Here is a 55,877-nt window from a genome sequence, read left to right on the forward strand (position 1 = left end):
GACGCAAAAGTCGACGGGCACGCCGCTATCGAGCAGGCTCGCTCCCACAGCGTTTTGTATTTGGGCAAATCTGGCGGTTGTTCAAATAATCACCAATTACCTTGCGCCTCCCTCGACCCTTCTCTACAATTGCGCCCCTTGCTGTGATGGCAGGCACTTATGTGTCTAGCGTCCACAAGTCCATAAGTGTCATTCACTCCTTGTCTGACCGTTTTTAAGCGGCAGGCTACAACCCGTAAGGAGCATTCATGCGTCATTACGAAATCATCTTTTTGGTCCACCCGGATCAAAGCGAGCAAGTCGGCGGCATGGTTGAGCGTTACACCAAGCTGATCGAAGAAGACGGCGGCAAGATCCACCGTCTGGAAGACTGGGGCCGTCGTCAACTGGCCTACGCAATCAACAATGTTCACAAGGCTCACTACGTGATGCTGAACGTTGAGTGCACCGGCAAGGCCCTGGCCGAGCTGGAAGACAACTTCCGCTACAACGATGCAGTGATCCGTAACCTGGTCATCCGTCGCGAAGAAGCCATCACTGGCCAATCCGAGATGCTCAAGGCTGAAGAAAACCGCAGTGAGCGCCGTGAGCGTCGCGACCGTCCTGAGCATGCTGACAGCGCCGAAGGCGATGACAGCGATAGCGACAGCGACAACAGCGACAACGCTGACGAGTAATCCACGGACTTCCTAAGGAGCCAATCACATGGCACGTTTCTTCCGTCGTCGTAAATTCTGCCGCTTCACCGCTGAAGACGTGAAAGAGATCGATTACAAAGATCTCAACACTCTGAAAGCCTACGTATCCGAGACCGGCAAAATCGTTCCAAGCCGTATCACCGGTACCAAAGCTCGTTATCAGCGTCAGCTGGCCACCGCTATCAAGCGCGCCCGCTTCCTGGCCCTGCTGGCCTACACCGACAGCCACGGCCGCTGAGACCGGGCAGTCGACACGTAGCAAAGGATTGAATGCATGCGCGCCATAGCTGAGTTCATCATGCGAGGTCGTATGCAGGCCACTCTGGTAGTGGCTGGATGTGCGGCATTGCCGTTGTTGTATTGGTTGGGCGCTGCCGCGGGAAGTCTCGTACTCCTGCGGCGCGGATTGAGGGACGCCGTTGGCGTTCTTGCTCTGGGACTGCTGCCGGCCTTGCTCTGGTGGTTGAGTACCGCTGACCCGCGGGCACTGATGGTGCTGCTGGGGTCTTCGGCGCTGGCGTTGGTGTTGCGCGCAAGCGAATCCTGGAACCGCGTGCTGCTGGTCAGCATAGCGCTGGGCGTGGTGTTTTCAGTGGTGCTCGGGGTGGCTTTCGCGCCCCAGATCGAGATGCTGTCGCAGGCTTTGATAAAAATCCTGCCCGAAGCCCTCGGTGATCTCTACCGGCAGATGTCGGCTGAGGAGCAAGCGCGTTTCGCGTCACTGATCGCACCGGTCCTGACCGGCCTGATTGCGGCCTTGTTGCAGATCGTCAGTGTGCTGAGCCTGATTATCGGGCGCTACTGGCAGGCGTTGTTGTACAACCCGGGTGGTTTTGGTCGCGAATTTCGCGCCATCCGTTTCCCGCTTGGACTGGCGATGTTGCTGCTGGCGGGCATGCTTCTGGGACCGAACTTCGGTCCGCAGATGGCCATGCTCACGCCGTTGTGCAGCGTACCGCTGGTGTTCGCGGCCCTGGCCCTGATTCACGGGCTGGTGGCGCAGAAGCGACTGGCCAGGTTCTGGCTGGTGGGGCTGTACGTCACGTTGTTGCTGTTCATGCAGCTGATCTATCCGTTGCTGGTGGTCCTGGCCATCGTCGACAGCCTGATTGATTTTCGCGGTCGTATGGCGCCGAAAGACGCCGACAACGCGAACGGTGAAGGTTAAAAGTTAAGAGGTTAATACCCAAATGGAACTGATCCTGCTGGAAAAAATCGCCAACCTGGGCAACCTGGGCGACAAAGTAAAAGTTAAGTCCGGTTACGGTCGTAACTACCTGCTGCCTTTTGGCAAAGCCACCGCTGCGACCGCTGCCAACCTGGCCGCGTTCGAAGAGCGTCGCGCTGAGCTGGAAAAAGCCGCCGCAGACCGCAAGGCCTCGGCCGAAAGCCGCGCTGCCCAACTGGCCGAGCTGGAAGTGACCATCACTGCCACCGCTGGCGACGAAGGCAAGCTGTTCGGTTCGATCGGTACTCACGACATCGCTGACGCACTGACCGCCTCCGGCGTTGAAGTGGCCAAGAGCGAAGTTCGTCTGCCGAACGGCACCATCCGCAACGTAGGCGAATTCGACGTAGCCGTGCACCTGCACGCCGAAGTCGAAGCCACCGTACGCGTTGTCGTGGTAGCAGCCTAAGCAGCACCTGTCGGCTGGCACCCTCGGGTGCGAGCCGGTAACATCGGGCACGATCCTGTTTACAGGTCGTGCCCTTTGTCTTTCTGCAACTCCTGCTTCTATCACCAGAATCCTTGTGGCCATGAACGAAATTACCGCTCCAGAGCAATATGATCTGCAAACCGCTGCCCTGAAGGTGCCGCCGCATTCCATCGAGGCCGAACAGGCTGTACTCGGTGGCCTGATGCTGGACAACAACGCCTGGGAGCGTGTGCTCGATCAAGTCTCCGATGGCGATTTCTACCGGCATGACCACCGCTTGATTTTCCGCGCGATCGCCAGGCTGGCCGACCAGAACATGCCGATCGACGTCGTGACCCTGGCCGAGCAACTGGACAAGGAAGGCCAGACGTCCCAGGTCGGTGGCCTCGGTTACCTGGGCGAGCTGGCGAAAAACACGCCGTCCGTCGCCAACATCAAGGCTTATGCGCAGATCGTCCGCCAGCGGGCGACCTTGCGCCAGTTGATCGGCATCAGTAACGAAATTGCCGACAGCGCCTTCAACCCTGAAGGCCGTACGGCTGAGGAAATCCTCGATGAGGCCGAGCGGCAGATCTTCCAGATCGCCGAGGCCCGGCCGAAGACCGGCGGGCCGGTCAGTGTCAACGACCTGCTGACCAAGGCCATCGATCGTATCGATACCCTGTTCAATACATCCGACGCGATCACCGGCCTGTCCACCGGCTATACCGATCTCGACGAGAAGACCAGTGGACTGCAACCGGCCGACCTGATCATCGTTGCCGGCCGTCCTTCCATGGGCAAGACCACCTTTGCGATGAACCTGGTGGAAAACGCCGTGCTGCGCAGCGACAAGGTCGTCCTGGTCTACTCCCTGGAGATGCCAGGTGAGTCGCTGATCATGCGTATGCTTTCTTCCCTGGGGCGGATCGACCAGACCAAGGTCCGTTCCGGCCAACTGGAAGACGACGACTGGCCTCGCCTGACCTCGGCGGTCAACCTGCTCAACGACCGCAAGCTGTTCATCGACGACACCGCCGGTATCAGCCCTTCGGAAATGCGCGCCCGAACCCGCCGCCTGGTGCGCGAGCATGGCGATATCGGCCTGATCATGATCGACTACCTGCAGCTGATGCAGATTCCGGGCTCCAGTGGCGATAACCGGACCAACGAGATTTCCGAGATCTCCCGTTCCCTCAAGGCCCTGGCCAAGGAATTCAACTGTCCGGTGGTGGCGCTTTCCCAGTTGAACCGCTCCCTGGAACAGCGTCCGAACAAGCGCCCGGTGAACTCCGACCTGCGGGAATCCGGAGCGATCGAGCAGGACGCCGACGTGATCATGTTCGTATACCGCGACGAGGTCTATCACCCCGAGACGGAACACAAGGGCATCGCGGAAATCATCATCGGCAAGCAGCGGAACGGTCCGATCGGTTTTGTCCGCCTGGCATTCATCGGCAAGTACACGCGTTTCGAGAACCTCGCGCCGGGCAGCTACAATTTCGATGACGACGAGTAAGTTCTTCGTCGTCTGATCCGGCCTCATCGTCGGATCGCTGCCCGCAGCAAGCTCGCTCCCACCCTGGAATGCATCCTCTCTGTGGGAGCGAGTTTGCTCGCGATAGGTGCGCCGCCGATTTCCGACCATAGCCGTCGGAATTGGTTATTTTTTGTGCTATATTCCGCGCCCGCGATTTTTCATCTTCTATACCGGTCATCGACATGCAAGCAGCCAAGCCGTTATTTGACTATCCCAAGTACTGGGCCGAATGTTTCGGCCCCGCGCCGTTCCTGCCCATGAGCAGGGAGGAGATGGATCAGCTCGGCTGGGATTCGTGCGACATTATCATCGTGACCGGTGATGCCTACGTCGACCATCCTTCGTTCGGCATGGCGATCATTGGCCGTTTGCTGGAAGCCCAAGGCTTTCGCGTGGGGATCATTGCCCAGCCGAACTGGCAGTCCAAGGACGACTTCATGAAGCTTGGCGAGCCCAACCTGTTTTTCGGTGTCGCGGCCGGCAACATGGACTCGATGATCAACCGCTACACCGCTGACAAGAAAATCCGTTCCGATGACGCCTATACCCCCGGTGGCCTGGCGGGCAAGCGGCCGGACCGTGCGAGCCTGGTCTACAGCCAGCGCTGCAAGGAAGCCTACAAGCATGTGCCGATCGTGCTCGGTGGCATCGAGGCCTCCCTGCGCCGCATCGCCCATTACGATTACTGGCAGGACCGGGTGCGCAACTCGATCCTGATCGACGCCAGTGCCGATATCCTGCTCTACGGCAACGCAGAGCGAGCCATTGTCGAAGTCGCCCAGCGTCTGTCCTATGGCCACAGGATCGAGGACATCACCGATGTGCGCGGCACCGCGTTCATTCGCCGCGACACACCCGAAGGCTGGTACGAAGTCGATTCCACGCGTATCGACCGTCCGGGCAAGATCGACAAGATCATCAATCCGTACGTGAACACCCAGGACACCGCCGCCTGCGCCATCGAGCAGGAGAAAGGGCCGGTGGAGGACCCGAGCGAAGCCAAGGTCGTGCAGATCCTGGCGAGCCCGAAAATGACCCGCGACAAAACCGTGATCCGCCTGCCGTCGGTGGAAAAGGTCCGCAACGACCCGGTGCTCTATGCCCACGCCAACCGCGTGCTGCATCTGGAAACCAACCCGGGCAACGCCCGCGCGCTGGTGCAGAAGCATGGCGATGTGGATGTCTGGTTCAACCCGCCACCCATTCCGATGACCACCGAGGAAATGGACTACGTGTTTGGTATGCCTTACGCACGTGTCCCACACCCGGCGTACGGCAAGGAAAAGATCCCTGCCTACGAAATGATCCGCTTCTCGGTGAACATCATGCGTGGCTGCTTCGGCGGCTGCACCTTCTGCTCGATCACCGAGCACGAAGGCCGGATCATCCAGAACCGTTCCGAAGAGTCGATCATTCGCGAGATCGAAGAGATCCGCGACAAGGTCCCAGGCTTCACCGGGGTCATTTCCGACCTCGGCGGACCCACCGCGAACATGTATCGCATCGCCTGCAAGAGCCCGGAAATCGAGTCCGCGTGCCGCAAGCCGTCCTGCGTGTTCCCGGGCATCTGCCCGAACCTGAACACCGACCATTCTTCGCTGATCCAGCTGTATCGCAGCGCCCGGGCATTGCCAGGGGTGAAGAAGATCCTGATCGCGTCCGGCCTGCGCTACGACCTGGCGGTCGAATCCCCGGAATACGTCAAGGAGCTGGTGACCCACCACGTCGGCGGTTACCTGAAGATCGCGCCGGAGCACACCGAGGAAGGTCCGCTCAACCAGATGATGAAGCCGGGCATCGGCACCTATGACCGATTCAAGCGGATGTTCGAGAAATACACCCGGGAGGCGGGCAAGGAGCAGTACCTGATCCCGTACTTCATCGCTGCGCATCCGGGCACCACCGACGAAGACATGATGAACCTGGCGCTGTGGCTCAAGAGCAACGGCTTCCGCGCCGACCAGGTCCAGGCCTTCTATCCGTCGCCGATGGCCACGGCCACCGCCATGTACCACTCGGGCAAGAACCCGCTGCGCAAGGTCACCTACAAGAGCGATGCGGTGACCATCGTCAAGAGCGAGGAGCAGCGCCGCCTGCACAAGGCCTTCCTGCGTTATCACGATCCCAAGGGCTGGCCGATGCTGCGCGAGGCGTTGACCCGCATGGGCCGCGCCGACCTGATCGGGCCGGGCAAGCATCAGTTGATCCCGTTGCACCAGCCGGCCACCGACAGCTACCAGAGTGCCCGTCGCAAGAACTCGACACCGGCCGGCAGCCACAAGGTGGGCAAGGAAACCACCCGGATCCTGACCCAGCACACGGGCCTGCCGCCGCGTGCCAGCGACGGCGGCAATCCGTGGGACAAGCGTGAGAAGGCCAAGGCCGAGGCATTCGCCCGCAACCAGAAGGCCGCCAAGGAGCGCAAGGACGCCGCCAAGGGTAAGGGGCCGAAACCGGCCCGCAAGCCCGTGGTACCGCGCTGACCCTGGAGTCGTATCGCAAACGCCAGCCTGAGTGCTGGCGTTTTGCTTTCTAGCGGGGGTGGTGGCCGTTTGTTATCGTGGCGGCCGCCAATGCCAGCCAGCAGGCATCCCTCGCCACAGGGTTGCGTGTGGATAAAAGATTCATCTTCGATTCTCAAGGACGATTCATATGAGCAGCGCTACAACGGCCATCGGCATGGACTTCACGTTCTCCCAGTACATGGCCCGCCAACGCATCGAAAGCCAGATCAACCTGCCGCGCCTGTTCGCTGCCATCGATGCCGATCCGAATATTGCCGGGGCGGGGGTGGTGTATGTCGATGCCGACTACAACGTGGTGACCCTGCGGGAATTCAAGCCGATCTGCAGCATCGCGCCCAAGCGCGTGATCTTGCGTGAGGCAAAGCGATACATCGCGCCACAGCAGTTCGTCGACCAGGTGAAAAGCAGCCCGCGGGAGTCGAAGCTTGGCCTTGAAGCGACCAATGCCGGCTTGTCTTGCGTCGCCGCCGTGATCGGTTGGGTGGTGGTGTTCAGTGGCAGCGTTGCCGTGCCTTTCACCGCTGGCGCCAGCGCCTGGCTGGTGGCCCTGGGCGCCGCTGCCGCGACCGCGAGTACTGCCCAGTGTGTCATCGGAGGCGCGCGGGTGGCCAACGAACTGACCAATCCTACTGGCAACGATGAGATGAACGACGCCGATTGGTACAACATCGTATCCCCGATCCTGGATGCGGTTTCCCTGGTGGGCGTCGGCGGGTCGGCTCTCACGACGGTTCGCCTGCTCAAGGCCAACAAGGCGGCCAACACCGGAAAAAGCTGGTACCAGCTGCTCAAGGGGCTGAGCCGCCAGGAGCGGTCCAAGTTGACGCGGGAGCTGTTGACGCTCAAGGACCCGAGCCTGACCGCCAAGCTGCTCAAGTTGCAGCAGCGCGCCGGGGCCTTGCCCAAGCGTTATTCTTCGGCCCAAATCCGGCACGCTACCCTGACCCAGATTCAGGACTCCCTGGGTGGCGCCCTGGGCGTGATCGGCAGTTACACCGGCGGCGGTCATGTGAAAACCGTCGCCGTCGGCCTGTATGAGGAGTTCACCGAATGATCGGGGGCGGCTCGCTGAAGGACTTTCTGGCCCGGTATTTCCCGGTGTTCATGGGTACCATCCTGCTGGGCTGCTTTTCCGGATCCAGCCTGCTTGCCTTGGCCGGAGCCACTTACTGGCGTGCCTTGGAGCCTTCGGTCAGGAGCGACTATGTGGGGCTCGGGGCATTGGCGCTGGTGGTCGTGCTGGTGCTGGCCAATCTCATGATCGCGCGCGGGCGGGCCTGGGCCGTCTGGGGCGTGGCAGGTTATTTCCTGGCGTGTCTGGCCGTCGTCTTGCCGATGATCGCCTATCGACCCCATCAGGGAGTCTATCTGTTCGCCGTGCTGTTCCCGTTGCTGGGACTGTTGCTGCTCAACAGCAAGCGCCATCGTGAGATGCGCGGCAAGCTGGTGGACATCCGTCGGCAGCGCGAACTGATCGTCCAGGCAGCCAGGGCTTCTCACAAGCGACGCTGAGGCGAGCGGCCTGTTCGCCTTGTTTATGTGCGTGCCTTTGCACACAAATGCGGGCACCGCGCGGTTTTAGTGCTCTACTGCCCTGTGTGGACGAAGGAAGTGCCCGGCTTGCCTGCATGGCATAAGTCTTGCGCCGCTTTCGATAATGCCCAGGCCCGCAGGAGACCGCCGTGTCGATCCATGTTGCTTTGCATCACGTCACGCACTACCGCTACGACCGCGCCGTGGAGCTCGGTCCGCAGATTGTCCGCCTGCGTCCGGCGCCCCATAGCCGTACGCGCATCCTGTCGTATGCCTTGAAAGTCTCGCCCGACCAGCACTTCATCAACTGGCAGCAGGACCCCCAGGGCAATTACCTGGCGCGGCTGGTGTTTGCGCAGAAAACCCAAGAGCTGCGGATCGAAGTCGATCTGTTGGCGGAAATGGCGGTGTTCAATCCGTTCGACTTCTTTCTCGAGCCTTATGCCGAGCAGATTCCTTTTGCCTACGCGCCCGATGAAAAACACGAGTTGATGCCTTACCTGGAAAAGCTGCCGCTGACCCCCAGGTTCCAGGCCTACCTGGACAGTATCGAACGCACGCCGTTGCCCACGGTGGATTTCCTGGTGGCGCTCAACCAGCGCCTGAGCGAAGACATCAATTACCTGATCCGCATGGAGCCGGGTGTCCAGACGCCGGAGCACACTCTGGAGCAGGCATCCGGTTCCTGTCGCGATTCCGCCTGGCTGCTGGTGCAGCTGTTGCGTCACCTGGGCCTGGCCGCGCGTTTCGTCTCGGGCTATCTGATCCAGTTGACCGCCGATGTGAAAAGCCTCGACGGACCCTCCGGCACGGAGGTGGATTTCACCGATTTGCATGCCTGGTGCGAGGTTTACCTGCCCGGCGCCGGCTGGATCGGCCTGGATGCCACTTCAGGTTTGTTCGCTGGGGAAGGCCATATCCCCTTGGCTTGCAGTCCCGATCCGTCCTCGGCGGCGCCCATCACCGGGCTGGTGGAGCCTTGTGAATGCGAATTCAGCCACGAAATGGTCGTGGAACGGATCTGGGAAGCGCCGCGGGTGACCAAGCCTTACACCGACGAGCAATGGTTGGCGATCCAGGCGCTGGGGCGACAGATCGATACCGACCTGCTGGAGGGCGATGTACGGCTGACCATGGGCGGCGAGCCGACATTCGTGTCCATCGATGATCCGGATGGCGCCGAATGGAATACCGCAGCGCTCGGTCCGGACAAGCGTCGGCTCTCGGCCGAGCTGTTCGAGCGCATGCGCAAGCACTACGCGCCCCAGGGGCTGGTGCACTTCGGCCAGGGCAAGTGGTACCCCGGTGAACCGCTGCCGCGCTGGTCGCTCAATTGCTATTGGCGGCGTGACGGGGTGCCGATCTGGCGCAACGCCGCCCTGTTCGCGGATGAGCAACAGGACTACGGCGCCGATGGCGAGCTGGCCGGGCGCTTCCTGAAGAGCGTTGCCGAACGTCTGAAGATTCCTGCGCGCTTCGTGTTCCCAGCCTACGAAGACAATTTCTACTACCTCTGGCGCGAGGGCACGCTGCCCTCGAACGTCACGCCCCAGGATGCGCGGCTGGAAGATGCCCTGGAGCGGGCCAGGCTGCGCAAGGTCTTCAACCAGGGCCTGGACAAGGTGATCGGCCAGGTCCTGCCATTGGCGCGTACCGCCAAGGGCGATCAATGGCAAAGCGGCCGGTGGTACCTGCGCGACGAACATTGTCGACTGGTGCCGGGGGACTCGCCCTTGGGCTATCGCCTGCCGCTGGCGTCCCAGCCGTGGGTCACGGCGGCGGAGTATCCGTTCATCCATCCCACCGACCCGAACCAGGACCTGCCCGGGCTGCCGGATGCCGAGCGATTGGCCCAGCATGGCGAGCCGGCCATCGACCAGGACCGCGCGCCAGCCATCGACGAGTCCGCCGACTGGCTGACCCGCACGGCGTTGTGTGCCGAGGCGCGGGAAGGGCGGTTGTATGTGTTCATGCCGCCATTGGAGCGGGTCGAGGATTACCTGGAACTGGTGGCCGCCATCGAGGCCACGGCGCAGGAGCTGCATTGCCCGCTGCTGTTGGAGGGTTACGAACCGCCGAGTGATCCGCGCCTGAGCCATTTGCGCATCACGCCCGACCCAGGTGTGATCGAGGTGAACGTACAGCCTTCGGCGAGCTGGGATGAGTTGGTGGAGCGCACCGAGTTTCTCTACGAGCAGGCACGGCTGACGCGGCTGACGACCGAAAAATTCATGATCGATGGCCGCCACACCGGCACGGGCGGCGGTAATCATTTCGTCCTGGGCGGCGCGACTCCGGCTGACTCACCTTTTCTGCGGCGTCCTGACCTGCTGCGCAGTCTGATCAGCTACTGGCATAACCACCCATCGTTGTCCTACCTGTTTTCCGGATTGTTCATCGGTCCGACGTCCCAGGCGCCGCGGGTGGACGAAGCGCGTAACGACGCATTGTATGAACTGGAAATCGCGTTTGCCCAGATGCCCGCGCCTGGCGAGGAGTGCCCGCCATGGTTGGTCGACCGGCTGTTGCGCAACCTGTTGATCGACGTGACCGGCAACACCCACCGCGCCGAATTCTGCATCGACAAGCTTTATTCGCCGGACGGTGCCACCGGCCGGCTCGGTCTGTTGGAGTTGCGTGCGTTCGAAATGCCGCCTCATGCCCGCATGAGCCTGGCCCAGCAACTGCTGTTGCGGGCGCTGGTGGCGCGGTTCTGGCGCGAGCCCTATGCGCCGGCGAAACTGGCGCGCTGGGGCACCGAGCTGCACGATCGCTTCCTGCTGCCGCACTTTATCGAACAGGATTTCGCCGACGTGATTGTCGAGCTGAACGCCGCCGGTTATCCGTTGCGGGCCGAGTGGTTCGCCGCCCATCTGGAGTTCCGTTTTCCCAAGGTGGGCGACTATGCGGTGGGTGGCATCGAGTTGCAATTGCGCCAGGCCCTGGAGCCCTGGCATGTGCTGGGGGAAGAAGGTTCGGTGGGTGGGACCGTACGCTACGTGGATTCCTCCCTGGAGCGCCTGCAGGTCAAGCTCACTGGCATGGCGCCGCAACGTTATGTGTTGACCTGCAATGGCGTACCGGTACCGCTGCAACCCACCGGCCGGGTCGGAGAGTTCGTCGCCGGGGTGCGTTTCCGGGCCTGGCAGCCGGCCAGTTGCCTGCAACCCACCATCCCGGTCCATGCGCCACTGGTCTTCGACTTGCTCGACACCTGGGGCCAGCGCTCCGTGGGCGGTTGCCAGTACCATGTGGCTCATCCGGGCGGACGCAACTACGACAGCCTGCCGGTGAACGCCAACGAGGCCGAGAGTCGGCGAATGGCGCGTTTCTTCCGTCTCGGACACACACCGGGGAAACTTGCGACACCCAGCCTGACCGTGGATGACGAGTTTCCTTTCACCCTCGATCTGCGACGTGTCCAGGGGGCGACAAGCCTGTAATCTGGACCTGTGACGAGGGGAGGAGCCTTGCTCGCCATATCTGGTTTCAGTCCGGACAGATTGTCTCTATCCGGGCATCATGCGCTTGCGCTAGGCTCTGTCTGAGAAGCCTTGAGACTCGTTCATGCTGCGTTGAAAACCTGCTCGGAATGCTCATTTACTCCAGTAAACTCCGCTTCCTCGCCGGTTTTCGCCTTGCCTGACCTTCGTCTCGAGGCTTTTCAAACAGAGCCTGGTCTCACCTTTCATTGCCGTCCTGCCGAGCTTTCCATGCCTGACCTGCTTGACCGTTACCCGCTGACGCCGGGCACCTATCATGAATTGCTGGACGATAGTGGCGCGGTACGCCCGCATTGGCGGCGTCTGTTCGATCAGTTGCAGCGCAGCACGCCGGCCCAGTTGGTCCAGCGTCAGGCCTTGCTGGCGCGACAGATCCAGGAGAACGGCGTCACCTATAACGTCTATGCGGATCCGAAGGGGGCCGACCGGCCGTGGGAGCTGGACCTGCTGCCCCACGTGCTCGACGCCGGGGAATGGAAGCAGCTGTCGGCGGGTATCGCCCAGCGTGCGCGATTGCTCAATGCGGTGCTGGCCGACCTGTACGGGCCGCAGCGGCTGATCAGTGAAGGGCTGTTGCCGGCGGAGCTGGTATTCGGACACAACAACTTTCTCTGGCCCTGCCAGGGCATCACGCCGCCGGATGGCAACTTCCTGCATCTGTATGCCGTGGACCTGGCCCGCGCGCCCGACGGTCGCTGGTGGGTCACGGCGGATCGGACACAGGCGCCCTCCGGGGCCGGTTATGCGTTGGAAAACCGCATGATCGTGTCCCGCGCCTTTCCCGACCTGTATCGCGACCTCAAGGTCCAGCATCTGTCCGGCTTCTTCCGCACCTTGCAGGAAACCCTCGCGCGCCAGGCCCCCAGCGATGGCGAGCCGCCCCTGGTGGTGCTGTTGACGCCGGGGCGGTTCAATGAGAGCTACTTCGAACATCTTTACCTGGCACGCCAGTTGGGCTATCCGCTGGTGGAAGGCGGCGACCTGACCGTGCGGGACGCCACGGTCTTCCTCAAGACGCTTAGCGGGTTGCGCCGGGTCCACGCCATCATGCGCCGGCTCGACGACGACTTCTGCGACCCCCTGGAGCTGCGCACCGACTCGGCCCTGGGCGTGCCGGGCTTGCTGGAGGCGGTGCGCCAGGGCCGGGTGCTGGTGGCCAATGCCCTGGGCAGCGGCGTACTGGAGTCTCCGGGGCTGCTGGGATTCCTGCCGAAGATCTGCGAGTTCCTGTTCGGCGAGACGCTCATATTGCCGTCCATCGCCACCTGGTGGTGCGGCGAGCCGCCAGTGCTGGCCCAGGCCCTGGAGAAACTGCCTCAGTTGCTGATCAGGCCGGCCTTTCCTTCCCAGAGTTTCAGCCCGGTGTTCGGCCGCGACCTGGACGACGAGCAGCGCGACCTGTTGGCGGCGCGTATCCGGGCGCGACCCTATGCGTATGTCGCCCAGGAGCTGGCGCACCTGTCCCAGGCGCCGGTATGGCAGGCCGAGGACGGTCAACTGCAGCCGCGGGCCATCGGCATGCGGGTGTACGCGGTATCCGGCGCAGACGGTTATCGGGTGTTGCCGGGCGGCCTGACACGCGTGGCGGCCGATGCCCACGCCGAAGTGGTGTCGATGCAGCGGGGCGGCGCCAGCAAGGACACCTGGGTGCTGGGAGAACAGGCCCCGGGTAGCGAGCAGTGGAAGGCCCAGCGAACCGTGGGCGTACACGATCTGGTCCGGCGCGATCCCTACCTGCCGTCCCGGGTCGTGGAAAACCTGTTCTGGTTCGGTCGCTATTGCGAGCGCTGCGATGACAGCGCGCGACTGCTGCGGATCATGCTGGCACGTTATGTCGACGGCGATGATCCACAGGCGCTGCAATCGGCCGTGGCCCTGGGGGAAAGCCTCATGCTGCTGCCCGAGGAGGGCGAGTTGCCCGAGCGTCTGCTGACGGCGCTGCTGGGGGACGACTGGTCGTTCAGCCTGCGTTCCAACCTGCAACGCCTGCAGTGGGCCGCCTCGCAGGTGCGCGGCAAGCTGTCCCGGGAGAACTGGCAAGCCTTGGTGGAACTGCAGCGAGAAGCCATGGAGCTGGAGACCGGGGAGCCGGATTTCGGTGAGCTGATGGATTTTCTCAACCGCCTGGTGATGTCCCTGGCGGCATTGTCCGGTTTCGCCCTGGACGACATGACCCGCGACGAGGGCTGGCGCTTCCTGATGATCGGCCGGCGCCTGGAGCGCCTGCAATTCCTCAGCAGCAGCCTGGCTGCGTTCCTGCGTGGCGAAGCGGTATTCGACCAGGCCGGGCTGGAGTGGCTACTGGAGCTGGGCAACAGCAGCATCACATATCGCTCGCGTTATCTGGCGGTGGCCCAGTTGATTCCGGTGCTCGACCTGTTGCTGCTGGATGAACAGAACCCCCACGCGGTGCTCTTCCAGCTGAAACTGGTGGCCCGCACCCTCAAGCGCCTTAACGATGACTTCGGCGCTCCCAGGGACACCGCGTTGCCGGGGCTGGTGATGCGCCTGTCACGTTTTGACCTGCGCTGTCTCGAAGATCCGTTGTTCGGCGAGGCCAGCCTGCGTGCGGCACTGGATGGGCTGGCCGATCTGTTGCAGGAGGTGGCGGACGCCAGTGGCCAGGTTTCGGACCGCCTGGCCTTGCGTCATTTCGCCCACGTCGATGATATCAGCCAGCGCACGGTGTCCGTCTGATGAACGCTCGTTACCAGATTCTCCATGACACCCATTACCACTACGACAGCCCGGTATCCCTGGCCCAGCAACTGGCCCATCTGTGGCCGCGTTCCTGTGACTGGCAGGTGTGTACCGAGCGGCAGTTGTCCATCAGCCCGGAGCCGACGACCCGGCGTGACGAGCAGGATGTCTTCGGCAACCCGCTGACCCGCCTGGCGTTCGAACGGCCCCACGACGAACTGTTGGTCAACGCCCGGCTGAGCGTCGAGGTGCTGGCCCGCCCCGAGCCGGACTTCCAGCGGTCTCCTGCCTGGGAATCGACCTGTAGCGCCTTGACCTACAGCAGTCGGCCGCTGGCTTCGCCGTTGCTGGATGCCTGCCGCTATCGTTTCGAGTCGCCCTATGTGCATCTCAAGCGCAGCTTCGTGGCGTTTTCCGAAAGCTGCTTCCCGCCGGGACGCCCGTTGATGCTCTGTATCCGGGCGCTGATGGAAAAGATTTTCCAGGAGTTCACCTTCGATGCCGAGGCCACCCAGGTCGCCACGCCATTGGTGGAGGTGCTGGAGCGACGACGGGGCGTTTGCCAGGACTTCGCCCACCTGATGCTGGCCTGCGTACGCTCCCGTGGACTGGCGGCACGGTACGTCAGCGGCTACCTGCTGACCCAGCCACCCCCTGGCCAGCCCCGGCTGATCGGTGCCGATGCATCCCATGCCTGGGTCTCGGTGTTCTGCCCGGTACTGGGCTGGGTGGATTTCGACCCGACCAACAACGTGTTGCCTGCCCTGGAGCACATCACCCTGGCCTGGGGCCGGGATTTCTCCGACGTGTCACCGCTGCGCGGGGTGATCCTGGGAGGTGGCAATCATGATCCCGAGGTGCGGGTGACAGTGATGCCGCTGGAGTCATGAAATCCTTGTGGGAGCGAGCTTGCTCCCACAGGTTGTGTTCAATCGGATGACGAGGTTTACCCATGTTCCCGGTATCCATCAAAGGCGTACTGCAATCCCCCGAAGGCCTGGTCGTGCTGATGCTCAACGAACGGGACGAGTGGGAGCTGCCGGGTGGACGCATCGAGCTGGGTGAGACGGCGCCTCAATGCCTGGCGCGGGAGATTGCCGAGGAGCTGGCCGTCGAGGTGAGCGTGGGAGAACCGCTGGATTCGTATCTGTTCGAGGTCATCCCCGGCAAGCACGTCTTCATCGCCACTTACCGCTGCCAGTTGCAGGGGGGCTTCGTGCCGGCGATCAGTCATGAGCACAAGGAAATCGGCCTGTTCGAGCCGCAACGGTTGCCAGCGAATCTGCCGACGGGTTATCGCCAGTCGATCATCAAGGCCCTGGCGTCGTGAGGGCCGGCAGTGGGGCTGCCAGCCCGGGACACGGAATCGAGGGGCCGGATCGGATCATCGGGCCCGGGGGGTATCAGGCGTCGGGCACCTGATCTTTCGGTGTATCGGCATCCTGTTGTGCCGTCACGTCGCCTTCGGTATCCGGGGTCAGTGCCGCTTCTTCGGCTGTAGCTTTCTTGCGCTGGAGCTTTTCCTCTTTCTTCTGCTCCTTGGCCAGGTCTCTCTGACGTTTGGCGAAGGAATAATTGGGTTTGGCCATGGGCAATCCTCTGGGGTCGAAGGTGAGGTTGAGCGGCACATATTCTGCCCTGTATCGGGACCGAGCCGTTAGCTGGCTTTTTGCTGTTCCCATTTTGGCTGCACCGAGGGCCGCCATTGCGCCAGTGCATCGAGCAGGTTGTGTGGCGACTCGCTGACTTGCAGCATGTCGCGATGAGGGGGGCGGACGAAGCCTTCCTCGACGATATGATCGAGAAAGCCGGTGAGCTTGCTGTAGAAACCATTCACTTCCAGCAGCCCCAGCGGTTTGCCGTGGTAGCCGAGTTGGCCCCAGGTCCACACTTCGAACAGTTCTTCCAGCGTGCCCAGGCCACCGGGCAGCGCGATGAAGGCATCGCTGAGTTCGGCCATGCGGGCCTTGCGCGCATGCATGCCATCGACCACTTCCAGGCGGGTCAGGCCACTGTGGCCGATTTCCTTGTCCTTGAGGCTTTGCGGGATGATCCCGATGACTTCACCACCCGCCGCCAGGGCCGCATCGGCGACGATGCCCATCAGGCCGACGGCGCCGCCACCATAGACCAGCGTCAGCTTTCGTTCCGCCAAGGCTCGGCCCAGGGCCTGTGCCGCTTCGCGATAGGCCGGGTTGGCACCGGTGCTGGCACCGCAGAAAATACAAACAGAAGCTAAGGACATGCTTTACTCCAGAATCGATAACCGCTCCAGAGTAAAGCCTGGGCTTAAGATTGCGAAGGCTTAGATCTCGCGCCGGGGTTTTTCGTAGGTACCACTGGCGCCACAGGCGTACGCGGCGAGCAGGCTGCATATCAGGCTGTTGAAATTCATGGTGGTCGCTCCTCGAAGGTGATGAGGCCGATCATAGAGCGGTGCAGTACGTATGGCCGGTTGATTGTATCCATCAGGCTGATAGCCTTAAGTTGTATACAATTTTTGACTCAGGTCATAGGAACTTGTCTGAAATTCAGGCAGTCTTCCCCGACGAGGGAATTTTTCTTAACCATGCCTTGGAGATTCACGATGTTTGCCAAACTTGTAGCAGTATCCCTGTTGACACTGGCTAGCAGCCAACTGATGGCAGCGGAGTGCAAGACCACCGTCGACTCGACCGACCAGATGTCCTTCAGCACCAAGGCCATCGAGATCGACAAGAGCTGCAAGACGTTCACCGTCGAATTGAAGCACACCGGTAAATTGCCGAAAAACGTCATGGGCCATAACTGGGTGCTGAGCAAAGATACCGACATGCAGCCGATTGCCACTGACGGCCTGAGCGCGGGTGTCGACAAGAACTACCTCAAGGATGGCGACGCTCGCATCATCGCCCACACCAAGCTCATTGGCGGTGGCGAGACCGATTCGGTCACCTTCGATGTCTCGAAACTCAAGGCGGACGAAAAATACGGCTTCTTCTGCTCGTTCCCGGGCCACATCTCGATGATGAAAGGCACCGTTACCCTGAAGTAATACCTTCAGGCACAAAAAAGCGCCCATGCAGGGCGCTTTTTTTATGCCTGGCAATCGGGGAGCGAGCCTGCTCGCGATGACGCCAGATCAGGCTCCCGGCTGTCACGGGGCGTAGGGCAATACCCGCTTGTGCTCGGTCTTGCGATAGGTCTCGCAGATGATCCTGGCCGCTTCTTCCCGTATCGTCTTGCCATGCAGGAAGTCGTCGATCTCGCCATAGGTCACGCCATGGGCCGCTTCGTCGGGCTTGCCCGGGGAGAGGTCTTCCAGGTCGGCCGTGGGGACCTTTTCCACCAGCGATTCCGGCGCGCCGAAGTCACGGGCAATCGCCCGGACCTGATTCTTCACCAGGCCGCTCAGCGGCGCCAGGTCGCAGGCACCGTCACCGAACTTGGTAAAGAACCCCATGACCGCTTCGGCCGCATGGTCGGTACCGATCACCAGGCCTTGCTCGGCGCCGGCGATGGTGTATTGCGCCACCATGCGCATCCGCGCCTTGGTATTGCCCAGCACGAAGTCCCGCGAGCCGGGCCCCTTGCCTTCGAACGCCAGGATTTCCTTGGCCAGGGCCTTGACCGCCGGGCCGATGTTGACGGTGTGGCGCTCGTCAGGCTCGATGAAGTCGACGCAGGCCTGCGCTTCATGCTCATCGAACTGGGTTTCGTACGGCAGGCGCACGGCAATGAACTTGTAGGCCGCGTTACCGGTTTTTTCCCGCAGTTCGCGCACGGCACGCTGGGCCAGCAAGCCGGCGGTCAACGAGTCGACCCCGCCGCTGATGCCCAGTACGAGGCTCTTGAGCCCGGAATTGACCAGGCAGTCCTGGATGAAGCTCACTCGCCGGGCGATCTCTGCCTTGAGGGCGGCGTCATCGGCGAACGGTGGCTGGACCTTGAGCTGTTCAGCAATCTCACGCTGTACGGCTTGCATGAATTCACTCCTTGCTTGATGTGTCAGAAAGGGCGGCAGGTACTTGGAAAACGTGTCGCATGTAGGCGACGAAATTCGGATCCTTGCAGTGGGTCTTGCCGGGCTCGTCTGAAATCTTGGCCACGGGTTGCCCGTCACAGCTGATCATTTTAAGCACGATGCTCATGGGCTCCACGCCTGGAATGTCACAGGTCAGGTTGGTGCCAATTCCGAAGCTCACATTGATGCGACCACGCAATGCGCGAAAAATCTCCAGGCACTTGGGCAATGTCAGGCTATCGGAGAACACCAGCGTCTTGCTCATGGGGTCGATACCGAGCTTGTGGTAATGGGCGATGGCTTTCTCGGCCCACAGTACCGGGTCGCCCGAGTCATGGCGCAGGCCATCGAACAGCTTGGCGAAGAACAGATCGAAGTCGTTCAGGAACGCGTCCATGGTGATGCAGTCCGTCAGCGCGATTCCCAGCAGGCCCCGGTATTCGCGGACCCAGCAATCGAGGGCGGCGATCTGGCTGTCGATCAGTCGCGGGCCGAGTTGCTGGTGGGCCATGATCCACTCGTGGGCCATGGTGCCCAGGGGTTTCATGTCCAGCTCCCGGGACAGGTGCACGTTGCTGGTGCCGACGAAGCGCCCGGGGAAATCATGCTTGAGCACGTTCACCACTTCTTCCTGGGTGCGGTAGGAAAACCGTCGACGGGTGCCGAAGTCGGCCACTTGCAGTTCGCACAGTTCGTCCGCGCTGGCGTTGGCGGCCAGCCAGTCGAACTTGCGATACAACTGCTCCCGGGCCTGTTCCAGGATGATTTCGCGGTAGCGATAGCGGTTGCGCACTTCGCTGACGATGGCCAGCAGCGGTACTTCGAACAGGATCACGTGCAGCCACGGCCCACGCAGGCGGATGAACAGCTCGCCATTTTCGATGCCGGTGTGCACGTAGCGCAGATTGAAGCGGAACAGCCCGAGGAAACGCAGGAAGTCCGGCTTGAGGAAGCTGATGCGCTCCAGGAAACTCAACTGGTCGGCGCTCAGGCTCAACTCGGCCAGCCGTTCGATCTGGAAGCGGATCTCCGCCAGATACGGGCGCAGGTCTTCACTGTTGCGGCAACGGAACTCCCATTCGACTTCAACGTTGGGGTAGTTGTGCAGTACCGCCTGCATCATCGTCAGTTTGTAGAAGTCGGTGTCGAGCAGGTTCTGCACGATGCGATCGGCAAATACGCTCTCGCTCATAGGGTTCTCCAGACAGGTCACTGCGGCGGGCAGCGGTTTGGGATGAGTGGGTTAGTGGCGCATAACCTGGGTGGGTATTGCCAGAGATTTTTGGTCACCGATTTTTCTGTGGCAAAGGCCTCTCTACTGTGGCGGGGGAATTTATCCCCGCTGGGCGCCTGGCGCCCCATCAATTATTGGGCCTGCTGCGCAGTCCGGCGGGAATAAGTCCCCTTGCCACGGGGGCAAGCCAATGGCTATTGCGGCGTACCCGGATTGCCGAGCTGCTCCAGCATCCATTCCACGAAATACTTCACCTTGGGCACTTCCGCCGAGTGTTCGGGGTAGGCCAGGTAGTAGGCGCTGGTGCTGGGCATGGCATGTTCCCAGGGGATGACCAGCTTGCCGTCGGCCAGTTCTTCTTCCACCAGGAAACGCGGCAGCAGGGCTACGCCGCAACCAACCTGGGCCGCGCGGATGCACATATAGAAGGTTTCGAAGCGCGGGCCGTGGTAGCTGTGTTCGGTGTGGTAGCCCTGGCTGTCGAACCAGTCATGCCAGGCCTGGGGTCGCGAGGCATTCTGCAGCAAGACCAGGTCCGCCAGTTGTGTCGGGTCGGTGAAGGGTTTCTCCGGAAGGCTGGACGGTGCGCAGACCGGCACCAGCTCCTCGTCGAACAGCCGCAGGGATTCGGTACCGGGCCGCGAGCCCTGGCCGAAATAGAATGCCAGGTCGCTGCGTCCCTGCAGCAGGTCATCGGCCTCCTGTTCGCTGCAGACGTCCAGATGAATCTTCGGATGCCGCAGGCGCCAGCCCTTGAGCCGTGGGACCAGCCAGCGGGCGCCGAAGGTCGGAGGGGCCGAGACCCTGAGCACCTCGGTATCGCCGCCATAGGAGCGCAGGTAATGGGTGGACATCTCCACCTGGGAAAGGATCTTGCGTACCTCCCCCAGGTACAGGTCGCCCGCCGGCGTCAGTTGCAGGCGGCGGCGCACGCGGCGAAACAGCAGGTGCTGCAGCAACTCCTCGAGTTGCGCGACCTGTTTGCTGACGGCGCTCTGGGTCAGGTGGAGTTCTTCGGCGGCCCGGGTGAAACTCAGGTGGCGAGTCACTGCTTCGAAGCACTGCAGCGCCGTGATCGACGGCAAATAGCGTTTGTTGAGCATGATGAGGCCTTGTTTCCTGTCGCTCGGTATGTCCCGTGACGGGCAGCATGAATAAACGGAATGATATCTCGCTTAAAGGTCGTTTGTTGGCAAGTCTCGGGCCAGCTACAACTACAGGTCTGTTCAGTCGGAAATCCGGCTGCCAATCCTTTGTCTTTCGCTTGAGGAATTAATCATGGTTGCTGCATTGCTCGATCGCCTGGGCGTCGCCCCGGCCCTGTACCAGAACGGCACGCAGGCGGTGCATTCGCCCATCGACGGCAGTCGCATCGGCGCCGTGAATTGGGAAGGCGCCGCCGAAGTCGAGCAGCAGGTCAGCCGCGCCCAGCATGCCTTCGACCTGTGGCGCCAGGTGCCCGCCCCGCGTCGCGGCGAACTGGTGCGTCAGTTCGGCGACCTGTTGCGTGAGTACAAGGCCGATCTCGGCGAACTGGTGTCCTGGGAAGCCGGCAAGATCACCCAGGAAGGCCTGGGCGAAGTGCAGGAGATGATCGACATCTGCGACTTCGCCGTCGGCCTGTCCCGGCAGTTGTATGGCCTGACCATCGCTTCCGAGCGTCCGGGCCACCACATGCGCGAGACCTGGCATCCACTGGGCGTGGTCGGCGTCATCAGCGCCTTCAACTTTCCTGTGGCCGTCTGGGCCTGGAACACCACGCTGGCGCTGGTCTGCGGCAACCCGGTGATCTGGAAGCCTTCGGAAAAGACCCCGCTCACCGCCCTGGCTTGCCAGGCGCTGTTCGAGCGCGTGCTGAAGAACTTCAGCGATGCGCCACCCTACCTGAGCCAGGTGATCATCGGCGGCCGCGATGCCGGTGAAGCACTGGTGGACGATCCTCGCGTGGCGCTGATCAGCGCCACCGGCAGCACTCGCATGGGCCGGGAAGTGGCGCCAAAAGTCGCGGCGCGTTTCGCCCGCAGCATCCTGGAACTGGGCGGTAACAACGCCATGATCCTCGCCCCGAGCGCCGACCTGGACATGGCGGTACGTGCGATCCTGTTCAGCGCTGTCGGCACCGCCGGCCAGCGGTGCACGACTCTGCGCCGGCTGATCGCCCACGAATCGGTGAAAGAGGAAATCGTCACCCGCCTCAAGGCCGCCTATTCGAAGGTCCGCATCGGCCATCCGCTGGAAGGCAACCTCGTGGGGCCGCTGATCGACAAGCAAAGCTTCGACAACATGCAGGATGCACTGGAACAGGCGTTGAGCGAGGGAGGCCGGGTGTTTGGCGGCGAGCGCCAGCTCGAAGACCAGTTCCCGGATGCCTACTACGTGTCCCCGGCCATCGTCGAGATGCCGGAACAGAGCGATGTGGTTCGCCACGAGACCTTCGCGCCGATCCTGTACGTGGTCGGCTACAAGGACTTCGCCGAGGCGCTGCACCTGAACAATGCCGTGCCCCAGGGCCTGTCGTCCTGCATTTTCACCACCGATGTGCGTGAAGCCGAGCAGTTCATGTCGGCCGTGGGCAGCGACTGCGGCATCGCCAACGTCAACATCGGCCCGAGCGGTGCGGAAATCGGCGGGGCCTTCGGCGGCGAGAAAGAAACCGGCGGTGGCCGCGAATCCGGTTCCGACGCCTGGCGTGCCTATATGCGCCGCCAGACCAATACGGTGAACTACTCGCTGGAGTTGCCCCTGGCGCAGGGGATCACTTTCGACTGAGGTCGCCTGGGCCGGATCTTCGATTCGTGAAGGTCCCTCGTGGGAGCGAGCTTGCTGGCGATGACGGCGGCACATTCAACAGGGGAATGACTGGGGAATCGCTATCGCGAGCAAGCTCGCTCCCACACTGAATAGTGTGATGGTTGGGTTTCATTTCCGGAGTCTGGCAATGCCGTTACGCGAAGAATGTCTATGGGAAAAACTGACGCCGCAAAGACCTGAGCACCCCTCGCTCACTGGCGAAATCAGCGCCGACGTCTGTGTCATCGGTGCAGGTTTCACGGGGTTGTCGGCGGCGGTGCATTTGCTGGAGCAGGGCAAGCGCGTCGCGGTGCTGGAAGCCCACCGGGCCGGGCAGGGCGGTTCGGGGCGCAACGTCGGGCTGGTGAATGCCGGCCTGTGGATCCCGCCGGACGATATCGAAGCCGGGTTCGGCGAAGCGGTGGGCAGCCAGCTCAACCGCATGCTGGGGGCGGCGCCGGCCCTGGTGTTCAGTCTTGTCGACAAATATGGCATCGATTGCCAATTGCGCCGTGAGGGCACCTTGCACATGGCCCATAACGCCCGGGGCGAGGCTGACCTGCGTAGTCGCGAGGCGCAATGGAAGCGTCGTGGCGCCCCGGTGCAATTGCTTACCGGCGAGGCCTGTGTGCAAGCCACCGGTACTTCCAGGATCGCCGCGGCACTGCTCGACCGCCGCGCCGGCACACTCAATCCGATGGCCTACACCAGCGGATTGGCCAAGGCCGCCACGGACCTGGGCGGCCGGCTGTTCGACCATTCGCCGGTGACACGCCTGGAACGCCAGGGCCAGCGCTGGTCGGTGCAGACCGCCCAGGGCTGCGTCCTGGCCGAGCAGGTGGTGATCGCCTCCAACGCCTACACCGAGGGCGACTGGACTGCGCTGCGGCGCAATTTCTTCCCCGGTTATTACTACCAGGTCGCTTCTGTTCCACTGGCTGACGAGGCGGCTGCTCGCATATTGCCGGGCGGCCAGGGGTCTTGGGATACCCGCCAGGTGTTGAGCAGTATTCGCCGGGACAAGGACGGTCGCCTGCTGCTGGGCAGCCTGGGTAATGGCAATCGCAAGCCTGCCTGGTTTCTCAAGGCCTGGGCCGACCGGGTCCAGCAATATTATTTCCCTTACCTCAAGTCGGTGGAGTGGGAGTGCACCTGGACCGGCTGCATAGCCTTCACGCCTGACCACCTGATGCGTCTGTTCGAGCCGGCGCCCGGCCTCGTGGCTGTCACCGGTTACAACGGTCGGGGCGTGACCACCGGTACGGTGGTGGGCAAAGCCTTCGCCGACTACCTGTGCCACGGCGATGCGAAGGCACTGCCGATTCCGTTCGCACCCATGCAGCCGGTGACTGGCGCAGGCTTGCGCAGTTGCCTGTACGAGGCGGGATTCTCCCTGTATCACGCGGGCCAGTGCCTGCGGATCGTCATTTGAGTGTTGAAAAGTGTTGCACAGACCGGCGTTTTCCGGCGCAGGGTCTAGCCTGTTATGGTGCGGGTTGTAGCAAACGCGCACCGGTAGTGTGCAGTTCGGTGACGCAGGTTGTTACAGGCAGGTTGCACGTCGTTTCGCGCACTGGTTGCAATGATGGCTCAGGGATGGTTGTACTCATTTGAATCGAAGGTTGCACCTTGTGCGGTTTAGACGGTTGCACGCCCTGTGAAAAAGGGCCCGAAACAGTCGAAATAACAATAAAGCAGCGACTTTTTGAAGAATAAAAAACCGATGGCACGGCCCTTGCTCAGAGCTTCTATGTGAAGTCGCAGTGCCAACTAAAAAAACCTTGGAGCACCACCTCATGTCCCAGACGTTTTACAAGAAAGGCTTTCTGGCCCTCGCAGTCGCTACTGCGATGGGTGTTTCTGCGTTTGCTCAGGCCGACATCAAGATCGGCGTAGCGGGTCCCATGACTGGCGCCAACGCCGCATTTGGCGAGCAATACATGAAAGGGGCTCAGGCAGCGGCGGACGAGATCAACGCCAAGGGCGGCGTGAACGGCGAGAAGATCGTGCTGGTGGCCGGTGACGATGCGTGCGAACCGAAGCAGGCCGTGGCCGTGGCCAACCGCCTGGTAGACCAGGAGAAAGTCGCCGGCGTGGTCGGTCACTTCTGCTCTTCGTCCACCATCCCGGCCTCCGAGGTCTACGATGAAGCCGGCGTCATCGCCATCACCCCGGGTTCCACCAACCCGCAGGTCACCGAGCGGGGCCTGAGCGCGATGTTCCGCATGTGCGGTCGTGACGACCAGCAGGGTATCGTGGCCGGTGACTACATCGTCGACGTGCTCAAGGGCAAGAAAGTCGTTGTCCTGCACGACAAGGACACCTATGGCCAAGGCCTGGCGGATGCCACCAAGGCCCAGCTGGCCAAGCGTGGCGTGACCCCGGTGCTGTACGAAGGCCTGACCCGCGGCGAAAAAGACTTCAGCGCCGTGGTTACCAAGATCCGCTCGGCCGGTGCAGACGTAGTCTACTTCGGCGGCCTGCACCCGGAAGCCGGTCCACTGGTTCGCCAACTGCGCGAACAAGGCCTCAAGGACGTGAAATTCATGTCCGACGACGGCATCGTGACCGACGAACTGGTCACCACCGCTGGCGGCGCGCAATACGTCGACGGCGTCTACATGACCTTCGGTGCCGACCCGCGCCTGCTGCCGGACAGCAAGGCCGTGGTGGATGCGTTCCGTGCCAAGGGCACGGAACCTGAGGGCTACACCCTGTACGCCTATGCTTCGGTCCAGACCCTGGCTGCCGGCTTCAACGGTGCCAAGTCCAACAAGGGCGAAGATGCGTCCAAGTGGCTCAAGGCCAATCCGGTCCAGACCGTGATGGGCAAGAAGGAGTGGGACAGCAAGGGCGACCTGAAAGTCTCCGACTACGTGGTCTACCAGTGGGACAAGAACGGCAAGTATCACCAGTTGGAAAAACAGAAGTAAGGACTCAAGCGGCCGTCCAGGCTTCCTTGGGAGCGGGTTCGTCCCGGTTCCCAAGGCGCTCGCCGGTCGCGCCTGACATCGCTCCGACGTAAATCTGTATTTTCCTTAGAAGAACCGCACGCCCCAAGGGTGTGCAGGTTCTCACTGCGTGAGATTGCGTTATGGATGGTATTTTCCTGCAGCAACTGATCAACGGCCTGACCCTCGGGTCGGTCTATGGTCTGATCGCCATCGGCTACACAATGGTCTATGGCATCATCGGCATGATCAACTTCGCCCACGGCGAGGTTTACATGATTTCCGCTTACCTCGCGGCAATCAGTCTGGCTCTGCTGGCTTACTTCGGTATCGAATCCTTCCCGCTAATGATCCTTGGCACTCTCGTGTTCACGATCGTGGTCACCGGGGTATACGGCTGGGTCATCGAACGCGTCGCCTACAAACCCCTGCGCAACTCCACCCGGCTGGCACCGTTGATCAGTGCCATCGGTATTTCGCTGATCCTGCAGAACTATGCACAGATCAGCCAGGGCGCCCGCCAACAGGGCGTGCCAACACTGCTCGAAGGCGCCATGCGCGTGGATATCGGCACCGGCTTCGTCCAGCTCACCTACACCAAGATCTTCATCCTGGTGGCGGCTTTCGCCGGGATGGCCTTGCTGACCTACATCATCAAGTACACCAAGCTCGGCCGCATGTGCCGCGCCACCCAGCAAGACCGCAAGATGGCCTCCATCCTGGGGATCAATACCGACCGGGTGATTTCCTACGTGTTCATCATCGGTGCAGCCATGGCGGCCCTGGCCGGCGTGCTGATCACCATGAACTACGGCACGTTCGACTTCTATGCCGGCTTCATCATCGGCATCAAGGCGTTCACTGCGGCGGTACTCGGCGGCATCGGCTCCCTGCCTGGGGCCATGCTCGGCGGCATCATCCTCGGGATCTCCGAGTCGCTGTTCTCCGGTCTGATCAACTCCGACTACAAAGACGTGTTCAGTTTCTCGCTGCTGGTGCTGATTCTGATTTTCCGTCCCCAAGGCCTGTTGGGTCGCCCACTCGTGGCGAAGGTATAAGTATGTCTGCTGCCAATAAACCGCTTGATATCAAACAGAGCGTCATCGACGCGATCCTGGCCGGCCTGATCTCGCTGATCGTGTTCGGGCCGATTGTCGGCGTGGTGCTCGATGGCTACAGCTTCAACTTGCAGCCGGCCCGCGTCGGCTGGCTGGTGGCCGTGGTGATGGCCGGGCGTTTCGCCCTGAGCCTGTTCCTGCAGACCCCCCGGGGGCTGAAGATCCTCCAGGGTTTCGAGACCACGGGTTCCGGCGTGCATGTGCTGCCGCCGGACTACAAGTCACGCCTGCGCTGGATCATCCCCGCGCTGATCGTGATCGCCATCGTGTTCCCGTTCTTCGCCAACAAATACGTGCTTACCGTGGTCATCCTCGGGTTGATCTACGTCTTGCTGGGACTGGGACTGAACATCGTGGTCGGCCTGGCCGGCTTGCTCGACCTGGGCTACGTGGCGTTCTACGCCATCGGCGCTTATGGCCTGGCGCTGGGCTATCAGTACCTGGGGCTGGGTTTCTGGACGGTGCTGCCGCTGGCGGCCATCGCGGCGGCGTTGGCCGGATGCATATTGGGGTTCCCGGTGTTGCGAATGCACGGTGACTACCTGGCCATCGTGACCCTGGGCTTCGGCGAGATCATCCGTCTGGTGCTGAACAACTGGCTGTCCTTCACCGGCGGCCCGAACGGCATGCCGGTCCCGTCGCCGACCTTCCTCGGCCTGGAGTTCGGCCGCAGGGCGAAGGAGGGAGGGGTGCCCTTCCATGAGTTCTTCGGCATCGACTACAACCCCAACCTGAAATTCCTGTTCATTTACATCGTGCTGTTCATCACCGTGCTGCTGGTGCTCTACATCAAGCATCGCCTGACCCGCATGCCGGTCGGCCGGGCCTGGGAAGCGCTGCGCGAGGACGAGATCGCCTGTCGTTCCATGGGGTTGAACCACGTGCTGGTCAAGCTCTCGGCGTTCACCATTGGCGCTTCCACGGCCGGCCTGGCCGGGGTGTTCTTCGCCAGCTACCAGGGCTTCGTCAACCCATCTTCGTTCACCTTCTTCGAGTCGGCGCTGATCCTGGCGATCGTTGTCCTGGGGGGCATGGGCTCGACCGTCGGCGTGGTGATCGCCGCGTTCGTGCTCACTGTGGCACCGGAGCTGCTGCGCAGCTTCTCCGAATACCGCGTGCTGCTGTTCGGAGTGCTGATGGTGTTGATGATGATCTGGCGGCCTCGTGGCCTGATTCGCATCAGTCGTACCGGTGTGACGCCGCGTAAAGGAGTAGCGCCATGAGTGAAGTCGTACTCCAGGTTGAAAACCTGATGATGCAGTTCGGTGGGATCAAGGCCCTCAGCGACGTCAGCCTGCAAGTCAAGCGTAACTCGATCTTCGCCCTGATCGGCCCCAACGGTGCGGGCAAGACCACGGTGTTCAACTGCCTGACCGGTTTCTACAAGGCTTCTGGCGGCAAGATCGAACTCAATGTGCGCGGCGAACATACCAACGTCATCAAGCTGCTGGGCGAACCGTTCCGTCCTACCGATTTCGTGTCGCCGAAAGCCTTCGCCAGCCGGCTGTATTACAAGATGTTCGGCGGCACCCACCTGGTGAACCGTGCCGGCCTGGCCCGTACTTTCCAGAACATTCGCCTGTTCAAGGAAATGTCGGTGCTGGAAAACCTGTTGGTGGCCCAGCACATGTGGGTCAACCGCAGCCTGGTGGCTGGTGTCCTCAATACCAAGGGCTACCGCAAGGCGGAAAGCGATGCCCTGGATCACGCGTTCTACTGGCTGGAAGTGGTGGACCTGGTGGATTGCGCCAACCGCCTGGCCGGCGAGCTTTCCTACGGCCAGCAACGGCGTCTGGAAATCGCCCGGGCCATGTGTACCCGTCCGAAGATCATCTGCCTGGACGAACCGGCCGCCGGCCTCAACCCTCAGGAAACCGAAGCGCTGAGCGCGATGATCCGGCTGCTGCGCGACGAGCACGATCTGACCGTGGTGCTGATCGAACACGACATGGGCATGGTAATGAGCATTTCCGACCACATCGTGGTGCTGGACCACGGCAACGTCATCGCCGAGGGCGGCCCCGAGGCGATCCGCAACGATCCGAAAGTGATCGCGGCCTACCTGGGTGCCGATGAAGAGGAGCTGGTATGAGTGGACCTATCCTCGAGCTCAAGGAGCTGGACGTTTTCTACGGACCGATCCAGGCCCTGAAGAAAGTCTCGCTGCACATTGGCGAAGGCGAGACCGTGAGCCTGATCGGCTCCAACGGCGCCGGCAAGTCCACACTGCTGATGTCGATCTTCGGCCAGCCGCGGGCGGCGAGTGGGCAGATCGTTTACCGGGGCGTGGACATCACGCACAAGTCGTCCCACTACATCGCCTCCAACGGCATCGCCCAGTCGCCGGAAGGGCGGCGGGTATTCCCCGACATGACCGTCGAGGAAAACCTGCTGATGGGCACCATTCCCATCGGTGACAAGTTCGCCAGCGAAGACATGCAGCGCATGTTCGAGCTGTTTCCCCGGCTCAAGGAGCGGCGCAACCAGCGGGCCATGACCATGTCCGGTGGCGAGCAGCAAATGCTCGCCATTGCCCGGGCGTTGATGAGCCGGCCGAAGTTGCTGCTGCTCGATGAGCCGAGCCTGGGGTTGGCGCCGATCGTGGTGAAGCAGATCTTCGCCACCCTGCGTGAACTGGCGTCCACCGGCATGACCATATTCCTGGTGGAGCAGAACGCCAACCACGCGCTGAGGCTGTCGGATCGGGCCTATGTCATGGTCAACGGCGAAATCCGCATGACCGGCACCGGCAAGGAATTGCTCGCCAACGAGGAAGTGCGCAACGCCTACCTGGGCGGGCATTGAGGCTGCTGTTGCTGTAACAGGAACCGGCGAGTGATCGCCGGTTTTTTTATCCCTTCACAATGCACCCATCCTTGCTCGCGATGACGGCGGCACATTCAATACAGAAATGACAGGTAGACCGCTATCGCGAGCAAGCTCGCTCCCACGGGGTTTTGGGCCATGGCGGGAATTGTGGACAACAATCCTGAAGGCTTGCCAAACCGCGACATAAAGTCGCCGCAAACAGTTGTTTTGTCACGGTTTTGACTTGTCCCCGTTTGCTGTGGAACTGGCTGTGGGTAACGTGGGAGTAGCTGTCTGAAAGCCTTTGTTTACGTGGCTTGCAGACGTGTGATTGTTTTTTGATCAGGGATTTTTTGCTTAGAGTCATTGGCTATTGTCAACACTTTTGTAGCCTCGCAAAGCGTTCGGAAATCGGTGGGCAAGCCTGTGGATAACTCTGTGATTAAACACTGGAAAGACTGCGCTGAGGGCCGTCGTTGCTGGCTTCGAGCCATCGCCTATCCTTGTGCCTGCTTATAGCAGATAACCTGATGTGCACAACCTGCGTCGCAGGGTCAAGGGAAAAAATTTTCCAGATGTCCCGCAAAGCCTTATGCACAGCGGCCTGCAGCGTTTGTACTTGCCCCCGATTACTGTGGACGTGCCTGTGGATAAGGTGCGGGCAATCTGCTGCATCGCTTGTCCTGCAAGGCTTGTAGCCGATTGGTTGTTTTTTGAGCAGTCCGCCGGGGAAGAACATGAGCGGCGTTCAGTTGCCGCTCCTCATCAGGCCGGGCATCCTATGGACCCATTTCATCCATTGGCCTTAGCAAGGAGAACACGATGTCCAACACCCTGTTTATCACCGGCGCCACGTCCGGTTTTGGTGAAGCCTGTGCCCGTCGTTTCGCCGAGGCCGGCTGGAAACTGGTGCTGACCGGTCGTCGTGAAGAGCGCCTCAATGCCCTGTGTGCCGAATTGTCGAAGCAGACCGAAGTGCATGGCCTGGTGCTGGATGTGCGTGACCGCAAGGCCATGGAGGAAGCCATCGCCAATCTTCCCCCGTCCTTCGCCACCCTGCGAGGGCTGATCAACAACGCCGGCCTGGCCCTGGGCGTCGACCCGGCGCCCAAGTGCGACCTCGATGATTGGGACACGATGGTCGATACCAATGTGAAGGGCCTGATCTACAGCACTCGCCTGCTGTTGCCGCGCCTGATCGCCCACGGTCGTGGCGCGGGGATCATCAACCTGGGCTCCATCGCCGGTAACTATCCATACCCGGGCAGTCACGTGTATGGCGCGAGCAAGGCGTTCGTCAAACAGTTCTCGCTGAACCTGCGCTGCGATCTGCAAGGCACCGGTGTGCGAGTGAGTAATATCGAGCCAGGCCTGTGTGAAAGCGAGTTTTCCCTGGTGCGCTTCGGTGGCGATCAGGAGCGTTACAACGCGACTTACGCCGGCGCCGAGCCGATCCAGCCACAGGACATCGCGCAAACCATCTTCTGGGTGCTCAATGTCCCGGCGCACATCAACATCAACAGCCTGGAGCTGATGCCGGTGAGCCAGACCTGGGCCGGATTCGCCATCGAGCGAAACAAGGCGTAGCGGGAGATTCTGTGGCGAGGGGGTATCCCCGTAGCTGAGCGTAGTTCCCCTAGGCTATGTACGAAATTGTTTGGAACTTGGTTATGCGGCGTTAAAAACCGGCTCGGAATGCTCATTGACAGCCAGTCAACTCCGCTTCCTCGCCGGTTTTTGCCTTGCCCAACCTGCGTTTAAAGCAATTTCGTGCAGAGCCTAAGACCTGAGCCTGCGATCTATCTTTTTCAGGGCTGCTGCGCAGCCCTGCGAGCGGTGCGACGTTTCGCTAGATCCCTCGCCACAGAGGCGCTATGCCAGGTACTCGGCAAGTCCGCGATAGCAGGTCAGCAGGTGATACGGCGTGGTGGAGGGCATGTCCCGACGGCTGACGACGCCGTCGGCGTCCAGGCATTCGTTCCAGCCTCTGTTATGCAGGAAATGTTGCTGCAACGCCTGCAACTGACGCAGCAAAGCCCCCTGGTTCCCCGGGCGTAGCGTGAGTGCCCGCAGGTATTCGGCCTGGGCCCAGATGCGTTGGGTCGCGTCCCGTGGCGTCGCTTGCGGTTGCGGGTCGAGCATGGCGTACACCGCTCCGGATTTCATGTCCACGCCCTGTCGTGCGCTCTGATCGAAGCTGTGCTCCAGGGCCGTGTGCAACGTGCCGCCACGCAACAAGGGCGACGAGGCCAGCAGGTAATACCATTCGAACTGGTGGCCCGGCTCGTACCAGTTATCCACAGCCCCGAGGGGCTTCTCCATCATGACGCGCTGCTGCGGGTCAATGAAACGCTCGGACATCCCATCACACAACGCCAGCAATGCCTGTCGGACAGTGGCGTCGTCACGCACCCAAAGCACGGCGAGGAACGCTTCGGCCAGATGCATCAGGGGGTTCTGCAGGGGGCCTGTTCCGAGCTCGGACCAGTCGCGCCCGAGGCTGGCCTCATAGAGCCCGTCGTGGCTGGCGAAGCGCTGGGCGATGACTTGCAGGGCGGCGTTGAGTACCGACTCAACCAGCGGCTCGCGAACCTTGGCCCAGTAATGGGCACAGGCGAAAAGGATGAAGGCGTGGGTGTAGAGGTCCTTGGTTGAATCCAGCGGCGCGCCTTGCGGGTCGATGCTGTAGAACCAGCCGCCGTGTTCGGCATCGTGGAAGTGCCGCTGCAACGAGCGAAACAGTGCAGAGGCACGTTCTGCGGCGCCTGGCACCTCGCCCATCAGACTGGAGAACACATACAACTGTCGCGCACAGGCCATGGCGCGGTAGCGCTGGGGTGGCAGCGGCGCATGTCCGGCATCCAGGGCTTCATAGGGCAGTGCCAGTTCGGCGTTCCAACCCGGGCCTTGCCACATCGGCACGATCACGTCGTGAAAATGCTGACGCACTGTTGCGAACAGGGCGATCAATTCAGGCTGGGGAACGGGGCGGGAAGCATCAGGCATCGGTGGAGGTCGTCACGGCTGGGGGCGATTGCGCGACATGGTAGCAGAGTGACCGACTCCAGAGAGATGGCGCCTGCAAGTCCGTCATCGCGAGCAAGCGCGCGATGACGGCCTGGCAGGCGCTAAAGAATCAGCCCGCCAGCAACCAACCCCCAGTCGCCGCCGAAGCTGCCCCGGCCAATCGAATCAACGGCGCCGCTGCCCGAGGCAACACCCGCACCAGCGCGAAACCTGCACCATGCAGCGCCGCCGTGGCTGCGACAAAGCCTGTCGCATAAGCCCACGGGGTCGACATGTCCGGCAGTTCCAAGCCATGGGCGATGCCATGGAACAGCGCAAACAGGGCGGTTGCACCGACCGCCAGGCCCAGCGGCGGACGCACCGCCAGTGCCACGGCCAGGCCCAGGGCGAGCACCGAGGCGGCGATGCCGCTTTCCAGCGCCGGCAGGTCCAGGCCTTCAAAGCCCAGCAGGCCGCCAAGCAGCATCGTACCGACGAAGGTGCATGGCAATGCCCAGCGCGCGGCGCCTTGTTGTTGCGCAGCCCACAAACCGACCGCCAGCATCGCCAGCAAATGGTCGAGCCCGCCGATGGGATGGCCGAGGCCGGCGATCAGGCCATTGTCGCCGTGGCCGGGGTGGGCAAATGCCAGGGCCGGAGTCAGCAGCAGGGCCAGGGCGCCGAAGAGGCGTTTGAGTGTCATGGATAAGCTTCCTTGTTGATTGTGGAAAAGGCGGGGGTTCCGGCTGTCAGGCGGCTGTCAGCAGGCCCTGGCGCTCGATGAAGGCGATGATTTCGTCCAGGCCCTGGCCGGTTTTCTGGTTGCTGAAGACGAAGGGCTTGCCGTTGCGCATCCGCCGGGTGTCGCTGTCCATCATTTCCAGGGACGCCCCCACCAGCGGTGCCAGGTCGATCTTGTTGATCACCAGCAAATCGGATTTGCAGATGCCCGGCCCGCCCTTGCGTGGCAGTTTGTCGCCAGCCGATACGTCGATCACATAGAGGGTCAGGTCCGACAGCTCCGGGCTGAAGGTGGCCGAGAGGTTGTCGCCGCCGGATTCCACCAGGATCAGGTCCAGCCCGGGGAAGCGTCGGTTCAGCTGGTCCACCGCTTCCAGGTTGATCGACGCATCCTCGCGGATGGCGGTATGGGGGCAACCGCCGGTCTCCACGCCAATGATTCGCTCCGGCGCCAGGGCCTGGTTGCGCACCAGGAAATCGGCATCTTCGCGGGTGTAGATGTCGTTGGTGACCACTGCCAGGTTGTAGCGTTCGCGCAGGGCCAGGCACAGGGCCAGGGTCAGCGCGGTTTTGCCGGAACCGACCGGGCCGCCGATACCGACGCGCAAAGGTTGTGTATTCATGTGGGTCTCCTAGGAACGGAACAGACGGCTGTACTGGCGCTCATGGGCCATGCACGCCAGGGACAGGCCAAACGCGGCGCTGCCGTAGTGCTCGGGGTCGATGTTCGATGCGTTGTGCTGGGCCTGTTGCAACAGCGGCAGCAGTTCGCTGGTCAGGCGCTGGGCCGCTTGCTGGCCCAGGGGCAGGGTTTTCATCAGCACCGCCAGCTGGTTTTCCAGCCAGCTCCATAGCCAGGCGGCGAGGGCATCCTGGGGGGTGATGTGCCAGGCGCGGGCCGCCAGGGCCCAGGCCAGTGCCAGGTGTGGCTCGGTGCATTGTTCGAAGAAACCCTGGGCCGCGACGTCGAGTTCCGGCAGGCCGCCCAGCAGTTGTTGCAGCGAATACCCCATCTGCCGGCTTTCCTGGTGCAGCTCGCGGGTTTCCCGGCTGGCGCGATGGGTTTCACAGTGTTGCCGCAGGACATCCCAATCGTCGGCCGCGGCGGCTGTGCAGTGTGCCAGTAGCAAGGGGGCCTCGAAGCGTGCCAGGTTCAGCAGCAATTGATCGCCGATCCAGCGACGCGCATCATCGGGATGCTTGATCCAGCCGTTGTCCACTGCCATTTCCAGGCCCTGGGAATAGCTGTAGCCGCCGATCGGCAATTGCGGGCTGGCCAGACGCAGCAGCGCCCAGGCCGGATTCATGGACGCACGCCGAACTGATGCAGGCGCGGCGCGTAATTGAAATCCTCGTCGCCGTGTCGCGAATGATGATGGCCGCCGCCGTAGGCGCCATGTTCGGGCTGGAACGGCGCTTCGATGGATTCGGCGCGGGCACCCAGTTGTTCGAGCATCGCCTTGAGCACGTAGTCGTCCAGCAGGCGCAGCCAGCCATCCCCCACTTGCAGGGCGACATGACGGTTGCCCAGGTGATAAGCCGCCCGGGTCAATTCGAAGGCGTTGGTGCAGGTGACATGCAGCAACTGTTCGGGACGAGCGCACACCCGCACGACACGACCGTCCTCGGCCTGCAGGCATTCGCCGTCGTACAGCGGTGGCTGGCCCCGCTCCAAAAACAACCCCACATCTTCACCCTCGGCACTGAAACAGCGCAGGCGGCTTTTGCTGCGGGCGTCGAAAGTCAGGTGCAGCTCTGCATCCCAGCAGGATTGAATGTCGATTCTGCGATGAATCACCAGCATCGGAGTGCTTCCAGCAATGAACGGTGCGGTGTTTAGAGCAAGGGGCTTGCCAAGGGATGCCGGTGTAGGAAAAAGCAATGGGAATGGGCGGATGGCGCTTCAGTGAATGAAGGTGGGCGCATTGATTTGGTGCGCGATACTGGTGGGTGCACCATTTTGTGAAGTGGGGTGTGCCCGCAAAGGGAACGCTCAAGAGCGTCCGTCGGCAGTCACTCCGTGCTGCCCAGTCCGCGCCAGTGCTTGAGGCCGATGAAAATGAAGCGCAATTGCTGGGTGATCTTCACCTGGGGGGTGAGATGGTCAGGCAGGGCTTCGGCGGGAGGGTCGATGATATCGGGGAGGGTGGCGAACACGCTCTTGACGATGAGATCGGCCATCACGCTCAGCCCGGCAAGGTCCAGATGCTGGAGCTTGGGCATGAGCGCGAGGTCGGCGGCCAGGTCCGAGCTGATACCTTCGCGCAGTTGTGCGATGGCCTGGCGTACGGGCAGGGAGCCGCCGTACTGCTCGCGGGCAAGGAACAGGAACTGTGAACGGTTGGCTTGCACGACATCGAGAAAAATCCGCACCGAGGCATCGATGATGCCGCCCATGACGAACTCGTTATGGCGCACCAGACGGATGGTTTCGCGAAAGGTCTGGCCAACCTCGCTGACCAGCGCCAGGCCCAGTTGGTCCATGTCATCGAAGTGCCGGTAGAAGCCGGTGGGCACGATGCCCGCTGTCCTGGCGACTTCCCTCAGGCTCAGGCTGCCGAACCCACGGCCACACTCCATCAGATGACGGGCTGCGTCCATCAGGGCATTTCGAGTCTGTTGTTTCTGTTCGGCGCGGGGCAGCATCGCAGGGCTGGCTTCTGATTCTGGGGAGCGATGCACTCTAGCAAATCGGCTTTGCCGGCGTCGAACGGTAGAAGGAAAGGGGCGGGAAACACGGGGTCTTGAAAGTCAAAAGCCCGATTGAAGGAATCGGGCTTTTTTCCGGGCCACCATGGGCTCAGCTCACTTGGTCACGACGATCGATGACGCGGTCGCCACCGTCTGCTGCGAAAAGCTGGCCTTGTGGGGTGCGATCAGAGCCACCTTCGACCAGGCCTTTCTCTTCCAGCCGGTCACGACCGCCTTCGGCCAGGGCTTCACCCAATGGGGTACGGTCGGAACCGCCTTCGGCCAGGGATTCGCCCAGCGGGGTACGGTCGGAACCACCTTCGGCCAGGGACTCGCCCAGTGGGGTGCGGTCGGAACCACCTTCGGCCAGGGACTCGCCCAGTGGGGTGCGGTCGGAACCACCTTCGGCCAGGGATTCGCCCAGTGGGGTGCGGTCGGATCCACCTTCAGCTACCGTCTGGCTGTAGACAGAATGACTGTCCTTGACCTGTGGGGTGGCTTGCTCGGAGGCTGGCAGTGCAAAAGCAGTGGAAGCCAGCAGTGAAAGGGAAAGGCTCATCAGTAATTGGCGTTTCATGATCGTTGCTCCTTGGGAGGGCGATAAAGTGGGTACGGAGGCAATGCTACTCTCGATAAGTCGATATAAAAGTTCATAAACGCAATGGTAATAATCAACGGAATTGATTGTTCGGGCGGGAGGCTCTAGATCGCGGGTTTCCGAGGTGCGCTTTTGCACCGTGGTGGGTATTTTGTACTCACTGGTGCCGCGCAAATGTGCGGGGGCGGTAACAGATGCCTGGCGGATCGGTCAGGTTTTCGCCCTTGGGCGTTAAACCTGTTGGGTGTTTCGCCAGTCTCACTATCAACGAACCGACGACAGGTTCGACTTTCAGGCGTCGCGGTCCGGGCGCCGGTCTTTCATCAGGAGCCTTGTGCATGACGCGCACTTCAAAAATCCTTGCCTGGAGCTTTGCCAGCCTCGTTGTGCTGCTGGCGGCGCTGGTGCTGGTCATAGCCTTTTTCGACTGGAACCGGATCAAGCCGGCACTCAATGCCAAGGTTTCCGAAGAGTTGCATCGCCCGTTCGCCATCAACGGCAACCTGGCCGTGCTCTGGCAACGCGAGCAACAGGAGGGTGGCTGGCGAGGGTGGGTGCCGTGGCCTCATGTGGTGGCCGAGGACCTGACCCTGGGCAATCCCGACTGGTCGAAAAGCCCGCAGATGGCCACGCTCGAGCGCGTGGAGCTGCGCATCTCGCCCTTGGCCTTGCTGGCCCGGCGCGTGGCGATCCCCCGTATCGACCTGACCGGTCCCAACGCCAATCTGCAACGCCTGGCGGACGGCCGTGCGAACTGGGCGTTCCAGTTCGATCCGAAAGACCCGGACGCCGAGCCGTCGAGCTGGACGGTGGACATTGGGGCCATCGGCTTCGACAAGGGGCATGTCACCCTGGACGACCAGACATTGAAAACCCGTCTCGACCTGGTGATCGAGCTGCTGGGCAAGCCTGTCCCGTTCAGCGATATCGTCGGTGAAAAGACCGCCAGCAAAGCCCGTGACCAGGGGGCACTGCCCCAGGACTACGCATTCGCCTTCAAGGTCGACGGGCAATATCACGGCCAGGGCCTCAGCGGTTCCGGCAAGGTCGGCGGCCTGCTGGCTCTGCAGGATGCGACACAGCCCTTCCCATTGCAGGCCCAGGCGAAGATCGCCGAGACCCGCATCGAGCTGGCCGGGACCCTCACCGACCCGAAGAACCTGGGTGCCCTGGACCTGCGCCTGAAACTGGCCGGCAGCAACCTGGCCCATCTTTACCCGCTGACGGGGGTGACGCTGCCGGATTCGCCGCCCTATGCCACCGACGGTCACCTGGTTGCCAAGCTCCATGAGCCGGGTGGTGCGTTGTTTCGCTATGAGGCGTTCAACGGCAGGATCGGCGACAGCGATATCCATGGCGACCTGGCCTATGCTGCCGGTGAGCCGCGCCCCAAGCTCAGTGGCGCGCTGGTGTCCGATCAGTTGCTGTTCAGCGACCTGGCCCCCCTGATCGGCGCAGACTCCAACACCGAACAGAAGGCCCGCGGCGCGGCCAGCAAACAACCTTCGGACAAGGTCTTGCCCGTGGAGGAGTTCCGTACCGAGCGTTGGAGCGCAATGGATGCCGACGTGGAGTTCACCGGTAAACGCATCGTCCACAGTGAGCAGTTGCCCTTCAACGATCTTTATACCCACCTGGTGCTCACCGATGGCCAGTTGAGCCTCGAGCCCCTGCGGTTCGGGGTAGCGGGTGGTCGGCTCGACGCGCAGATCCGCCTCAATGGCCATACCCAGCCTTTGGAGGGGAGGGCTCGGCTCACGGCTCGCGGTTTCAAGCTCAAGCAACTGTTTCCAGGGTTCGAGCCGATGAAAACCAGTTTCGGCGAGCTGAACGGCGATGCCGATATCGCCGGGCGAGGAAACTCGGTGGCTGCCTTGCTGGGCACGTCCAATGGCACGTTGAAGATGCTCATCAACGACGGTGCCATCAGTCGCGAATTGATGGAGTTGGCGGGATTGAACGTCGGCAACTACGTGGTGGGGAAAATCTTTGGCGACAAGGAGGTGAAGATCAACTGCGCGGCGGCGGATTTCGACATCAAGAGCGGCCTGGCGACCACCCGCCTGTTTGTCTTCGACACCGAAAACGCGATCATCTACGTCGATGGCACGGCGAACATGGCCACCGAACAACTGGACCTGACCGTCACGCCGGAGTCCAAGGGCTGGCGGCTGATTTCCCTGCGCTCGCCACTCTATGTCCGGGGCCCGTTCGCCAAGCCGTCGGCGGGCGTCAAGGCCGTGCCGCTGATGCTGCGCGGAGCCGGCATGGTGGCGCTGGGAGTGATCGCCGCGCCAGCGGCCGGGTTGCTGGCGCTGGTGGCGCCCAGCGGCGGCGAACCTAACCAGTGCGCACCGTTGCTGGAGCAGATGAAGGCCGGCAAGGCACCGGTCACGGTCAAGCCTACCCGTTGAACGCCGGGCTCATGGGCCGGCTCAGGGCCCGGATCGCGAGCAGGCTCGCCCCTTCATCTGGCCGGTGCCCGGGGGAGCGAGCCTGTCCACGTCAGCGGGATTACAGATCGGCCAGAATATCGGCCATGTCATCGGCGTGTTCTTCTTCCTGGGCCAGGATGTCCTCGAAAATACGCCGGGTGGTCGGGTCTTTCTCACCGATGTACTGGATGATTTCCCGGTAGCTGTCGATGGCGATGCGCTCGGCCACCAGGTCTTCATAGACCATTTCCTTGAGCGTATTGCCCGCGACGTACTGGGCGTGGGAATTGCGGGTCAGCAGGTCAGGGTTGAACTCCGGCTCGCCACCCAGCTGGACGATGCGTTCGGCCAGTTTGTCGGCGTGTTCGGCTTCCTGGTTTGCGTGCTCGAGGAACTCGCTGGCGGCCACGCTGGCCTTGAGGCCGGTGGCCATGAAGTAGTGGCGCTTGTAGCGCAGCACGCACACCAGCTCGGTGGCCAGCGCTTCGTTGAGCAGGCGCACGACTTCCTGTCGATCGGCGTTGTAGCCCTCGGTCACTGCGCCGTTCTGCACGTTTTGGCGCGCCCGCTCGCGCAGGGTGGTTACATCGGTCAAGTGCATGTCGCTCATCTCGTTCTCCTGGAGGCTGATCCGGTTGTATGTCGCGCTCTGTCGGCGTGATCATTCCTGGGCGTTGTACGAACGATGCCTGTCGCCGCTCGGCGACTTTTCGTACAACGCCTATGGTGGGAGTCATGAGCGAAAGGAAAAGTTTTATGAAACTGTCCGAGCGACCGGCAAGTGCTGCGAGCCGGACAGGCGTACCTCCTCCTCCAGCCATTTGAAGAACGCACGCACCGGTGGATGGCGTTCGCGACCCGGTACGCACAGGGCGCTGTAACCGGCGCCATCGACCTGGACCTGCGCGCGGTAGCCCACCAGCAGGCCGCTGGCGACGCTTTCGGACACCAGGATGTTGCTTGCCAGCACCAGGCCTTGCCCGGCGATCGCCGCTTGCAAGGCGTAGTGCTCCTCGTCGTATTCGCGTATGCAGGGCTGCCGGGTGAGCCAGTTTTCCCCGGCCTGGGCGCACCAGGCATCCCAGCCATGGGCGTACAGCTTGGAGTTGTGCCAGCGCACGCTGATCAACGTTGGCGTCTGCTCGGCCGCGAGGGCTACTTGCCCGGGCGAGCCATACACGCCGAAGCGCTCGTCGAACAGACACAAGCCGTACAGGTTCGGGTAGTCATCGAGGCTGTAGCGCACCACCAGGTCGACGCTGGCGTCCTGATGCAGGTCGATCACTTCGCAATGGGTGTCCAGGCGCACCTTGATGTCCGGATGCCGCGCATAGAAGCGCCCCAGTCGCGGCACCAGCCAGAGTGCGGCGAACGCGGCGGTGGTGGAGAGTGTCAGGTGGGTGCCGCTGCGTTGCGGGCGCAAGGTATCGACACTTTGCGCCACGTCCAGCAGGGCGCCGTGCAGGCTGTGGAACAGGCGTTGGCCGCCGTCGGTCAGTCGCACCTGGCGTGGCAGGCGTTCGAACAATTGCACGCCGAGCCAGGTTTCCAGGGCGCGGACCTGATGGGAAATCGCCGTGGGCGTCACGGCCAGCTCCTCGGCAGCGGCCTTGAAGCTGAGCAACCGCGCGGCGGATTCGAAGGCGCGCAGGGCGTTGAGGGGCAGGTTGGCGAACATCGAGACTCCAGATTGGCTGGATGGATGAGATTTATTCATCCGGGTTGATAAGCGCTCATTTGCATGGGGGCTTTGAAAGCCCGCATTTTGAGGCTCCAGGCAGTTTTCATTGTAGATGAATCAAAGGAGCTTCAGATGAGCAGTGTTCTTGTGGTGCATGGCAGTCCGCGTGGTGAACGTTCCCATTCCCGGCGTCTGGCCGAAACCTTTCTGTCGGCCTGGCAGGCCGTCCATCCCGACGCCCTGACGACTCGTCGTGAAGTGGGGCGCACCTTGATACCACCGGTCAACGAAGCCTTCATTGCCGCCGCCTTCTATCCCGAGCCCCAGACACGGCCGCTGACCATGCAGGCGGACCTGGCATTGAGCGACACCCTGGTCGCGGAGCTGCGGGCCCACGACCGGCTGGTGATTTCCGCGCCCATGCACAACTTCAGCGTGCCGGGCGGGGTGAAGGCGTGGATCGATCAAATCGTGCGGATCGGCCTGACCTTCAACCACAGCCTGGACAACGGTGTCTCGCATTACGAGCCGCTGGTGCTGGGCAAGAAAGCCCTGATCGTGACCAGCCGTGGCGACTTCGGCTTCGGTCCCGGCGGACAGCTGGAGGCGATGAACCATGCCGACACCCTGTTGCGCACGGTCCTGGGGTTTATCGGCATCACCGATGTGACCGTGGTTGCCGCCGAAGGCGAAGAATCGGCCGAGCGCAGCTTTGCCCAGTCCTGCGCTGAGGCCGAGCAGCGCCTGCTGGCGTTGGCGCGGACCTTCTGATGGCCTGGGTCTATCTGCTGGTGGCGGCCGGCTTCGAGGTCACGTTCGCCATGGGCATGAAATACGCCGAAGGCTTCACCCGTCCATGGCCCTCGCTGATCACGGTGGTGGCCGCGGTCGGCGGAATCTGGTTCCTGACACTGTCAATGCGCGAACTGCCGGTGAGCGTGGCGTATCCGATCTGGACGGCTATCGGCTCCCTGGGCACCGTATTGCTGGGATTCGTGCTGCTGGGGGAAAGCCTGACGCTGGTCAAGCTGGTCTCGGTGGGGCTGATCGTGGCGGGGGTGAGCGGGCTGAAGTGACGGGGGTGTCATAGACTGGTCATCATCGATGCCGATGCTGGCACACCCCTCCGATCACAAGGACGTCCACCCATGTCGCAACAATGTGCCACCCGCTATCCGTTGGTGCTGGTTCCGGGAATGCTCGGGTTCATTCGCCTGGTGCTGTATCCGTACTGGTATGGGATCGTCTCGGCGCTGCGTCTAAGAGGGGCGGTAGTGGTGGCGGTGAAAGTGTCGCCGCTGCATTCATCCGAGGTGCGTGGCGAGCAACTGTTGGTGCAGATCCAGGACATCCTGCGCCAGACCGGGGCCGGCAAGGTCAACCTGATCGGCCATAGCCAGGGCGCCCTGACGGCCCGTTACGTAGCGGCCAGGCGCCCGGACCTGGTGGCCTCGGTCACCTCGGTGGCCGGGCCCAACCACGGCTCGGAGCTGGCCGACTACCTGCGCATCCATTACCCATCCGACCGTGCCAAGGGCCGCCTGCTCAAAGCCCTGCTGTGGCTGATCAATGCCCTGATGAACCTGCTGGAGACCGGCTATCGCGGGCCGAAGCTGCCGGTGGATATCCAGGCGTCCCATGAATCCCTGACCACCACCGGTGTGGCGCTGTTCAACGAGCGTTATCCACAGGGTCTGCCTGACACCTGGGGCGGGCAGGGGCCGGAAGAGGTCGACGGCGTACGTTATTACTCCTGGTCCGGGATCCTGCAGCCAGGCAGGACCGACAGGGGGCGCAATCTGTTCGATGGCACGAACCGCAGCTGCCGGCTGTTCGCCCGCACCTTCGTCCGCGAGGCGGGGCAGTGCGATGGCATGGTCGGGCGATTCAGTTCACACCTGGGTACGGTGATCGGCGACGACTATCCATTGGACCATTTCGACATCGTCAACCAGTCGTTGGGGTTGGTGGGGCGAGGAGCCGAGCCGGTCCGCTTGTTTGTCGAGCATGCCCAGCGCTTGAAGGCGGCCGGGGTATGAGAGGCCGTGGATGTAACGGGGATGTCTACACTGCTTTGTACCGCCGCCTCTTGCGCGGCTACAAGGAGAAGCATCATGAACCGGTTGCGTGTGCCTTTGCTGGTGGTCGGTTTACTGCTGTGTACCGAAGGTTTTGCCGCCAACTCTCAACAGACCCTGATGGTCACCTGCAATGCCGACGCCACGGCCCAGGGTCTGAAGGGCGATGCACGACGGGAATTCATGGGGTCCTGCCTCAAGACCAAGCCACCTGAAGGGCCGGTCACGCCTCAGGAACGTATGACGAGCTGCAATGCCACGGCCACGGCCCAGGCATTGAAGGGCGATGCCCGCAAGGCATTCATGAGCGATTGCCTGAAGAAAAAATAACCCGGGCCAGTGGGGCCTCATCGCGAGCAGGCCCCACTGGCGCCTGGAAAAAAAATACCTGCACCTGCGACTGGGGACGGCCGATACAATCCCTGGGCTTTTCATACAGAGCCTAGTGCTGCCCGTGGATCGCTGGCAGACTGCCAATCCTTTCACGCCGTTTCGTTCTGAGGCTGTATGCCAACGTTTTCTCAGCGTCATGTGTTGTTGGTGATCAGTTGGGTGATCATTTTTGGTGGGTTGTTGCTGGTGTTGCCGTTGCGCCTGTTGCCCAGCCTGCTGGCCGGGTTGCTGGTGTTCGAGCTGGTCAACATGTTGACCCCGCAGTTGCAGCGGTTGATCGAAGGCCGGCGCGCACGCTGGCTGGCAGTGGCGTTGCTGGGCACGCTGGTGGTCAGCGTACTGACTCTGATCTTCGCCGGCGCCTTCAGCTTTCTCCTGCATGAAGCGGAGAATCCCGGTGCGTCCCTGGACAAGTTCATGGCAGTGGTCGACCGCGCCCGCGGGCAACTGCCACCGTTCATCGATGCCTACCTGCCGGCCAGCGCCGCCGAGTTCCGGGTAGCGATCGGCGATTGGATGAGCAAGCACCTGAGCGACCTGCAACTGGTGGGCAAGGATGCGGCCCACATGTTCGTGACGCTGCTGATCGGCATGGTGCTGGGGGCCATCGTCGCCCTGCAGCGCATCCCCGACCTGACCAAGCGCAAGCCCCTGGCCGCCGCGCTGTTCGACCGCCTGAACCTGCTGGTCAAGGCGTTTCGCAACATCGTCTTCGCCCAGATCAAGATCTCCCTGCTCAACACTTTCTTCACCGGGATCTTCCTGGCGGTGGTACTGCCGCTGTTCGGGATCAAGCTGCCGCTGACCAAGACTCTGATCGTGATGACGTTCCTGCTGGGGTTGTTGCCGGTCATCGGCAATCTCATCTCCAACACCCTGATCACCATCGTCGGCCTGTCCCTGTCGATCTGGGTGGCGATGGCGGCGCTGGGTTACCTGATCGTGATCCACAAGCTGGAGTACTTCCTCAATGCCCGCATCGTTGGCGGGCAGATCAGTGCCAAGTCCTGGGAACTGCTCATGGCGATGCTGGTATTCGAGGCGGCTTTTGGCCTGCCGGGGGTGGTGGCGGGACCGATCTACTACGCCTACCTCAAGAGCGAGTTGAAGCAGGTGGGGATGGTCTGATCCGGTAGCGATGGTGCCTGGCCTGGCGCCATCGCGAGCAAGCTCGCGATGCAGGCGCCTCGGTCTGGGATCAGACCTGCGTTCCGTACCGCTTCATCGCTTCGATCGCCAGCCCGCTGCCGATGCTGCCAAAGATATTGCCCTCCACATGCCGTGCCCGGGGCAGCATCGCGGCGACGCTGTTGCGCAGTGCCGGAATGCCGCTGGAGCCACCGGTAAAGAACACCGTGTCCACCTGCCCCACGTCTACATTGGCATCACCGAGCAATTGCGTGACGCTGGCACGCACTCGCTCCAGCAGGCCGTCGATCGCCGATTCGAACAGCGCCCGGCTCAGGTCCACGCTCAGGCCCGGCTCGATCCGATCCAGCGCCACATGCCGATGGTCGGCCTGGGTCAGCTGGATCTTGGTTTCTTCCACTTCCATTGCCAGCCAATGCCCGGCGCGCTGTTCGATCAGCTTGAACAGCCGGTCGATGCCACCGGTGTCCTCGATGTCGTAGCGCATGCTGCCCAGGGCCAGGGTGGACTTCTGCGAATACACCGCGTTGATGGTGTGCCAGGTCGCCAGGTTCATGTGGTGACTGGTGGGCATGTAGGCGCCGCTTTTCATCCGGCTGCCATAGCCGAACAGTGGCATCAGGCCGGCCAGGGAGAGCTGCTTGTCGAAGTCGGTCCCGCCGATGTGCACGCCGCCGGTGGCGAGGATGTCGGCATGACGGTTGTCGTGGGTGCGGCGCTCCGGTGACAGTCGCACGAGAGAGAAGTCCGAGGTACCGCCGCCAATGTCGACGATCAGCACCAGCTCTTCTCTCTCGATGGTCGATTCATAATCGAACGCCGCCGCAATGGGCTCGTACTGGAACGAGACCTCCTTGAAGCCGATGGCTCGGGCCACGTCTGCCAGGGTGTTTTGCGCTTCCTGGTCGGCCAGTTCGTCGTCATCGACGAAAAACACCGGACGCCCCAGCACGACTTCTTCGAACTCGCGGCCGGCAGTGGCTTCGGCGCGTTTCTTCAACTGGCCGATGTACAGCCCCAGCAGGTCCTTGAATGGCATTGCCGTGCCCAGCACGCTGGTATCGTGCTTGATCAGCTTGGAACCCAGCAGGCTCTTGAGCGAGCGCATCAGGCGGCCTTCGTAGCCTTCCAGGTATTCGTACAGGGCCAGGCGGCCGTAGACCGGGCGGCGCTCCTCCTGATTGAAAAAAACCACCGAAGGCAGGGTGATCTTGTCGTCCTCCAGCGCGATCAGCGTTTCCATGCCGGGGCGCAGCCAGCCGACGGTGGAGTTGGACGTGCCGAAGTCGATGCCGCAGGCACGGGCCGAGGATGCGTTTTTCATGTCTTCCAGGTTCCGGTTGAAAAAACGGCCGCGCAGTGTATGCCAGTACGCAGCGGATTCGAAGGCCGGCTATCCGGCAGGCATGAAAAGAATCGCAGGATGTACATAGTGCGCTGAAAAAACGGCCTGTGCGCCAGTCCAGCCTTGAAAGGGCCGGTTTTATCCCCAATCTTGTATGCATCAACGGGTGGTCACAGGGCGAGCGCAAGAATCGCCACCGACTGCCGATAAACTTCTGATACGCCGCCCGGTCACAACCTTGAGGTTGGTCAACCCGCTGTCCGCTCATCCGGGCATGCTGTGCGTGGCGGTGCGACGTCGATAACGGATGGTGATGCTTCGATGGACTTCAAAGACTACTACAAGATTCTGGGTGTCGAGCCGACGGCTGACGACAGCACGATCAAGGCTGCCTACCGCAAGCTGGCGCGCAAATACCACCCGGATGTCAGCAAGGAAAAAGACGCCGAGACCAAGTTCAAGGACGTCTCCGAGGCCTATGAAGCGCTGAAAAGCGCCGACAAGCGCGCCGAGTACGATGACCTGCGGCGCTACGGTCAGCACGGTCAACCGTTCCAGGGGCCGCCGGGCTGGCAGAGCCGTGGCGGTTTTGGCGGCCAGGACACCGGGGACTTCTCGGACTTCTTCAGTTCGATCTTCGGAAATCGCGGATCAGGTTTCGGTGGCGGGCAATCGGGTCGCAGCGCCGGCCGTCGGGGGCAGGACGTGGAACTGGAATTACCGATCTTCCTGGAAGAGACCCTGTCCAACGAATCGAAGAAGATCAGTTACCAGGTGCCGCAGCACAACGCCGCAGGCCAGCACGTGAGCAACACCACCAAGAGCCTGAACGTGAAGATCCCTCTGGGGGTGACCGACGGCGAGCGCATCCGCCTCAAGGGCCAGGGCGCGCCAGGCATCGGTGGCGGCGCCAATGGCGACCTGTACCTGACCATTCGCTTCGCCCCGCACCCCAAGTTCGATGTCGAAGGCCAGGACCTGATCATCACCTTGCCCCTGGCGCCCTGGGAATTGGCCCTGGGCACCGAAGTGGCTGTCCCGACCCTCACCGGCAAGATCAACCTCAAGGTCCCGGCCGGCAGCCAGAACGGCCAGCGCATGCGCGCCAAGGGGCACGGCCTGCGCAACAAGGCGGGCGAACGGGGTTACCTGTTCGTGCAACTCAAGGCCGTGATGCCCAAGGCCAACGACGAGTCGGTCAAGGCATTGTGGGCGGAGCTGGCGAAGAAAGCTGCGTTCGATCCACGGGCGAATTTCTGACGGCCCAGGTCATCACACCGCTGCTGCACGGTTAGAGCATTGGGAGAAGCAGACCATGAACAACCCGATCATTGAACTGAACCTGAAGGAATTCTGCGAGGCCGCCGCGCTGGCGGATGTCCATGTGATAGAAATCGTCGCCCATGGCATTCTCGAACCCCACGGCAAGGCCCCATCCGACTGGCGTTTCACCGACTACGAACTGGTCCTGGCGCGCCGCGCCGCCAAGTTGCGGCGTGAATTGGAACTGGAATGGGACGGCGTCGCCCTGGCGCTGGACCTGCTGGAGGAAGTGCAGCAACTGCGCAGCGAAAACCGCATGCTCAAGCAGCGGTTGGGGCGGCTGGTGGAGTGACGCAGCCCTTGAGCTAAATGCAGGCCCTGTGGCGAGGGGAAACGTCGCACCGCCCCGCTGGGCTGCGCATCAGCCCCAGAGAAGGGTTGGACGCAATCGGCCTGACACACCGAGGTGCTGAGTCTTGGGCTGCTGCGCAGCCCAGCGGGGCGACGTTTCGCTAAATCCCCTCGCCACAGACTCTACCGCCTCACCACAGGTTGGATTCCTTCACCCCCGGATCGCCCAATTGCTCCCTACCGAAATATGTAGTCGGCCAGTGTCAGTCGACCATCAAAACAGAAAATAGCGCTGCGCCATCGGCAGCACCTCAGCCGGTTCGCACCACAGCAACACCCCGTCGGCCTTGACCTGGTAAGTCTGTGGATCGACGTCGATGCTCGGCAGGTAGTCGTTGTGGATCAGGTCGGTCTTCTGCACGTCGCGGCAACCTTTGACCACGGCGATTCTTTTCTTCAGCCCCAGTTGTTCCGGCAACCCGGCCTCGGCAGCGGCCTGGCTGATGAAGGTCAGGCTGGTGGCGTGACGCGAGCCGCCAAAGCTTGCGAACATCGGTCGGTAGTGCACCGGTTGCGGCGTCGGAATCGAGGCGTTGGCGTCGCCCATCAGGCTGGCGGCAATCGCGCCGCCCTTGAGGATCAGCGTCGGCTTGACGCCGAAGAACGCCGGGCGCCACAGCACCAGGTCGGCCCACTTGCCCACTTCGATGGAGCCCACCTCATGGCTGATGCCATGGGTGATCGCCGGATTGATGGTGTACTTGGCGATGTAGCGCTTGATGCGGAAGTTGTCGTTGCCCTCGCCATCCCCAGGCAGGGCGCCGCGTTGCTTCTTCATCTTGTCGGCGGTCTGCCAGGTACGCGTGATGACTTCGCCGACGCGGCCCATGGCCTGGCTGTCGGAGCTGATCATCGAGAACGCGCCCAGGTCATGGAGAATGTCCTCGGCGGCGATGGTCTCGCGGCGGATGCGGCTCTCGGCGAAGGCCACGTCCTCGGCGATGCTCGGGTCCAGGTGATGACAGACCATCAGCATGTCCAGGTGTTCGTCGATGGTGTTGCGGGTGAACGGCCGGGTCGGGTTGGTGGAACTGGGCAACACGTTGGGGAAACCGCAGGCCTTGATGATGTCCGGCGCATGCCCGCCACCGGCACCTTCGGTGTGGTAGGTGTGGATGGTGCGGCCCTTGAACGCGGCGAGGGTGGTTTCCACGAAGCCCGACTCGTTGAGGGTGTCGGTGTGGATCGCCACCTGCACATCGTATTGGTCGGCCACGCTCAGGCAGTTGTCGATGGCCGCGGGCGTGGTGCCCCAGTCTTCGTGCAGCTTCAGGCCGATGGCCCCGGCCTTGACCTGCTCGATCAACGGCTCCGGCAGGCTGGCGTTGCCCTTGCCGGTCAGGCCGATGTTCATCGCGAATGCATCCGCTGCCTGGAGCATGCGCGCCAGGTGCCACGGGCCGGAGGTGCAGGTGGTGGCGTTGGTTCCGGTGGCCGGGCCCGTGCCGCCGCCGATCATGGTGGTGACGCCGCTCATCAGGGCTTCTTCGATCTGCTGCGGGCAGATGAAGTGAATATGGGTGTCGATGCCGCCGGCCGTGAGGATCATGCCCTCGCCGGCGATCACTTCGGTGCTGGCGCCGATGGCGATGGTCACGTCGGGCTGGATGTCCGGGTTGCCGGCCTTGCCGATGGCGGCGATGCGGCCGTCCTTGAGGCCCACATCGGCCTTGACGATCCCCCAGTGGTCGATGATCAGTGCGTTGGTGATCAGCGTGTCGACCACTTCGGCGGCCAGCAGTTGACCCTGGCCCATGCCGTCGCGGATCACCTTGCCGCCGCCGAATTTCACTTCTTCGCCATAGGTGGTGAAGTCTTTCTCCACTTCGATCCACAACTCGGTGTCGGCCAGGCGGACCTTGTCGCCGACAGTGGGGCCGAACATGTCGGCATAGGCTTGTCTCGAAATCTTCATGTGCTTGCCTTGGAATTCGATTGGATGTTGAAACCGTTCGCTGCGCTCACTCATCGCGAGCAAGCTCGCTGCCACATTTGATCGCGTTCCCCTGTGGGAGCGAGCCTGCTCGCGATGAGGCGGGTGCAGGCACCCATGACTTACAGGTCGCCCATGACCCGCCCGGCAAACCCGAACACCCGGCGATGCCCGGCCAGGTCCACCAACTCCACTTCCCGGCTCTGACCCGGCTCGAAGCGCACGGCGGTGCCGGCGGGGATGTTCAGGCGCATGCCGCGACTGGCGGCGCGGTCGAAGCTCAAGGCATCGTTGGTCTCGAAAAAGTGAAAGTGCGAGCCGACCTGGATCGGCCGGTCGCCCTGGTTGGCGACGGTGAGCGTCAAGGTGCGGCGACCGGCGTTGAGTTCGATGTCGCCGGGCTGGACCTGGTATTGGCCTGGAATCATTGCGGTTGTCCCAAAGTCTTGTAGTAGATGGCGGTCGGGCTGTAGTTGCCGTCCGGGCTCTGGCAGTAGTCGGGCAGTTCGCCGACGCGGGTGTAGCCCATGGCGCGGTAGAACGCTTCGGCCTCGGAGCCGGCCTCGGTGTCGAGGTACAACAGGCCGCGCTTGTGCTGGCGAGCGCCGAGTTCCAGGGCGCTCATCAATTGCTGGCCCAGGCCCCGGCGCCGGGCATCGCCGCGCACCAGCAACTTCTGCACTTCGGCACGGTTGAGGCCGTTGGGCTTCTGGCACAGGGCAAGCTGGACACTGGCCTGGACCTGTTCATCCTTGACCACCACCCACAGCAGCAGGTGGCCCTGGTTGAGGCTGGCCTGGACCTCGTCGAAATAGGCGCGGGCCTGGGTCGCATCGAGGTCGGCCATGAACCCCACGCTGGCGCCGTTTTCGACGGCGTCGAGCAACAGGTCGATCAGGCCCTGGCGGTAATGCGCAAAGCTTTCAGCGTGGACTCGACGCAACTGGGCGGGATTCATCGGCTTTTCACTCCTTGTGCAAGGCTGGCGCTGGCGCACCGGGGTTGAGGATCAACTGCATGAAGGTCAGGTCGAGCCAGCGACCGAACTTGACGCCCACCTGGGGCATCTGTCCGGTGACGACGAACCCGGCCCGCTCATGCAGGCGGATCGAGGCCGCGTTGCCGCTTTCGATAGCCGCGACCATGACATGCTTGCCGCAGGCCCTGGCACGTTCGATCAGCGCCGCCATCAGCCGTGGGCCGAGGCCATGGCCGCGTTGGTCGCTGCGCACGTACACCGAATGCTCCACGGTGTGCCGGAAGCCGTCGAAGGGACGCCAGTCACCGAACGAAGCGTAGCCGAGCACATGCCCTTGGCCTTCGATCACCAGGACCGGATATCCCTGGGCCTGCCGGCCGTCGAGCCAGGCCTGGCGGTTGTCCAGGTCCACGGCCTGTTCGTTCCAGATGGCCGTGGTGTTGAGCACCGCGTCGTTGTAGATGTCGCGCAAGGCCGGCAGGTCTGCGGGGCGAGCGTCGCGAATCTGGTAGGTCATGAGGTGGCCTCAGGCGATGGGCTGGTGGACGGTGACCAGCTTGGTGCCGTCGGGAAACGTCGCCTCGACCTGGATTTCAGGGATCATTTCCGGGATGCCTTCCATCACTTGCTCGCGGCTCAGCAGGGTGGTGCCGTAGTGCATCAGTTCAGCCACCGTCTGGCCGTCCCGGGCGCCTTCGAGCAGGGCCGCGGAAATGTAGGCCATGGCCTCCGGATAGTTGAGCTTCAGACCACGGGCCAACCGTCGTTCGGCGACGAGGCCGGCGGTGAAGATCAGCAGCTTGTCTTTTTCGCGTGGGGTCAGGTCCATGTGCAATCCATAAGGGCAGATAAATAGTTTGCGCTGTAAACACGCCCCCTGTGGGAGCGAGCAAGCTCGCTCCCACAGAAAGCAGATCAAGTGCTCCAGATTCTCGGTGGTACGGCCTCTCTTCCGAGCAATGCGGGCCTGAGCAAGCGCCATAATTCAATCAACCATCCCCGCGCCAGCAGCGCCTCGCTCGCCAGGCAGCGGGCCACGACCAGGCCCGGCAGCTGGGTCAGGTCGCCGCGCACCGCTTGGCCCAGGGATCGGCATCGCTCCAGCAGCTGGCTGTCGATCTCGCCGGTCACCAGCATCGTGGCAAACACCGGGTCGCCACCCAGCCCGATGGGCGAATCCAGCAGCCCGTCACCGCCCGTGATGCGCTGGCGCTCATGCCACAGCAACTGGCCGTTGCGGCGAATGTCCAGTCGCGATTGAAAGTGTCCCAGGTCGAACCGCTCGCCGCTGGCCGGTCGGCCGAGGGCGACCATGTCCCAGTAGAACAGGCGTGCGTCGCCCTGCAGATCGATACGCGTGCTGAGTTCGGCCTGGGCCGCGCTGAAGACGATGGTTTCCTGGGGCAACCATTCCAGTGTCGCGCCGGCCGCCACGCTCAGGTTCAGTTGCTGATAGGCGGGCCCCGCTGCGCGGTACCACTTGGCCGCGCCCGGGCTGGTCAGTTGCGTCCAGGCGCCAGGGCCGACGTGGGCCGAGATGTCCAGCCGGTCACCGCCGGCAATCCCGCCGGGCGGGTGGACGATGATGTGCTGGCACACCTCGGGACCTTCGGCGTACAAGTGCTTCTGCACCCGCAGCGGGCCTTTGTGACGGCGCTGTACCGGGCGTGTGCACTCACCGAATCGGGCGTAGCCCAATTCCAGCTCGGCGTGCCAGCTGGGAGTGAACAGGGCCGGAGGCGCCAATGAACAGACAGGTAGATTCATGATTTCTGATTATCGTCAGGACGCTACAGACTAGATCGTAACCAGCCCGCGCACACCCTCGGCTTCCATATTTTCTCCGCGCCCCTGCTGCACGATCTCGCCCCGGGACATCACCAGGTATTGATCGGCCAGTTCGGCGGCGAAGTCGTAGAACTGCTCCACCAACAGAATCGCCATGTCACCCCGGGCCGCCAGTTTCTTGATCACCGCCCCGATTTCCTTGATCACCGACGGCTGGATGCCTTCGGTGGGTTCGTCGAGGATCAGCAGCCGCGGGCGACTGGCCAGGGCCCGGCCGATGGCAAGCTGTTGTTGCTGCCCACCGGAGAGGTCGCCTCCGCGGCGCTGTTTCATCTGCAGCAACACCGGGAACAGTTCATAGATGAACGCCGGTACCTCCCGGGCTTCGGACCCCGGAAAGCGCGACAGGCCCATCAGCAGGTTTTCTTCCACGGTCAACCGTCCGAAGATTTCCCGGCCCTGGGGCACATAGGCGATGCCCGCGTGGACCCGCTGGTGCGGCTTGAACGCTGTGATGGCCTTGCCTTCCCAATTCACCGCGCCTTCCCTGGCTGGCAACAGGCCCATCAGACATTTGAGCAGCGTGGTCTTGCCCACGCCGTTGCGCCCCAGCAGGCAGGTCACCTCGCCCACCTTGGCGTCGAACGACAGGCCTCGCAGGATGTGGCTACCGCCATAGTACTGGTGCAGCTTGTCGACTTGCAGCATGTTCCAGATTCTCCTGAAGTTCCCTGTGGGAGCAGCATTTGCCGCTCAGCGACCGAGATACACCTCGATCACCCGTTCGTTGTCCTGTACCTGCGCCAGTGACCCTTCGGCCAGTACGCTGCCCTGGTGCAGCACGGTGACGTGGTCGGCGATGGTGCCGACGAAGCCCATGTCGTGTTCCACCACCATCAGCGAATGCTTGCCCGCCAGGGTCTTGAACAGTTCGGCGGTGAAGTCGGTTTCGGCGTCGGTCATGCCCGCCACCGGCTCGTCGAGCAGCAGCAATTGCGGGTCCTGTACCAGCAGCATGCCGATCTCCAGGAACTGCTTCTGCCCGTGGGACAACAACCCTGCCGCGCGGTTGACCGACGGCGTGAGGCGGATGGTCTCCAGCACTTCGTCGATGCGGTCGCGCTGCTCGCCGGTCAGTCTGGCCCGCAGGCTGGCCCAGACCGATTTGTCGGCCTTCAATGCCAGCTCCAGGTTTTCGAACACGCTCAGGGCCTCGAATACCGTGGGCTTCTGGAACTTGCGACCGATACCGGCCTGGGCAATCTGCACCTCGCTCATGCTGGTCAGGTCCAGGGTCTCGCCGAACCAGGCCTTGCCATGGCTGGGGCGGGTCTTGCCGGTGATCACGTCCATCAAGGTGGTCTTGCCCGCGCCGTTGGGGCCGATGATGCAGCGCAGCTCGCCGACGCCGATGTACAGGTTCAGGTCGTTCAGGGCCTTGAAGCCGTCGAAGCTGACGCTGATGTCTTCCAGGGTCAGGATGGTGCCATGGCGGGTGTTCAGGCCGACGCCCGCCGCCTGGCCGAGGCCGATGGCGTCGCGGCTGCTACCGGCGTCCTTGTTGGGCTCCGTGGGGAAGAAAGCAGGTTCGAGCATGAATTCGACACTCGCTGTGATTCTCATTGTTCAGCCCTTTTCTTCAGCAGGCCGATCACGCCCCTGGGCAGGTACAGGGTCACGACGATGAACAGCGCACCGAGGAAAAACAGCCAGTATTCCGGGAAGGCCACGGTGAACCAGCTCTTCATGCCGTTGACCACGCCGGCGCCCAGCAGGGGGCCGATCAACGTGCCGCGCCCGCCGAGTGCCACCCACACGGCGGCCTCGATGGAATTGGTCGGCGACATTTCGCTGGGGTTGATGATGCCTACCTGGGGCACATACAGCGCGCCGGCCAGGCCGCACAGGATGGCGCTCAATACCCAGACGAAGAGCTTGAAGCCCCGTGGATCGTAGCCGCAGAACATCAGGCGGTTTTCCGCGTCCCGCAGGGCGGTCAGTACCCGGCCGAACTTGCTGCGGGCCAGTCGCCAGCCGATGAACAGGCTGGCCACCAGCAACAGCACGGTGAGCAGGAACAGTACGGCGCGGGTGCCGGGTTCGGTGATGCCGAAGCCCAGGATCGAGCGGAAATTGGTGAAGCCGTTGTTGCCACCGAAACCGGTTTCGTTGCGAAAGAACAGCAGCATCCCGGCGAATGTCAGGGCCTGGGTCATGATCGAGAAATACACGCCCTTGATCCGCGAGCGAAAGGCGAAGAACCCGAAAACCAGCGCCAGCAGCCCCGGCGCCAGCACCACCAGGCACAGGGCCCAGAGGAAGCTGTCGGTGCCGGTCCAGTACCAGGGCAGTTCGCTCCACGACAGGAAGGTCATGAAGGCCGGCAAGCCATCCCCGGCGGCCTGGCGCATCAGGTACATGCCCATGGCGTAGCCGCCCAGGGCGAAGAACAGGCCGTGGCCCAGGGACAACAACCCGGCGTAGCCCCAGACCAGGTCCAGCGCCAGGGCGACGATGGCATAGCAGAGGATCTTGCCCACCAGTGTCAGGGTATAGGCCGACACGTGCAGTGTGTTGTCCGGTGGCAGCAGCGACAGCAGCGGCAGGCTCAGCAACAGTGCCAGGATCACCGCGCCAACGATGAAGGTGGTTTTGGGACCGGCCTTTTGCGCGGCCGTGAGCATCAGGGGCTGGTTCATCAGTCGATTACCCGTCCTTTGAGGGCGAAGAGGCCTTGCGGACGCTTCTGGATGAACAGAATGATCAGCGCGAGGATCAGGATCTTGCCGAGCACCGCGCCGATCTGCGGCTCGAGAATCTTGTTGGCGATGCCCAGGCCGAACGCGGCGGACACGCTGCCGGCCAACTGGCCGACGCCGCCCAGGACCACCACCAAGAACGAGTCGATGATGTAGCTCTGGCCCAGGTCCGGGCCGACGTTGCCGATCTGGCTCAGGGCCACGCCACCGAGCCCGGCAATGCCCGAGCCGAGGCCGAAGGCGAGCATGTCCACGCGACCGGTGGGCACGCCGCAGCAGGCGGCCATGTTGCGGTTCTGGGTGACGGCGCGCACGTTCAGGCCCAGGCGGGTCTTGTTCAGCAACAGCCAGGTCAACACCACCACGAACAGCGCGAAGGCGATGATCACGATACGGTTGTACGGCAGCACCAGGTTCGGCAATACCTGGATCCCACCCGACAGCCAGGCCGGGTTGGCGACCTCGACGTTCTGCGCGCCGAACACCAGGCGCACCAGCTGGATCAGCATCAGGCTGATGCCCCAGGTGGCGAGCAGGGTTTCCAGCGGGCGCCCGTAGAGGTGACGGATCACCGTGCGCTCCAGGGCCATGCCGATGGCGGCGGTGATGAAGAACGCCACTGGCAGGGCGATCAGCGGATAGAACTCGATGGCACCCGGCGCGAAGCGCTGGAACAGCATCTGCACGACATACGTGGAGTAGGCCCCCAGCATGAGCATCTCGCCGTGGGCCATGTTGATCACACCCAGCAGGCCGAAGGTGATCGCCAGGCCCAGCGCCGCCAGCAGCAGGATCGAACCCAGGGACATGCCGCTGAAGGCCTGGCCCAGCAGTTCGCCCACCAGGAGCTTGCGCTTGACCTGGCCGAGGCTGGTTTCGGCGGCGGTGCGCACGCCGGCATCGGTTTCGACGCCGGGTTCGAGCAGGCCTTCCAGGCGTGTGCGAGCCAGTGGGTCGCCGGTTTCACCCAGCAGCCGGACGGCGTTCAGGCGCACGCTCGGGTTGCTGTCCACCAGTTGCAGGTTCGCCAGGGCCAGGCTCAGGGCGGCGTGCACATCTTCGTCCTGTTCGCCGGCCAGTTGCCGGTCGAGGAATGCCAGTTGCGCCGGGCGGGCGCTTTTTTGCAATTGCTGCGCGGCGCCCAGGCGTACGCGGGCATCCGCGGCGAGCAGTTGATGGCTGGCCAGGGCGGTTTCCACCAGCCCTCGCAAGCGGTTGTTCAGGCGCAGGGTCTTCGGCTGGCCATCGATGGTCAGTTGGCCCCGCTGCAAGGCGTCGATCAGTTCGACACGCTCGGGCTCAGGTTGCGCGGCCCAGGTTTCAAGCAACCTGGCCTGCTGGGTCGGGTTGGCGGCGACGAAGTCTTCGGCGTCACCGGCGTGGGCCTCCAGTGGCAGCAGTAGCACCAGGGCGAGAATGAGGCGGTAAAGGGCAGTGGGCATATGCTAGGCCTTGCGCAGTGCTTTTTGTGGGAGCGAGCTTGCTCGCGATAGCGCAGTCTCAGTCACTGTTCTTCTGGCTGATCCACCGCTATCGCGAGCAAGCTCGCTCCCACAGGGTTGTGTATCGGCCCGGGGATCCGGGCCG

Annotated in this window: 54 protein-coding genes; 29 read left to right on the forward strand and 25 right to left on the reverse strand. The window is 62.5% G+C overall.

The window, feature by feature from the left end; genetic code table 11:
* Nucleotides 1-248 precede the first annotated feature (248 nt).
* The 12 genes from rpsF (at nt 249) to BLP99_RS14655 (ending at nt 15,466) form a co-directional block, all read left to right on the forward strand.
* Nucleotides 249-677, forward strand: coding sequence for a 30S ribosomal protein S6 (gene rpsF / locus BLP99_RS14600; protein WP_053155628.1), 429 nt, complete (start codon nt 249-251; stop codon nt 675-677).
* Between the two features lie 28 nt (nt 678-705).
* Complete coding sequence (rpsR, locus tag BLP99_RS14605; RefSeq protein WP_002551829.1) at nt 706-936, forward strand: 30S ribosomal protein S18; 231 nt, start codon at nt 706-708, stop codon at nt 934-936.
* Nucleotides 937-972: 36 nt separating this feature from the next.
* Complete coding sequence (locus tag BLP99_RS14610; RefSeq protein ID WP_072397904.1) at nt 973-1,866, forward strand: YybS family protein; 894 nt, start codon at nt 973-975, stop codon at nt 1,864-1,866.
* A 22-nt stretch (nt 1,867-1,888) separates the two neighbouring features.
* The gene (gene rplI / locus BLP99_RS14615; protein WP_072397903.1) at nt 1,889-2,335 is read left to right on the forward strand and encodes a 50S ribosomal protein L9; all 447 of its coding nucleotides are present in this window, start codon (nt 1,889-1,891) and stop codon (nt 2,333-2,335) included.
* A gap of 121 nt (nt 2,336-2,456) precedes the next feature.
* A complete protein-coding gene (gene dnaB, locus BLP99_RS14620) occupies nt 2,457-3,854 on the forward strand; it encodes a replicative DNA helicase (RefSeq protein ID WP_072397902.1) in 1,398 nt (465 codons plus the stop codon).
* Between the two features lie 203 nt (nt 3,855-4,057).
* Nucleotides 4,058-6,358: a YgiQ family radical SAM protein gene (locus BLP99_RS14625; RefSeq protein WP_072397901.1), complete on the forward strand. Its 2,301-nt coding sequence runs from the start codon at nt 4,058-4,060 to the stop codon at nt 6,356-6,358.
* 169 nt (nt 6,359-6,527) lie between these two features.
* Nucleotides 6,528-7,454 carry an Ssp4 family T6SS effector gene (locus BLP99_RS14630; RefSeq protein ID WP_072397900.1) on the forward strand — a complete coding sequence of 309 codons (927 nt, stop codon included), beginning with the start codon at nt 6,528-6,530 and terminating at the stop codon, nt 7,452-7,454.
* Nucleotides 7,451-7,912, forward strand: a complete 462-nt coding sequence (locus tag BLP99_RS14635) for a hypothetical protein (RefSeq protein WP_072397899.1) — start codon at nt 7,451-7,453, stop codon at nt 7,910-7,912. Before BLP99_RS14630 ends, BLP99_RS14635 begins: the two co-directional genes overlap by 4 nt.
* Nucleotides 7,913-8,082: 170 nt before the next feature.
* A complete protein-coding gene (locus tag BLP99_RS14640) occupies nt 8,083-11,376 on the forward strand; it encodes a transglutaminase family protein (RefSeq protein WP_072397898.1) in 3,294 nt (1,097 codons plus the stop codon).
* 270 nt (nt 11,377-11,646) lie between these two features.
* Entirely contained in the window at nt 11,647-14,133 is a 2,487-nt protein-coding gene (locus BLP99_RS14645; protein ID WP_072397897.1) for a circularly permuted type 2 ATP-grasp protein, read from the forward strand.
* Nucleotides 14,133-15,026 (forward strand): transglutaminase family protein, encoded by an 894-nt coding sequence (locus BLP99_RS14650; RefSeq protein ID WP_072397896.1) that lies wholly within the window; start codon nt 14,133-14,135, stop codon nt 15,024-15,026. Before BLP99_RS14645 ends, BLP99_RS14650 begins: the two co-directional genes overlap by 1 nt.
* A gap of 62 nt (nt 15,027-15,088) precedes the next feature.
* Nucleotides 15,089-15,466, forward strand: a complete 378-nt coding sequence (locus BLP99_RS14655; RefSeq protein ID WP_072397895.1) for an NUDIX hydrolase — start codon at nt 15,089-15,091, stop codon at nt 15,464-15,466.
* A 73-nt stretch (nt 15,467-15,539) separates the two neighbouring features.
* Here BLP99_RS14655 and BLP99_RS14660 read toward each other — a convergent pair whose 3' ends face one another.
* Together BLP99_RS14660 and BLP99_RS14665 are read right to left on the reverse strand one after the other, a co-directional pair.
* A complete protein-coding gene (locus tag BLP99_RS14660; RefSeq protein ID WP_072397894.1) occupies nt 15,540-15,725 on the reverse strand; it encodes a hypothetical protein in 186 nt (61 codons plus the stop codon).
* 68 nt (nt 15,726-15,793) lie between these two features.
* Nucleotides 15,794-16,381: an LOG family protein gene (locus tag BLP99_RS14665; protein WP_072397893.1), complete on the reverse strand. Its 588-nt coding sequence runs from the start codon at nt 16,379-16,381 to the stop codon at nt 15,794-15,796.
* Between the two features lie 342 nt (nt 16,382-16,723).
* Between BLP99_RS14665 and azu the strand changes: the two genes are divergently transcribed.
* The gene (gene azu, locus BLP99_RS14670; protein WP_072397892.1) at nt 16,724-17,170 is read left to right on the forward strand and encodes an azurin; all 447 of its coding nucleotides are present in this window, start codon (nt 16,724-16,726) and stop codon (nt 17,168-17,170) included.
* Nucleotides 17,171-17,272: 102 nt separating this feature from the next.
* On the opposite strand, the gene nadE is transcribed toward azu, so the two are convergent.
* The 3 genes from nadE to BLP99_RS14685 form a co-directional block, all read right to left on the reverse strand.
* Nucleotides 17,273-18,100, reverse strand: a complete 828-nt coding sequence (gene nadE, locus BLP99_RS14675) for an ammonia-dependent NAD(+) synthetase (protein WP_072397891.1) — start codon at nt 18,098-18,100, stop codon at nt 17,273-17,275.
* Nucleotides 18,101-18,104: 4 nt separating this feature from the next.
* Nucleotides 18,105-19,331, reverse strand: coding sequence for a nicotinate phosphoribosyltransferase (gene pncB / locus BLP99_RS14680; protein ID WP_072431700.1), 1,227 nt, complete (start codon nt 19,329-19,331; stop codon nt 18,105-18,107).
* 236 nt (nt 19,332-19,567) lie between these two features.
* Nucleotides 19,568-20,476, reverse strand: coding sequence for a LysR family transcriptional regulator (locus tag BLP99_RS14685; RefSeq protein ID WP_072397889.1), 909 nt, complete (start codon nt 20,474-20,476; stop codon nt 19,568-19,570).
* A 175-nt stretch (nt 20,477-20,651) separates the two neighbouring features.
* On the opposite strand from BLP99_RS14685, the gene amaB reads away from it, so the two are divergent.
* From amaB to BLP99_RS14725, 8 genes are all read left to right on the forward strand, one after another.
* Entirely contained in the window at nt 20,652-22,142 is a 1,491-nt protein-coding gene (gene amaB, locus BLP99_RS14690; RefSeq protein ID WP_072397888.1) for an L-piperidine-6-carboxylate dehydrogenase, read from the forward strand.
* A 169-nt stretch (nt 22,143-22,311) separates the two neighbouring features.
* Entirely contained in the window at nt 22,312-23,595 is a 1,284-nt protein-coding gene (amaA, locus tag BLP99_RS14695) for an L-pipecolate oxidase (RefSeq protein ID WP_072397887.1), read from the forward strand.
* A gap of 364 nt (nt 23,596-23,959) precedes the next feature.
* Nucleotides 23,960-25,096 carry an ABC transporter substrate-binding protein gene (locus BLP99_RS14700; protein WP_072397886.1) on the forward strand — a complete coding sequence of 379 codons (1,137 nt, stop codon included), beginning with the start codon at nt 23,960-23,962 and terminating at the stop codon, nt 25,094-25,096.
* Nucleotides 25,097-25,257: 161 nt separating this feature from the next.
* Nucleotides 25,258-26,172: an ABC transporter permease subunit gene (locus BLP99_RS14705; RefSeq protein ID WP_072397885.1), complete on the forward strand. Its 915-nt coding sequence runs from the start codon at nt 25,258-25,260 to the stop codon at nt 26,170-26,172.
* Nucleotides 26,173-26,174: 2 nt separating this feature from the next.
* Complete coding sequence (gene livM / locus BLP99_RS14710) at nt 26,175-27,455, forward strand: high-affinity branched-chain amino acid ABC transporter permease LivM (RefSeq protein ID WP_072397884.1); 1,281 nt, start codon at nt 26,175-26,177, stop codon at nt 27,453-27,455.
* Nucleotides 27,452-28,324, forward strand: coding sequence for an ATP-binding cassette domain-containing protein (locus BLP99_RS14715; protein ID WP_072431702.1), 873 nt, complete (start codon nt 27,452-27,454; stop codon nt 28,322-28,324). Before livM ends, BLP99_RS14715 begins: the two co-directional genes overlap by 4 nt.
* The gene (locus BLP99_RS14720; RefSeq protein WP_072397882.1) at nt 28,321-29,037 is read left to right on the forward strand and encodes an ABC transporter ATP-binding protein; all 717 of its coding nucleotides are present in this window, start codon (nt 28,321-28,323) and stop codon (nt 29,035-29,037) included. The genes BLP99_RS14715 and BLP99_RS14720 overlap by 4 nt, the downstream gene beginning before the upstream one ends.
* A gap of 825 nt (nt 29,038-29,862) precedes the next feature.
* Nucleotides 29,863-30,627, forward strand: a complete 765-nt coding sequence (locus tag BLP99_RS14725; protein ID WP_072397881.1) for an SDR family oxidoreductase — start codon at nt 29,863-29,865, stop codon at nt 30,625-30,627.
* 285 nt (nt 30,628-30,912) lie between these two features.
* Here the strand turns inward: BLP99_RS14725 and BLP99_RS14730 are convergent, their stop codons facing one another.
* The 7 genes from BLP99_RS14730 to BLP99_RS14760 all read right to left on the reverse strand — a co-directional run bounded on the left by BLP99_RS14730 (nt 30,913) and on the right by BLP99_RS14760 (nt 36,055).
* Nucleotides 30,913-32,046: an AGE family epimerase/isomerase gene (locus BLP99_RS14730; protein WP_092180627.1), complete on the reverse strand. Its 1,134-nt coding sequence runs from the start codon at nt 32,044-32,046 to the stop codon at nt 30,913-30,915.
* A 130-nt stretch (nt 32,047-32,176) separates the two neighbouring features.
* Nucleotides 32,177-32,749 (reverse strand): HupE/UreJ family protein, encoded by a 573-nt coding sequence (locus tag BLP99_RS14735; RefSeq protein ID WP_092180630.1) that lies wholly within the window; start codon nt 32,747-32,749, stop codon nt 32,177-32,179.
* Between the two features lie 46 nt (nt 32,750-32,795).
* Entirely contained in the window at nt 32,796-33,410 is a 615-nt protein-coding gene (gene ureG, locus BLP99_RS14740) for an urease accessory protein UreG (protein WP_072397878.1), read from the reverse strand.
* A gap of 9 nt (nt 33,411-33,419) precedes the next feature.
* The gene (locus BLP99_RS14745) at nt 33,420-34,094 is read right to left on the reverse strand and encodes an urease accessory protein UreF (protein WP_072431705.1); all 675 of its coding nucleotides are present in this window, start codon (nt 34,092-34,094) and stop codon (nt 33,420-33,422) included.
* The gene (gene ureE, locus BLP99_RS14750; protein WP_072397876.1) at nt 34,091-34,591 is read right to left on the reverse strand and encodes an urease accessory protein UreE; all 501 of its coding nucleotides are present in this window, start codon (nt 34,589-34,591) and stop codon (nt 34,091-34,093) included. Before ureE ends, BLP99_RS14745 begins: the two co-directional genes overlap by 4 nt.
* Before the next feature lie 209 nt (nt 34,592-34,800).
* The gene (locus tag BLP99_RS14755; protein ID WP_072397875.1) at nt 34,801-35,433 is read right to left on the reverse strand and encodes a TetR family transcriptional regulator; all 633 of its coding nucleotides are present in this window, start codon (nt 35,431-35,433) and stop codon (nt 34,801-34,803) included.
* A gap of 154 nt (nt 35,434-35,587) precedes the next feature.
* Nucleotides 35,588-36,055: a hypothetical protein gene (locus BLP99_RS14760; RefSeq protein ID WP_092180633.1), complete on the reverse strand. Its 468-nt coding sequence runs from the start codon at nt 36,053-36,055 to the stop codon at nt 35,588-35,590.
* A gap of 359 nt (nt 36,056-36,414) precedes the next feature.
* Between BLP99_RS14760 and BLP99_RS14765 the strand changes: the two genes are divergently transcribed.
* Entirely contained in the window at nt 36,415-38,490 is a 2,076-nt protein-coding gene (locus BLP99_RS14765; RefSeq protein WP_092180636.1) for an AsmA family protein, read from the forward strand.
* 100 nt (nt 38,491-38,590) lie between these two features.
* Here the strand turns inward: BLP99_RS14765 and BLP99_RS14770 are convergent, their stop codons facing one another.
* Together BLP99_RS14770 and BLP99_RS14775 are read right to left on the reverse strand one after the other, a co-directional pair.
* Nucleotides 38,591-39,121, reverse strand: a complete 531-nt coding sequence (locus BLP99_RS14770; RefSeq protein WP_072397873.1) for a ferritin-like domain-containing protein — start codon at nt 39,119-39,121, stop codon at nt 38,591-38,593.
* 144 nt (nt 39,122-39,265) lie between these two features.
* Nucleotides 39,266-40,228 carry a LysR substrate-binding domain-containing protein gene (locus tag BLP99_RS14775; protein ID WP_256327858.1) on the reverse strand — a complete coding sequence of 321 codons (963 nt, stop codon included), beginning with the start codon at nt 40,226-40,228 and terminating at the stop codon, nt 39,266-39,268.
* 96 nt (nt 40,229-40,324) lie between these two features.
* Here BLP99_RS14775 and BLP99_RS14780 point away from each other — a divergent pair, with 96 nt between their 5' ends.
* The 5 genes from BLP99_RS14780 (at nt 40,325) to BLP99_RS14800 (ending at nt 43,791) form a co-directional block, all read left to right on the forward strand.
* Complete coding sequence (locus BLP99_RS14780; RefSeq protein ID WP_092180642.1) at nt 40,325-40,963, forward strand: FMN-dependent NADH-azoreductase; 639 nt, start codon at nt 40,325-40,327, stop codon at nt 40,961-40,963.
* Nucleotides 40,963-41,268 (forward strand): DMT family transporter, encoded by a 306-nt coding sequence (locus tag BLP99_RS14785; RefSeq protein ID WP_072397870.1) that lies wholly within the window; start codon nt 40,963-40,965, stop codon nt 41,266-41,268. The genes BLP99_RS14780 and BLP99_RS14785 overlap by 1 nt, the downstream gene beginning before the upstream one ends.
* A gap of 72 nt (nt 41,269-41,340) precedes the next feature.
* The gene (locus BLP99_RS14790) at nt 41,341-42,231 is read left to right on the forward strand and encodes an esterase/lipase family protein (RefSeq protein WP_092180645.1); all 891 of its coding nucleotides are present in this window, start codon (nt 41,341-41,343) and stop codon (nt 42,229-42,231) included.
* 75 nt (nt 42,232-42,306) lie between these two features.
* Nucleotides 42,307-42,600 (forward strand): PsiF family protein, encoded by a 294-nt coding sequence (locus tag BLP99_RS14795; RefSeq protein WP_072431710.1) that lies wholly within the window; start codon nt 42,307-42,309, stop codon nt 42,598-42,600.
* Between the two features lie 177 nt (nt 42,601-42,777).
* Nucleotides 42,778-43,791, forward strand: a complete 1,014-nt coding sequence (locus BLP99_RS14800) for an AI-2E family transporter (protein WP_072397867.1) — start codon at nt 42,778-42,780, stop codon at nt 43,789-43,791.
* Between the two features lie 70 nt (nt 43,792-43,861).
* Here BLP99_RS14800 and BLP99_RS14805 read toward each other — a convergent pair whose 3' ends face one another.
* On the reverse strand, nt 43,862-45,136 hold the full coding sequence (locus BLP99_RS14805) for an Hsp70 family protein (protein ID WP_072397866.1): 1,275 nt from the start codon (nt 45,134-45,136) through the stop codon (nt 43,862-43,864).
* A 342-nt stretch (nt 45,137-45,478) separates the two neighbouring features.
* Here BLP99_RS14805 and BLP99_RS14810 point away from each other — a divergent pair, with 342 nt between their 5' ends.
* Both BLP99_RS14810 and BLP99_RS14815 read left to right on the forward strand, forming a co-directional pair.
* Nucleotides 45,479-46,417: a DnaJ C-terminal domain-containing protein gene (locus BLP99_RS14810; protein WP_072397865.1), complete on the forward strand. Its 939-nt coding sequence runs from the start codon at nt 45,479-45,481 to the stop codon at nt 46,415-46,417.
* A gap of 55 nt (nt 46,418-46,472) precedes the next feature.
* Nucleotides 46,473-46,772, forward strand: coding sequence for a chaperone modulator CbpM (locus BLP99_RS14815; RefSeq protein WP_072397864.1), 300 nt, complete (start codon nt 46,473-46,475; stop codon nt 46,770-46,772).
* 273 nt (nt 46,773-47,045) lie between these two features.
* On the opposite strand, the gene ureC is transcribed toward BLP99_RS14815, so the two are convergent.
* The 10 genes from ureC to urtB form a co-directional block, all read right to left on the reverse strand.
* Nucleotides 47,046-48,746: an urease subunit alpha gene (gene ureC, locus BLP99_RS14820; protein ID WP_092180706.1), complete on the reverse strand. Its 1,701-nt coding sequence runs from the start codon at nt 48,744-48,746 to the stop codon at nt 47,046-47,048.
* A gap of 140 nt (nt 48,747-48,886) precedes the next feature.
* The gene (locus BLP99_RS14825; protein ID WP_072397863.1) at nt 48,887-49,192 is read right to left on the reverse strand and encodes an urease subunit beta; all 306 of its coding nucleotides are present in this window, start codon (nt 49,190-49,192) and stop codon (nt 48,887-48,889) included.
* Complete coding sequence (locus BLP99_RS14830) at nt 49,189-49,722, reverse strand: GNAT family N-acetyltransferase (RefSeq protein WP_072397862.1); 534 nt, start codon at nt 49,720-49,722, stop codon at nt 49,189-49,191. Before BLP99_RS14830 ends, BLP99_RS14825 begins: the two co-directional genes overlap by 4 nt.
* Nucleotides 49,723-49,729: 7 nt before the next feature.
* A complete protein-coding gene (locus BLP99_RS14835; RefSeq protein ID WP_072397861.1) occupies nt 49,730-50,260 on the reverse strand; it encodes a GNAT family N-acetyltransferase in 531 nt (176 codons plus the stop codon).
* Nucleotides 50,261-50,269: 9 nt separating this feature from the next.
* Nucleotides 50,270-50,572 carry an urease subunit gamma gene (gene ureA, locus BLP99_RS14840; protein ID WP_003197350.1) on the reverse strand — a complete coding sequence of 101 codons (303 nt, stop codon included), beginning with the start codon at nt 50,570-50,572 and terminating at the stop codon, nt 50,270-50,272.
* 86 nt (nt 50,573-50,658) lie between these two features.
* Nucleotides 50,659-51,510 carry an urease accessory protein UreD gene (locus BLP99_RS14845; RefSeq protein WP_072431715.1) on the reverse strand — a complete coding sequence of 284 codons (852 nt, stop codon included), beginning with the start codon at nt 51,508-51,510 and terminating at the stop codon, nt 50,659-50,661.
* 30 nt (nt 51,511-51,540) lie between these two features.
* The gene (gene urtE / locus BLP99_RS14850; RefSeq protein ID WP_072397859.1) at nt 51,541-52,239 is read right to left on the reverse strand and encodes an urea ABC transporter ATP-binding subunit UrtE; all 699 of its coding nucleotides are present in this window, start codon (nt 52,237-52,239) and stop codon (nt 51,541-51,543) included.
* 45 nt (nt 52,240-52,284) lie between these two features.
* Complete coding sequence (gene urtD, locus BLP99_RS14855; RefSeq protein ID WP_072431716.1) at nt 52,285-53,154, reverse strand: urea ABC transporter ATP-binding protein UrtD; 870 nt, start codon at nt 53,152-53,154, stop codon at nt 52,285-52,287.
* Nucleotides 53,151-54,230 (reverse strand): urea ABC transporter permease subunit UrtC, encoded by a 1,080-nt coding sequence (gene urtC / locus BLP99_RS14860; protein ID WP_072397857.1) that lies wholly within the window; start codon nt 54,228-54,230, stop codon nt 53,151-53,153. The genes urtD and urtC overlap by 4 nt, the downstream gene beginning before the upstream one ends.
* Nucleotides 54,230-55,732 (reverse strand): urea ABC transporter permease subunit UrtB, encoded by a 1,503-nt coding sequence (gene urtB / locus BLP99_RS14865; protein ID WP_092180648.1) that lies wholly within the window; start codon nt 55,730-55,732, stop codon nt 54,230-54,232. The genes urtC and urtB overlap by 1 nt, the downstream gene beginning before the upstream one ends.
* Nucleotides 55,733-55,877: the final 145 nt, after the last annotated feature.

The sequence above is a fragment of the Pseudomonas sp. NFACC32-1 genome (assembly GCF_900101215.1).
Lineage (GTDB): Bacteria > Pseudomonadota > Gammaproteobacteria > Pseudomonadales > Pseudomonadaceae > Aquipseudomonas.

What these genes read in the sequence shown, in the direction of transcription:
- rpsF (WP_053155628.1), top strand. Translation starts at nt 249, where the DNA reads ATGCGTCATTACGAAATCATCTTTTTGGTCCACCCGGATCAAAGCGAG.
- rpsR (WP_002551829.1), top strand. Translation starts at nt 706, where the DNA reads ATGGCACGTTTCTTCCGTCGTCGTAAATTCTGCCGCTTCACCGCTGAA.
- BLP99_RS14610 (WP_072397904.1), top strand. Translation starts at nt 973, where the DNA reads ATGCGCGCCATAGCTGAGTTCATCATGCGAGGTCGTATGCAGGCCACT.
- rplI (WP_072397903.1), top strand. Translation starts at nt 1,889, where the DNA reads ATGGAACTGATCCTGCTGGAAAAAATCGCCAACCTGGGCAACCTGGGC.
- dnaB (WP_072397902.1), top strand. Translation starts at nt 2,457, where the DNA reads ATGAACGAAATTACCGCTCCAGAGCAATATGATCTGCAAACCGCTGCC.
- BLP99_RS14625 (WP_072397901.1), top strand. Translation starts at nt 4,058, where the DNA reads ATGCAAGCAGCCAAGCCGTTATTTGACTATCCCAAGTACTGGGCCGAA.
- BLP99_RS14630 (WP_072397900.1), top strand. Translation starts at nt 6,528, where the DNA reads ATGAGCAGCGCTACAACGGCCATCGGCATGGACTTCACGTTCTCCCAG.
- BLP99_RS14635 (WP_072397899.1), top strand. Translation starts at nt 7,451, where the DNA reads ATGATCGGGGGCGGCTCGCTGAAGGACTTTCTGGCCCGGTATTTCCCG.
- BLP99_RS14645 (WP_072397897.1), top strand. Translation starts at nt 11,647, where the DNA reads ATGCCTGACCTGCTTGACCGTTACCCGCTGACGCCGGGCACCTATCAT.
- BLP99_RS14650 (WP_072397896.1), top strand. Translation starts at nt 14,133, where the DNA reads ATGAACGCTCGTTACCAGATTCTCCATGACACCCATTACCACTACGAC.
- BLP99_RS14655 (WP_072397895.1), top strand. Translation starts at nt 15,089, where the DNA reads ATGTTCCCGGTATCCATCAAAGGCGTACTGCAATCCCCCGAAGGCCTG.
- BLP99_RS14660 (WP_072397894.1), bottom strand. Translation starts at nt 15,725, where the DNA reads ATGGCCAAACCCAATTATTCCTTCGCCAAACGTCAGAGAGACCTGGCC.
- BLP99_RS14665 (WP_072397893.1), bottom strand. Translation starts at nt 16,381, where the DNA reads ATGTCCTTAGCTTCTGTTTGTATTTTCTGCGGTGCCAGCACCGGTGCC.
- azu (WP_072397892.1), top strand. Translation starts at nt 16,724, where the DNA reads ATGTTTGCCAAACTTGTAGCAGTATCCCTGTTGACACTGGCTAGCAGC.
- nadE (WP_072397891.1), bottom strand. Translation starts at nt 18,100, where the DNA reads ATGCAAGCCGTACAGCGTGAGATTGCTGAACAGCTCAAGGTCCAGCCA.
- pncB (WP_072431700.1), bottom strand. Translation starts at nt 19,331, where the DNA reads ATGAGCGAGAGCGTATTTGCCGATCGCATCGTGCAGAACCTGCTCGAC.
- BLP99_RS14685 (WP_072397889.1), bottom strand. Translation starts at nt 20,476, where the DNA reads ATGCTCAACAAACGCTATTTGCCGTCGATCACGGCGCTGCAGTGCTTC.
- amaB (WP_072397888.1), top strand. Translation starts at nt 20,652, where the DNA reads ATGGTTGCTGCATTGCTCGATCGCCTGGGCGTCGCCCCGGCCCTGTAC.
- amaA (WP_072397887.1), top strand. Translation starts at nt 22,312, where the DNA reads ATGCCGTTACGCGAAGAATGTCTATGGGAAAAACTGACGCCGCAAAGA.
- BLP99_RS14700 (WP_072397886.1), top strand. Translation starts at nt 23,960, where the DNA reads ATGTCCCAGACGTTTTACAAGAAAGGCTTTCTGGCCCTCGCAGTCGCT.
- BLP99_RS14705 (WP_072397885.1), top strand. Translation starts at nt 25,258, where the DNA reads ATGGATGGTATTTTCCTGCAGCAACTGATCAACGGCCTGACCCTCGGG.
- livM (WP_072397884.1), top strand. Translation starts at nt 26,175, where the DNA reads ATGTCTGCTGCCAATAAACCGCTTGATATCAAACAGAGCGTCATCGAC.
- BLP99_RS14715 (WP_072431702.1), top strand. Translation starts at nt 27,452, where the DNA reads ATGAGTGAAGTCGTACTCCAGGTTGAAAACCTGATGATGCAGTTCGGT.
- BLP99_RS14720 (WP_072397882.1), top strand. Translation starts at nt 28,321, where the DNA reads ATGAGTGGACCTATCCTCGAGCTCAAGGAGCTGGACGTTTTCTACGGA.
- BLP99_RS14725 (WP_072397881.1), top strand. Translation starts at nt 29,863, where the DNA reads ATGTCCAACACCCTGTTTATCACCGGCGCCACGTCCGGTTTTGGTGAA.
- BLP99_RS14730 (WP_092180627.1), bottom strand. Translation starts at nt 32,046, where the DNA reads ATGCCTGATGCTTCCCGCCCCGTTCCCCAGCCTGAATTGATCGCCCTG.
- BLP99_RS14735 (WP_092180630.1), bottom strand. Translation starts at nt 32,749, where the DNA reads ATGACACTCAAACGCCTCTTCGGCGCCCTGGCCCTGCTGCTGACTCCG.
- ureG (WP_072397878.1), bottom strand. Translation starts at nt 33,410, where the DNA reads ATGAATACACAACCTTTGCGCGTCGGTATCGGCGGCCCGGTCGGTTCC.
- BLP99_RS14745 (WP_072431705.1), bottom strand. Translation starts at nt 34,094, where the DNA reads ATGAATCCGGCCTGGGCGCTGCTGCGTCTGGCCAGCCCGCAATTGCCG.
- ureE (WP_072397876.1), bottom strand. Translation starts at nt 34,591, where the DNA reads ATGCTGGTGATTCATCGCAGAATCGACATTCAATCCTGCTGGGATGCA.
- BLP99_RS14755 (WP_072397875.1), bottom strand. Translation starts at nt 35,433, where the DNA reads ATGCTGCCCCGCGCCGAACAGAAACAACAGACTCGAAATGCCCTGATG.
- BLP99_RS14760 (WP_092180633.1), bottom strand. Translation starts at nt 36,055, where the DNA reads ATGAAACGCCAATTACTGATGAGCCTTTCCCTTTCACTGCTGGCTTCC.
- BLP99_RS14765 (WP_092180636.1), top strand. Translation starts at nt 36,415, where the DNA reads ATGACGCGCACTTCAAAAATCCTTGCCTGGAGCTTTGCCAGCCTCGTT.
- BLP99_RS14770 (WP_072397873.1), bottom strand. Translation starts at nt 39,121, where the DNA reads ATGAGCGACATGCACTTGACCGATGTAACCACCCTGCGCGAGCGGGCG.
- BLP99_RS14775 (WP_256327858.1), bottom strand. Translation starts at nt 40,228, where the DNA reads ATGAATAAATCTCATCCATCCAGCCAATCTGGAGTCTCGATGTTCGCC.
- BLP99_RS14780 (WP_092180642.1), top strand. Translation starts at nt 40,325, where the DNA reads ATGAGCAGTGTTCTTGTGGTGCATGGCAGTCCGCGTGGTGAACGTTCC.
- BLP99_RS14785 (WP_072397870.1), top strand. Translation starts at nt 40,963, where the DNA reads ATGGCCTGGGTCTATCTGCTGGTGGCGGCCGGCTTCGAGGTCACGTTC.
- BLP99_RS14790 (WP_092180645.1), top strand. Translation starts at nt 41,341, where the DNA reads ATGTCGCAACAATGTGCCACCCGCTATCCGTTGGTGCTGGTTCCGGGA.
- BLP99_RS14795 (WP_072431710.1), top strand. Translation starts at nt 42,307, where the DNA reads ATGAACCGGTTGCGTGTGCCTTTGCTGGTGGTCGGTTTACTGCTGTGT.
- BLP99_RS14800 (WP_072397867.1), top strand. Translation starts at nt 42,778, where the DNA reads ATGCCAACGTTTTCTCAGCGTCATGTGTTGTTGGTGATCAGTTGGGTG.
- BLP99_RS14805 (WP_072397866.1), bottom strand. Translation starts at nt 45,136, where the DNA reads ATGAAAAACGCATCCTCGGCCCGTGCCTGCGGCATCGACTTCGGCACG.
- BLP99_RS14810 (WP_072397865.1), top strand. Translation starts at nt 45,479, where the DNA reads ATGGACTTCAAAGACTACTACAAGATTCTGGGTGTCGAGCCGACGGCT.
- BLP99_RS14815 (WP_072397864.1), top strand. Translation starts at nt 46,473, where the DNA reads ATGAACAACCCGATCATTGAACTGAACCTGAAGGAATTCTGCGAGGCC.
- ureC (WP_092180706.1), bottom strand. Translation starts at nt 48,746, where the DNA reads ATGAAGATTTCGAGACAAGCCTATGCCGACATGTTCGGCCCCACTGTC.
- BLP99_RS14825 (WP_072397863.1), bottom strand. Translation starts at nt 49,192, where the DNA reads ATGATTCCAGGCCAATACCAGGTCCAGCCCGGCGACATCGAACTCAAC.
- BLP99_RS14830 (WP_072397862.1), bottom strand. Translation starts at nt 49,722, where the DNA reads ATGAATCCCGCCCAGTTGCGTCGAGTCCACGCTGAAAGCTTTGCGCAT.
- BLP99_RS14835 (WP_072397861.1), bottom strand. Translation starts at nt 50,260, where the DNA reads ATGACCTACCAGATTCGCGACGCTCGCCCCGCAGACCTGCCGGCCTTG.
- ureA (WP_003197350.1), bottom strand. Translation starts at nt 50,572, where the DNA reads ATGGACCTGACCCCACGCGAAAAAGACAAGCTGCTGATCTTCACCGCC.
- BLP99_RS14845 (WP_072431715.1), bottom strand. Translation starts at nt 51,510, where the DNA reads ATGAATCTACCTGTCTGTTCATTGGCGCCTCCGGCCCTGTTCACTCCC.
- urtE (WP_072397859.1), bottom strand. Translation starts at nt 52,239, where the DNA reads ATGCTGCAAGTCGACAAGCTGCACCAGTACTATGGCGGTAGCCACATC.
- urtD (WP_072431716.1), bottom strand. Translation starts at nt 53,154, where the DNA reads ATGAGAATCACAGCGAGTGTCGAATTCATGCTCGAACCTGCTTTCTTC.
- urtC (WP_072397857.1), bottom strand. Translation starts at nt 54,230, where the DNA reads ATGAACCAGCCCCTGATGCTCACGGCCGCGCAAAAGGCCGGTCCCAAA.
- urtB (WP_092180648.1), bottom strand. Translation starts at nt 55,732, where the DNA reads ATGCCCACTGCCCTTTACCGCCTCATTCTCGCCCTGGTGCTACTGCTG.